This window comes from Lysinibacillus sphaericus OT4b.31 (genome assembly GCF_000392615.1).
GTDB lineage: Bacteria > Bacillota > Bacilli > Bacillales_A > Planococcaceae > Lysinibacillus > Lysinibacillus sphaericus_B.
On sequence record NZ_KB933402.1, the window covers coordinates 1 to 44,924 of the forward strand.

General features: G+C 35.3%; 39 protein-coding genes and 3 pseudogenes. 23 read left to right on the forward strand and 19 right to left on the reverse strand.

The window, feature by feature from the left end; translation table 11 throughout:
- Positions 1–128 precede the first annotated feature (128 nt).
- The 3 genes from H131_RS19010 to guaD all read right to left on the reverse strand — a co-directional run bounded on the left by H131_RS19010 (position 129) and on the right by guaD (position 3,415).
- On the reverse strand, positions 129–440 hold the full coding sequence (locus H131_RS19010; protein WP_036132006.1) for an ArsR/SmtB family transcription factor: 312 nt from the start codon (positions 438–440) through the stop codon (positions 129–131).
- Positions 441–614: 174 nt separating this feature from the next.
- Positions 615–1,967, reverse strand: a complete 1,353-nt coding sequence (locus H131_RS19015; protein WP_010860749.1) for a uracil-xanthine permease family protein — start codon at positions 1,965–1,967, stop codon at positions 615–617.
- Between the two features lie 77 nt (positions 1,968–2,044).
- Entirely contained in the window at positions 2,045–3,415 is a 1,371-nt protein-coding gene (gene guaD / locus H131_RS19020; RefSeq protein WP_010860750.1) for a guanine deaminase, read from the reverse strand.
- Between the two features lie 702 nt (positions 3,416–4,117).
- Between guaD and H131_RS19025 the strand changes: the two genes are divergently transcribed.
- From H131_RS19025 to H131_RS19035, 3 genes are all read left to right on the forward strand, one after another.
- Positions 4,118–4,867 (forward strand): class I SAM-dependent methyltransferase, encoded by a 750-nt coding sequence (locus H131_RS19025; protein ID WP_036132008.1) that lies wholly within the window; start codon positions 4,118–4,120, stop codon positions 4,865–4,867.
- Between the two features lie 30 nt (positions 4,868–4,897).
- On the forward strand, positions 4,898–5,419 hold the full coding sequence (locus tag H131_RS19030) for a DUF6886 family protein (protein WP_010860752.1): 522 nt from the start codon (positions 4,898–4,900) through the stop codon (positions 5,417–5,419).
- A 647-nt stretch (positions 5,420–6,066) separates the two neighbouring features.
- Positions 6,067–6,522, forward strand: coding sequence for a 2-thiouracil desulfurase family protein (locus tag H131_RS19035; RefSeq protein WP_010860753.1), 456 nt, complete (start codon positions 6,067–6,069; stop codon positions 6,520–6,522).
- A gap of 151 nt (positions 6,523–6,673) precedes the next feature.
- On the opposite strand, the pseudogene H131_RS25550 reads toward H131_RS19035, so the two are convergent.
- Positions 6,674–6,890 (reverse strand): annotated as a pseudogene (locus H131_RS25550) (transposase); the annotation flags it as partial.
- A 771-nt stretch (positions 6,891–7,661) separates the two neighbouring features.
- Here H131_RS25550 and H131_RS19040 point away from each other — a divergent pair.
- The 4 genes from H131_RS19040 to hblA all read left to right on the forward strand — a co-directional run bounded on the left by H131_RS19040 (position 7,662) and on the right by hblA (position 13,231).
- Positions 7,662–8,705, forward strand: a complete 1,044-nt coding sequence (locus H131_RS19040; RefSeq protein ID WP_010860754.1) for a Fic family protein — start codon at positions 7,662–7,664, stop codon at positions 8,703–8,705.
- A 763-nt stretch (positions 8,706–9,468) separates the two neighbouring features.
- Positions 9,469–10,788, forward strand: a complete 1,320-nt coding sequence (gene hblC, locus H131_RS19045) for a hemolysin BL lytic component L2 (protein WP_010860755.1) — start codon at positions 9,469–9,471, stop codon at positions 10,786–10,788.
- 55 nt (positions 10,789–10,843) lie between these two features.
- The gene (hblD, locus tag H131_RS19050) at positions 10,844–12,088 is read left to right on the forward strand and encodes a hemolysin BL lytic component L1 (RefSeq protein ID WP_010860756.1); all 1,245 of its coding nucleotides are present in this window, start codon (positions 10,844–10,846) and stop codon (positions 12,086–12,088) included.
- Positions 12,089–12,118: 30 nt separating this feature from the next.
- Complete coding sequence (hblA, locus tag H131_RS19055) at positions 12,119–13,231, forward strand: hemolysin BL binding component B (RefSeq protein ID WP_010860757.1); 1,113 nt, start codon at positions 12,119–12,121, stop codon at positions 13,229–13,231.
- Positions 13,232–13,414: 183 nt separating this feature from the next.
- On the opposite strand, the gene H131_RS19060 is transcribed toward hblA, so the two are convergent.
- Both H131_RS19060 and H131_RS19065 read right to left on the reverse strand, forming a co-directional pair.
- The gene (locus tag H131_RS19060) at positions 13,415–15,799 is read right to left on the reverse strand and encodes an ABC transporter permease (RefSeq protein ID WP_010860758.1); all 2,385 of its coding nucleotides are present in this window, start codon (positions 15,797–15,799) and stop codon (positions 13,415–13,417) included.
- Between the two features lie 3 nt (positions 15,800–15,802).
- Positions 15,803–16,561 carry an ABC transporter ATP-binding protein gene (locus H131_RS19065; protein WP_010860759.1) on the reverse strand — a complete coding sequence of 253 codons (759 nt, stop codon included), beginning with the start codon at positions 16,559–16,561 and terminating at the stop codon, positions 15,803–15,805.
- Between the two features lie 198 nt (positions 16,562–16,759).
- On the opposite strand from H131_RS19065, the gene H131_RS25900 reads away from it, so the two are divergent.
- On the forward strand, positions 16,760–16,867 hold the full coding sequence (locus H131_RS25900; protein WP_010860760.1) for a DUF4184 family protein: 108 nt from the start codon (positions 16,760–16,762) through the stop codon (positions 16,865–16,867).
- 31 nt (positions 16,868–16,898) lie between these two features.
- Positions 16,899–17,232, forward strand: a pseudogene (locus H131_RS23200) (DUF4184 family protein).
- Positions 17,233–17,514: 282 nt separating this feature from the next.
- Here the strand turns inward: H131_RS23200 and H131_RS19080 are convergent.
- The 7 genes from H131_RS19080 to H131_RS19115 form a co-directional block, all read right to left on the reverse strand.
- A complete protein-coding gene (locus H131_RS19080; RefSeq protein WP_010860763.1) occupies positions 17,515–18,954 on the reverse strand; it encodes a sensor histidine kinase in 1,440 nt (479 codons plus the stop codon).
- Between the two features lie 13 nt (positions 18,955–18,967).
- Entirely contained in the window at positions 18,968–19,675 is a 708-nt protein-coding gene (locus tag H131_RS19085; RefSeq protein WP_010860764.1) for a response regulator transcription factor, read from the reverse strand.
- Between the two features lie 62 nt (positions 19,676–19,737).
- Positions 19,738–20,448 carry a hypothetical protein gene (locus H131_RS19090; protein ID WP_036131997.1) on the reverse strand — a complete coding sequence of 237 codons (711 nt, stop codon included), beginning with the start codon at positions 20,446–20,448 and terminating at the stop codon, positions 19,738–19,740.
- A 24-nt stretch (positions 20,449–20,472) separates the two neighbouring features.
- Entirely contained in the window at positions 20,473–21,351 is an 879-nt protein-coding gene (locus tag H131_RS19095) for an ABC transporter ATP-binding protein (RefSeq protein WP_010860766.1), read from the reverse strand.
- 221 nt (positions 21,352–21,572) lie between these two features.
- On the reverse strand, positions 21,573–22,589 hold the full coding sequence (locus H131_RS19100; protein ID WP_010860767.1) for an ABC transporter permease: 1,017 nt from the start codon (positions 22,587–22,589) through the stop codon (positions 21,573–21,575).
- Positions 22,586–23,314, reverse strand: coding sequence for an ABC transporter ATP-binding protein (locus H131_RS19105; RefSeq protein ID WP_010860768.1), 729 nt, complete (start codon positions 23,312–23,314; stop codon positions 22,586–22,588). The genes H131_RS19100 and H131_RS19105 overlap by 4 nt, the downstream gene beginning before the upstream one ends.
- 662 nt (positions 23,315–23,976) lie before the next feature.
- Positions 23,977–24,879: a hypothetical protein gene (locus tag H131_RS19115; protein ID WP_010860769.1), complete on the reverse strand. Its 903-nt coding sequence runs from the start codon at positions 24,877–24,879 to the stop codon at positions 23,977–23,979.
- Positions 24,880–25,175: 296 nt separating this feature from the next.
- Here H131_RS19115 and H131_RS19120 point away from each other — a divergent pair, with 296 nt between their 5' ends.
- From H131_RS19120 to H131_RS19135, 4 genes are all read left to right on the forward strand, one after another.
- Positions 25,176–25,754 carry a class I SAM-dependent methyltransferase gene (locus H131_RS19120; protein WP_010860770.1) on the forward strand — a complete coding sequence of 193 codons (579 nt, stop codon included), beginning with the start codon at positions 25,176–25,178 and terminating at the stop codon, positions 25,752–25,754.
- Positions 25,754–26,341 carry a DedA family protein gene (locus H131_RS19125; RefSeq protein ID WP_010860771.1) on the forward strand — a complete coding sequence of 196 codons (588 nt, stop codon included), beginning with the start codon at positions 25,754–25,756 and terminating at the stop codon, positions 26,339–26,341. Before H131_RS19120 ends, H131_RS19125 begins: the two co-directional genes overlap by 1 nt.
- Before the next feature lie 414 nt (positions 26,342–26,755).
- Positions 26,756–27,457, forward strand: coding sequence for a response regulator transcription factor (locus H131_RS19130; RefSeq protein ID WP_010860772.1), 702 nt, complete (start codon positions 26,756–26,758; stop codon positions 27,455–27,457).
- Entirely contained in the window at positions 27,441–28,958 is a 1,518-nt protein-coding gene (locus tag H131_RS19135; RefSeq protein ID WP_010860773.1) for a sensor histidine kinase, read from the forward strand. The genes H131_RS19130 and H131_RS19135 overlap by 17 nt, the downstream gene beginning before the upstream one ends.
- 346 nt (positions 28,959–29,304) lie before the next feature.
- Here H131_RS19135 and H131_RS19140 read toward each other — a convergent pair whose 3' ends face one another.
- Positions 29,305–29,607 carry a hypothetical protein gene (locus H131_RS19140; RefSeq protein ID WP_010860774.1) on the reverse strand — a complete coding sequence of 101 codons (303 nt, stop codon included), beginning with the start codon at positions 29,605–29,607 and terminating at the stop codon, positions 29,305–29,307.
- Between the two features lie 922 nt (positions 29,608–30,529).
- Here H131_RS19140 and H131_RS19145 point away from each other — a divergent pair.
- Positions 30,530–32,131, forward strand: a complete 1,602-nt coding sequence (locus tag H131_RS19145) for a Na/Pi cotransporter family protein (protein ID WP_196228940.1) — start codon at positions 30,530–30,532, stop codon at positions 32,129–32,131.
- A 269-nt stretch (positions 32,132–32,400) separates the two neighbouring features.
- Here H131_RS19145 and H131_RS19150 read toward each other — a convergent pair whose 3' ends face one another.
- Both H131_RS19150 and H131_RS19155 read right to left on the reverse strand, forming a co-directional pair.
- Positions 32,401–33,261, reverse strand: a complete 861-nt coding sequence (locus tag H131_RS19150; RefSeq protein ID WP_010860776.1) for a YitT family protein — start codon at positions 33,259–33,261, stop codon at positions 32,401–32,403.
- Positions 33,262–33,373: 112 nt separating this feature from the next.
- On the reverse strand, positions 33,374–33,913 hold the full coding sequence (locus tag H131_RS19155; RefSeq protein ID WP_010860777.1) for a helix-turn-helix domain-containing protein: 540 nt from the start codon (positions 33,911–33,913) through the stop codon (positions 33,374–33,376).
- Positions 33,914–34,099: 186 nt separating this feature from the next.
- Here H131_RS19155 and H131_RS19160 point away from each other — a divergent pair, with 186 nt between their 5' ends.
- Genes H131_RS19160 through H131_RS19185 form a run of 6 tightly spaced genes read left to right on the forward strand, consistent with a single transcriptional unit; the run spans position 34,100 to position 38,716 of the window.
- A complete protein-coding gene (locus tag H131_RS19160; RefSeq protein ID WP_010860778.1) occupies positions 34,100–34,354 on the forward strand; it encodes a PLD nuclease N-terminal domain-containing protein in 255 nt (84 codons plus the stop codon).
- On the forward strand, positions 34,335–35,243 hold the full coding sequence (locus tag H131_RS19165) for an ABC transporter ATP-binding protein (RefSeq protein WP_010860779.1): 909 nt from the start codon (positions 34,335–34,337) through the stop codon (positions 35,241–35,243). The genes H131_RS19160 and H131_RS19165 overlap by 20 nt, the downstream gene beginning before the upstream one ends.
- Positions 35,240–36,019, forward strand: a complete 780-nt coding sequence (locus H131_RS19170; protein WP_010860780.1) for an ABC transporter permease — start codon at positions 35,240–35,242, stop codon at positions 36,017–36,019. Before H131_RS19165 ends, H131_RS19170 begins: the two co-directional genes overlap by 4 nt.
- A gap of 18 nt (positions 36,020–36,037) precedes the next feature.
- The gene (locus H131_RS19175) at positions 36,038–36,739 is read left to right on the forward strand and encodes an ABC transporter ATP-binding protein (protein WP_010860781.1); all 702 of its coding nucleotides are present in this window, start codon (positions 36,038–36,040) and stop codon (positions 36,737–36,739) included.
- Positions 36,729–38,306, forward strand: a complete 1,578-nt coding sequence (locus H131_RS19180) for a hypothetical protein (protein WP_010860782.1) — start codon at positions 36,729–36,731, stop codon at positions 38,304–38,306. The genes H131_RS19175 and H131_RS19180 overlap by 11 nt, the downstream gene beginning before the upstream one ends.
- Positions 38,307–38,344: 38 nt before the next feature.
- Positions 38,345–38,716 (forward strand): GntR family transcriptional regulator, encoded by a 372-nt coding sequence (locus H131_RS19185; protein ID WP_010860783.1) that lies wholly within the window; start codon positions 38,345–38,347, stop codon positions 38,714–38,716.
- A 104-nt stretch (positions 38,717–38,820) separates the two neighbouring features.
- On the opposite strand, the pseudogene H131_RS19190 reads toward H131_RS19185, so the two are convergent.
- Positions 38,821–40,066, reverse strand: a pseudogene (locus H131_RS19190) (hypothetical protein).
- Between the two features lie 291 nt (positions 40,067–40,357).
- Between H131_RS19190 and H131_RS19195 the strand changes: the two are divergent.
- Together H131_RS19195 and H131_RS19200 are read left to right on the forward strand one after the other, a co-directional pair.
- Complete coding sequence (locus H131_RS19195) at positions 40,358–41,152, forward strand: nicotianamine synthase family protein (RefSeq protein ID WP_010860785.1); 795 nt, start codon at positions 40,358–40,360, stop codon at positions 41,150–41,152.
- Between the two features lie 23 nt (positions 41,153–41,175).
- Positions 41,176–42,483 (forward strand): opine metallophore biosynthesis dehydrogenase, encoded by a 1,308-nt coding sequence (locus H131_RS19200; RefSeq protein ID WP_010860786.1) that lies wholly within the window; start codon positions 41,176–41,178, stop codon positions 42,481–42,483.
- A 289-nt stretch (positions 42,484–42,772) separates the two neighbouring features.
- Here the strand turns inward: H131_RS19200 and H131_RS19205 are convergent, their stop codons facing one another.
- A complete protein-coding gene (locus H131_RS19205; RefSeq protein WP_010860787.1) occupies positions 42,773–43,336 on the reverse strand; it encodes a histidine phosphatase family protein in 564 nt (187 codons plus the stop codon).
- 63 nt (positions 43,337–43,399) lie between these two features.
- Positions 43,400–43,627, reverse strand: a complete 228-nt coding sequence (locus H131_RS19210) for a hypothetical protein (RefSeq protein WP_010860788.1) — start codon at positions 43,625–43,627, stop codon at positions 43,400–43,402.
- A 140-nt stretch (positions 43,628–43,767) separates the two neighbouring features.
- On the opposite strand from H131_RS19210, the gene H131_RS19215 reads away from it, so the two are divergent.
- Positions 43,768–44,898: a CamS family sex pheromone protein gene (locus H131_RS19215; protein ID WP_010860789.1), complete on the forward strand. Its 1,131-nt coding sequence runs from the start codon at positions 43,768–43,770 to the stop codon at positions 44,896–44,898.
- Positions 44,899–44,924: the final 26 nt, after the last annotated feature.

Below are 44,924 nucleotides of genomic sequence, written 5' to 3' on the forward strand. Positions count from 1 at the left end.
CGCCCACCTCAAGTGGATAGGCGAGAACGAGTCAACTAGGTGGTCGATCAACTGACCGTAAAAGCCCGATTGGTTCAACTAACAATCAGTGGGAGATGAAGAGAACCCCCACTGGTTGGAGTTTCACTTTATAGGTTGTTTTTGATGTACTCAGAAAATGCTTGTATGGTTTGTTCATTGCGACGATAGTATGTCCACTTGCCAATTCGCTCAGATTCCAACAAACCAGCTTTTTGCATAGTCAACAAATAACCGGAAATAACAGACTGGGCAAGGCCAGCTCTCGCTTGAATATCGCCTACGCATACACCAATTTTAAAATTAAGGTTTTGCTCTAAATACGGTTTTTCATCAAAGTATTCACTAGGATCTTTTAACCATAACATGATTTGACTCCGAGTTTCGTTAGACAAAGCTTTATAAATCAATAAAGGTTCCATGTACATCATTATATCTAATTTTCTAGATTTGTAAATATAAAAAGGGGAAATGGCAAAGAGAGCGAAGAGGGAGGCGAGATGGTTCGTTCGCGTTACTTCCTCCTGTCAAAGAAAAAAGTCTGCAGGATAAAACCTCTGCTAAATTTATTTTAAGCAGAGGTTTTACATTTATATTTATTTAACACTCGGTAATATTTTGTTCAACAATATGGCGACGATGGCAGCTGTTGCTACGGGTGAGCCAAATAAATATTGCACTGTTGATGGTAATGAATATAAGAAATCGTCAGGAAGTAATGTTAACGCTAATGTCAAAATCATGGGCACAGCGATTACGTACATTTCTTTTTCACCAATTAATTCGTTTTTCATCACTTGTAAACCGCTAATCGCAATAATGCCACAAACGATGACGAAAATACCACCGATTACAGCTGATGGAATGGCAGAAATTAATGCAGCCAATTTTCCTGAAAATCCGAACAATATAAACCAAGCACCCGCAGCAACAAAGACACGGCGGCTGGCAATACCTGTGATAGAAATAACCCCTGCATTCGTTGAGTAGCCAGTTACAGGAGTTGAGCCTAATAATGAAGCAATAAAACAGCCTATGCCTTCTCCAATAACACCACGATTAATTTGTTTATCAGTTAATGGTTTGTCGATTACATTACTCACAGCAAACCATGTACCTGTTGTTTCAGCCATTAATACAATATAAATAATAACCATGGTAATAATGGCAGAAAAATTAAAAGAAAAACCGAAGTCTGCAAAAGGAATTTGTGGCATGCTAAACCATTTAGCGTGTGAAACAGCTGATAAATCTAATACGCCCATAAGATTGGCACAAATACTACCTACGATTAAAGCAAGAATAACAGAAGCGATACGGAATACGCGTCCTTTTTTATGGAATACCGAACCGAGCATCACACAGATGATTAATACACTAGCTGAAATAAGTGCTAAATAAATGTTTTGATTAATCGTAGCACCAGCACCGTTATAGATGTTAGAACTTAAACCAATAGGCATTAGTGAAAGTCCAACGACAAAAATAATTGTACCCCCGACAACAGGAGGAATGAAGGTTTTCACAATTTTATTGAAAACACCAGTATAGCCTAAAATAATAACTAAAATGGCGCCAATCAGGCTGGCACCTAATACGGAGCTCCAACCGAGTTCGCCGCTACCACTTGCTGCATAGATGCCTACAATGGCACCAAGAGGCACATAGGAAGGGCCTTGGGCTATCGGCAGTTTCATACAGGAATGAGTTTGTACGATTGTCGCAATCCCTGCAGCGATAAAAGTCGATTGAATTAGGGCAGTAGATTGTCCAGATTGTAGACCTATTAACATGGCAATCAGAAAGGGTACTACATAGACATCCATAGCCATTACATGCTGTAAACCGAGCAGGGCTGATTGACCGAATGGAACTTTTTCATTAGGTAAAACGGTTAATTGCGAGGGATTATTTTTAACGTTACTTTGTTTGTTTATTTGCGTTTCCACTAAGTTGCACACCTCAAAATGTTAAGTTTTTGATCAAAGATTTGATTGTAGTTTTTTATAAACACATGATAAATCGTTTATTTTGCTCGATGGTGTACTTTATTGCCTTGTACCCAAACTTCACGGATGTTTTCTGGTCGAACCAGATACATGATTTTTTGGAAGATATCGTGTAAATCTTCATTATCATCATAAATGGGTAGTTTGGCAGATGCTAATTTCGTATCGATAATTTGTACGTCCCATGTATAGTTTTCTTGTAAACGGCCAATGGGCAGGCTTAAACTTTCGCCACCACCAGCTGTTGCTAAATAGAATGCTTCATTGATGGTGATCCGAGAATTTGGTACACCTCGTTTACCTGCCGAAAGGGATGTATCCACACCGTCTTCTAACATTCTGGATGACATAACTGCTTGTCTAGCATTATCGAAAAGACTTGGTGAAAAACCACCTGAAATATCTGAGCCTATACCGATGTCAACACCCTTTGAATGGAAGTGAGCAATTGGTATGACGCTGTTGGCAAAATAAGCATTTGAAATCGGGCAATGACCAATGGCAGTGCCTGTTTCAGCAAATAATGCTGCATCTTCATCATTTAAGAAATTACAATGTGCCATGATGGATTTATCGCCTAATAGACCGAAATCATGTAACGCATAGGCATCGTTTTTTTTGAATCGCTCTTGTACGTAACCATGCTCCCAATCACTTTCACTACAGTGAGACTGGATATGCGTATCGTACTTCGCGGCCAGTTCCCCTAAGCCCTGCAAAGCGCCATCCGTACAACTTGGTATAAAGCGTGGCGTGACAACCGGATAGACTCCTTGTTTAGTCGATTTTGCTAATTCTTTCACAGCTAAGATAAATTCCTCTGTATCTGCTAATGCCGTTTGCGTATCGGCATCACGATAAAATGCTGGGTTTTGTTCAGGGTCATCCATCACGACTTTACCCACTAGGCCGCGTTGCCCTTTTTCAGCACATATTTTCGCTAGCAAAAAGCTTGCCTCTTTATGAACAGTCGCAAAATAGAGTGAGGTAGTGGTGCCATTTGCAAGTAACGTGCTAACTAATTCTTCATAGACCTCTTGGGCAAACTGTAAATCAGAGAATTTGGATTCAATTGGGAAGGTGTATGTGTTTAGCCAGTCATATAGTGGAATATCTAATGCAGTTCCAGCTTGAGCCCATTGTGGTGCATGGACGTGTAAATCGACAAAGCCTGGTAAGATATACTGGCCATCAGCTAAAGGGTGAAAATTTTCTTTACCTTGATATGTATGTAGTAAATGTTGATAATCGGCATGATCAGGTGCTACAGCTTTTGCTATCATACCGTCAGCGTTGATGCAGAATAGATAATCTTGAAAGATTTGTACTTCGTGGGATGACTTACTTGAAAAAGCAGTCCCTTTAAATATTTGCGTATATTCAGACATATAATCCACCTTAATGTTCGTGTTTTGATAATTTCATTGATTATTATAGGATATTTTAACTGTGAAGTCTATAAAAAAACGAATTATGCGGTCGTACTATACTGTATCTAACTATTTATAAGGTCAATTTACGCATCTCAAGAATACCGAAACACAACATGCCAAAACGTTGTGGAATATATAAGCAAGTGTCGTTTCATCCCGCTTGGAATGTCGGGATAGCCATATGTAGTACACTCAGTTGTGAGGGGAATATAACAGATTGCAATCAGCTCAATAACCGCCTTACCTAGCAAGAAAAAAAGATAGACTACATTTAGATTCGTTCGACAATTTACCGAGGTGACAAAGTCTTTGTAAAATCGAATCCAATAGTAGTCTGAAATATAATTTATGAAATTGAGTTATTTATAGAGTAAATATCAGGCTACATTAGAAAATAGAATCGCTATTGACAACGAAGCGAGTCCTTAGTTTACAAGGGCAAAACCTAGATATTTAGAGCAATTTGAAAAGCCAGAAATCCATAATCGGATTTCTGGCTTTTCAAATTGCTAAAGATGGCGTGCCTCTATCTACATGATATAAAAAAACAAATTAAAAGTCTAGTTCTTTTTTTAAGAATATGAAAAAATAAGGGAGTGCACAAGAAACGTAACGTTACGATTAAAATAGAAAAGAGGACGTACAGTGGAAAAAATAATGACGACTGATGAGGCAATTAAACGTTGGAATCGCTACGCAGAAAATTACACAGCAAGCTATGATGAGCAGGGTGGTCTTCACCGTGAAGTACTGTTAAATCCTGCGATTTTTTCATTATTGGACGATGTAAAAGGAAAAAAGCTCTTAGATGCAGGATGTGGCGAGGGCTATTTAAGCAGAATACTTGCTAAAAAAGGGGCTATTATAACTGCTGTTGATTATGCAGAAAAGATGCTTGAAATTGCCAAAAAACGGACGAACAGCGATGAGACAATTGACTATAAACAGGGGAATTGTGAGAGACTCGATTTTTTAATAGATGCACAGTACGACATAATTGTTTCGAATATGGTACTTCAAGATTTGGAAAATTACGAGGCAGCATTAAGCGAGATGTATCGTCTTTTACAACAAGGTGGTTCTTTTATATTTTCAATTCTTCATCCATGTTTTGTTACACCTAATAGTGGGTGGGTTAGAAATGAACAAGTGAATAAACAATATTGGAAGGTCCAGCGTTATTTCTATGAAGGCGTGTATGATCAAAGATTCCCGATAGATTCAGATGAAAAGGTTGTATTTTATCATCGGACATTAACGAGCTATTTAAAAGCAATTATCAAAATAGGGTTTACCGTGGAAGATGTGATCGAACCTATGCCTTCTAAGGAAATGCTAGGTAAATATCCTCAATTCGAAGAGGATTTACACTGTGCGGATTTCATCGTATTCAAATTAAGAAAATAGAGAAGAGTATATATTTTAGGAGGGAAGCATATGCGGATTTTCCATGTAAGTGAAGAAAGTGATATACAAGTGTTCCAGCCTCGACTACCTACTCGAACGGATTTAGATCCAACGAAAGGACTTGTATGGGCTATAGATGATAGATGTTTACCTAACTTTTTAACGCCTAGAAATTGTCCGCGTATTTGCTATCATATTGGCACAAATACAGCTAAAATCGATAAACGAACATATTTAGCATCAACATCATGTTCACATGTAGTCGTTATTGAAAACAAATGGTTTGCTTTGATGAAAAATACTAAATTATTTTTATATGAATTTGATACCAATCAATTCACTCTGCAGGATGAAAATGCGGGCTACTATGTAAGTGAAACAACACAAACACCTATTGCTAAATTCGAAGTGGTCGATTTATTTCAAGAACTATTTACACGAAATATCGAATTGCGGATAGTGGATAACTTGTGGGATATTTATGATGATATTCAAAAAACAACGTTTAATTGGTCTATGTGCAGGATGCATTTTGCTCAGCCAAGGAAATAAATTTGGTGAATTTTATAGACAGTGCAAGTATATCAAATCTAGAGGCTGTCCTAAAGAGTAATAACAATATGCTTTGAAGTACTCTGTTATGATATTTTCATGATATAAAGGTAAAAATCCGCGTAGACGTCTGCAAATCGTAAACACGGATTTTTACCATCTATGAACAAGGGCGTTATGGTTTAAACTTCCTTGCTGTTTTTTTCTGAGCTAAATAGTAAAAGACTGTTCTAATGGAGCAGTTGTTAACCCTATCAATTTGTTTTCATTATAGGTAAACGTGTATTCGTAATTTACTGACTCATTTAGCATAATTGGTAAATAATATATTAAATTGGCTATGCCTAAATTGTTGGGGTGTAGTATCCATGATATATCCTTCAAAACCGATAGATGGTTGTGCTATGATTTTAGTTGATAATTGAATGAGCACGAAATTAATTTTTTCAATATAAAATATTCTCTATTGCTATCGACTAAAGTATTTCTACATGAATTGTTAAATATCCTATTCGTTAATAGAAATTGGGCAAGTAAGCATCCAGACCAATATAGAAAGTTTGCGTAACAAGCTGTTGACGGATTTTTTGATTAAAGTTTATTAAACATATTACATAACTAAGGTGGCAAGGAAATGAGGTACATGTATGATTTTAATAAGTGCCTGTTTAGCAGGGTTAAAGGTTCGATACAATGGGACAGATAGTTTAGATGAAAAAATCCAACAGCTTGTGAGTGAAAATGCAGCTGTGACAGTGTGTCCCGAATTAATGGGCGGCTTTTCTACCCCACGAGAACCAGCTGAAATTGTTGGAGGAGACGGCGAAGATGTCCTAAACGGTAAAGCATTTGTGATAGAAAAATCTGGTCGGGATGTCACAGAGCTGTACGTAAAAGGTGCCTACGCGACTTTACAAAAAGCAATAGAAGTAGGCGCTTCTACAGTCATATTAAAAGAGTATAGCCCTTCCTGTGGTAGTGCTGTGATTTATAATGGTGATTTTAGTGGTACAAAATTAGGTGGAGTAGGTGTTACGACTGCCTTACTTAGAAGAAATAATATAACAGTGCTGTCAGAAGAAAATTATAGCGATTTTTTTTGACAAACCCCTAAGTCATATTTGATGCATACTTAAAATGTCTCTACAGTTGTACATACTTGATACCTCGGATATATAGATTCGTAAGTGTTTGATAGCTTCCTTCCCCATTCAGACATGCACTATTTTTATTTTAAATTCAGTTGAAAGGACTTTATTTTTTTGCTCCTAGCAAAAGCACCCTGAAGTAGGTCATGTAATTGACTATAATTATAGTCTGTACAGATTCTGTTTGTGTTGCTCGCCATGAACAAGTAGCGAGTTTCTTCAAATTCATGGCAGCAAAAGTAAGCATCGCCTGGCATGGACAATTTTTTGAGACCTCTTAAGGTTGTCCAACAGCTACCATGCTTTTCTTTTGCATCGGCAAATGATGTCGTTCATAATTACTATTTTTTGTCAACCTATCCATCCCCTCAATCATGTATAGACGACCACTCGTTGATTGGAGCGCAGGCGGCGACTTCTGCGGGAATAGCATGAGCGAAAAGGCCCCGCAGGAGCGTAGCGGAAAGCAACGAGTTCATATAGATGCTTCTATTTTTAAAAGAAAACAGACTGTAAACATTAAGTATTTTCAAGACTTGAGATGCTACTATGGATATTAAAATCAATAGCAGTTTCTAATCTGCATACTAAATGGTCTTTAGACACTATTTGGTCAATTGTCAGCATGTCATTCATAAGTACTATTTTTCGTCAACCTATCCATCCCCTCAATCATGTATNCGTCCGCCGTAGCGGAAAGTAACGGGTTCATATAGATGCTTCTATTTTTAAAAGAAAACAGACCGTAGGCAAACTCGATTTTTAGCAAATGTTTGTCTACAGTCTGAATTGACTATCATTATGTCTTTTTTCACATTGTACTTTAAGGGAATAATCACATATTTGAAAATGTATAGGTCTATTTATTATTTTTTGTGACATTTTAATATTCAAACAAATTTGCCGATAACAATTATGCGTATTTATCTTACATTTGCGATACATTAATACGCTGAATTAACAGATACAGAATAATAAACGATATTATTTTTGGTATTTTTGTTTAATTTATTGAAGATTCGCATTTGAAAATAATAATATGTATGATTGTAACTAAGGAAAAACAAAATGTTTTCTAAGAAAGGAGGAACCAAATGAGAGATTTTTTCGAAGACAAGTACATAAATAGTGAGCAACAACTAATAAACTTAGTCAGTGAAATTAGTGAATATAAAGGGAGGTTAACTGCTTATGAAGAGCAAAGACCTGAGATATTCACGAACCTAGAAAAAACCTTACCCCTACAATACATGAAAAACTATATTTCAGTTTATAAGGATATAAAAGTTTCAAATAAGAGATTAAAAGAACTTATTTTAGGTAATATGGTACCCCAATCTATCTCGGAAGATGCGATATTTTGTTATTATGAGACTCTGACTCTTGTACATAAAAAATCTTGTACTTTTTCTATTAGTCCAGAAACTATACAAGAATTGCATTTTCAATTAATCCATTATAATACCTCTGACAGTGCAAAATGGCGCCAGAAACCATTTTCTATCCCAGGAATTCCAGAAAACGGGATGCATACGATAAGTTATCGTCCTCTTCCACATGAAAATATTCCACAGGCTGTGGAACAATTATGCTACCAGTACAATTCATTAAATAGTAATAAGGAGCTACCTACACTTCTATTGATAGCTCGTTTTATATTGAATTTTTATTGCATAGTCCCTTTCAGTCAAGGTAATGGCAGACTAACACTTATGTTAATGCAATTACTTTTAGTAAAAAGCGGACATACATTTGTAAAATATGTTTGTTTAGAAGAATTTATAAAGAAAAATGAATCAGAATACTATGGTGCCATCTATAGATCTTCGGTTAATTGGAATTGTAATGGGCATAATATTAGCTTCTGGTTAAAAATGTTCTTAATTATTATATTAGAGGCTTATAAAAACCTGCATAACAGAGTACTGGATTGCGTATGTAAACATACTAAGTTAGAGCGAATTCAGAATTTTATACTTAGCCAAAAGCAACCTTTTACAAAAGAATACATTCGAAGTATTTATCCAGATATAGCTGAAAGTACAATTAGTAAAGCGTTGACCGCTTTGCAATTAGTAGGAGAAATTAAACTGATTTCAAAAGGGAGAAATGCGCGCTGGATGAAAGTCCAATCCTGAAAAGGATTGAATTCTCACCTGATCAAAGAGGTTTTATTTTTCCAGAACATGTCGCTGCAGATTCCATTATTAAACCATTGTTTGAAATCGTAACTAAGTAATGGCTGTTAATTTTAATGGAATAGGATTTAAGGAGCATTTTAATACCTGTGTTAATTATGAATTAAACCGTACGCAACATACCAAAAATCTATGAACCAATTGCCACTCTTTAATCGGCAATTGGTTCTTTAGTTTGTTTCTATCCAAGTATCTACATAGATTTTTTGAAAAGTGCTTTGCATCATTCAAACTTACCTCCCACTTATGTTGCTTCAACTCTCCTCGTTCTTCTGCTTCATACGGATGGACCCAACCACATAGCTGAATATTATCAGGCTGATAATATTTTTATTTGATTTCCATACGTCTAGAGTGACTAGTATCAGTATCTCTAAATTTATTTCAGTTTCCCTAGTTTTTTGCACTAGAACCAATAATATGTCATTTTTCAATCATCAATCTGCTGATTTTCCCTAAATTGTGACATATTCATATTAATTTTGTTTATATTAATCTATTTTAAAATCAAAATTACAGTTAAAATACTCTATTTTAACTGTAATTTGCCAAATAATGTGACTATATCTAAAATTTACATTATAGGAAAATGTTATTCTAACAAGGCTCTTTCCTAAAATTATAAGTATATTGGGGTGCTTAAAATGTATAAAAAATCGTCTGAATTATTGTGAATAAATATCATACAGAGGAGGTAAATAGAATGAAAAAGAAAATAATTACAGGATTGATGGTTACATCCATTGTTGCTACAGGAGTTATTCCTATTCATACTTTTGCAACGCCTATAGTTCATGCGGAGATTCAAGAAGAGAACATGGCTCTTTCCTCATCATTAAGAAAATTAGGTGCACAATCTAAATTGATCCAAATGTATATAGACCAAGCTTTAATGAGTCCTAATGTACAGTTAGCGGAAGTACCAGCTTTAAATACGGAGCAATTCCTTATAAAACAAGATATGAAAGAATGGTCATCGGAACTTTATCCAAATTTAATTCTACTAAATTCAAAAAGTAAAGGATTTGTCACTAAATTTGATAGCTATTATCCAACATTAAAAGAATTTGTAGATAATCAGGGAGATAAAGAAGGTTTCTTGGACAGACTGGAAGTCCTTCAAGGAATGGTGATGACAAACCAAGACTACGCCCAACTTCAAATTAATGAGTTAACAGATCTAAAATTACAGCTCGATAAAAAACTAAAAGACCTTGATACTGATGTGACAAAAGCGCAGGGGATACTAAGTTCAGAGGGAACAGGGAAAATAGACAAGCTTAAAGGTGAATTACTAGATACTCAAAAATCCATTCAAAATAATTTACAGCAAATAGCATTGGTGCCAGGAGCTTTAAATGAACAAGGACTTAAAATATTCCTAGAGATTTATAGTCTTTCGAAAGATATCCTTGAACCAGCTGCTCAAACAGCTGCAGCAGCATATAACAAAGGAAAAGAAATTAACAACGCCATTCTAGAAGCAGAGAAAAAAGCAGAGCAAGAAGCAAAAGAAAAAGGTCTGTCTGCTCTAGAGATTGAAGCTGCCAAAAAAGAAGCTCGTGAAGCAATTGAGAAAAACAAACAAGGTGAAATTGCTGCAGCTGCAGCTACAAAAACGCAAGAGTATGACCTTATGAAAGCAATTGACCCAGAAAAAATCAAAAAAACATATAGTACCTTCGCTGAAGTAAATAAACTAATGGCAGAACAGCGAGCATATTTAGATGATTTAGAGAAGCAAAACCAAAAATTATATGATTTAACAACGAAATTAACCATAGCAGATTTACAACAATCAATGCTTCTTCTTATGCAACATGATTTGCATACATTTGCTAGCCAAGTGGATGTAGAACTTGACCTAATGAAACGCTATAAAGAAGATTTGAACCTAATAAAAAATAGCATCACAACTTTATATACTGATGTTGATACTGCTAGTAATCAGTCTCAAAAAGATACTTTAAGACGATTAAAAAATGTAATAAGTCAACTTGAGGAACAGGTTAATAAATTTTAATAGTTAGCATTTGAGAAAATTATATTAACCTATCGAAAAATTGGAGGAAATAAATGTGAAGAAATTTCCATATAAAGTGTTGAGCGTGGTCACTCTGGCAACGGTTATAACTGCTACTAACAGTAGTTCTATTCATGCACTTGCACAAGAACAGAATGTTCAACAACAGATTGCTCAAGTACAGAACATAGGAAATTATGAACTAGGACCTGAAGGACTGAAGAAAGCGTTGGCTGAAACAGGTTCTCATATACTTGTCATGGATTTGTACGCAAAAACAATGATTAAACAACCGAATGTAAATCTATCCAATATTGATTTAGGTTCAGAAGGGGGAGAATTAATCAAAAATATTCACCTTAATCAGGAACTATCTCGAATCAATGCAAATTATTGGTTAGATACCGCGAAACCAAAGATTCAAAAGACAGCACGTAATATTGTCAATTACGATGAACAATTTCAGAATTATTACCACACATTAGTAGATTTTGTACAAAAGAAAGATAAGGAAGGCTTAAAAGAAGGCATAGGTGATTTAGTCAGTACAATTGATATAAATTCAAAAGAAGTGACAGAAGTAATTAAAATGTTAGAAGCCTTCAAAACAAAACTGTATACAAATACTATAGATTTTAAAAATAATGTGGGTGGTCCAGATGGGAAGGGTGGATTAACAGCCATATTAGCGGGAAAACAAGCACTGGTTCCACAACTTCAAGCTGAAATTGAACAACTACGTTCTACTCAGAAAGCACATTTTGACAATGTATTAGCATGGTCAATTGGTGGTGGATTGGGAGCAGCCATTTTAGTTATTGGCACTATTGCAGGAGGGGTCGTAATTGTTGTGACTGGCGGCACAGCGACACCAGTTGTTGTGGGTGGCCTTACAGCTCTCGGTGCTGCGGGCATTGGTTTAGGTACAGCAGCTGGTGTTGTGGCGTCTAATCACATGAACTCCTATAACGAAATTTCGAATAAAATTGGAGAATTAAGCATGAAAGCCGATCTTGCTAATCAAGCAGTTATTTCACTTACTAACACAAAAGACACTCTGACATATCTGTATCAGACAGTAGATCAAGCGATAATGTCTCTAACAAATATTCAACAACAATGGAATACTATGGGGGCAAATTATAAAGATTTATATGATAATATCGATCAAATGCAAGACCATAAGCTCTCTTTAATACCTGATGATTTAAAAGCTGCCAAACAAAGTTGGAATGATATTCATAAAGACGCAGAATTTATTGCAAAAGACATTGCTTTTAAACAAGAAGAAATGAACTAAAAACTAAAATATATAGAGGAGGCATATAAAATGAAAAAAAAATATCTATTCAAATTACTAGCTGTATCGACGATGTTAACCTTGACAACAACTTCTGTTGTCTCTCCAGTAGCTACTTTTGCAAGTACAAGTGAAATTAAACAAACTAACAATGAGGATACGTCTCTTTCAGCAAACGAAGTGAAGATGAAAGAAACCTTAAAAAAGGCTGGGCTTTTTGCTAAATCTATGAATGCCTATTCTTCTATGTTAATTAAGAATCCGGATGTGAACTTTGAAGGCATTAATATTAATGGATATCCAGATTTGCCTGGTAAAATTGTACAAGATCAAAAGGATGCAAGAGCACATGCTGTTACATGGGATACAAAAGTAAAAAAACAGCTGATAGATACATTGACAGGCATTATTGAATACGATACAAAATTTGAAAATTATTATGACGTAATTGTAGAGGCAATTAACACAGCAGATGGAGAGACTTTAATAGAAGGGATTACTGATTTACAAGATGAAATTCAACTAAATCAAAAGTATGCACAACAATTAATAGCAGAATTAATTAAATTAAGGGACGCTATTGGACAAGATGTTCGAGAATTTGGAAGTAATAAAGATCTCTTACAGACGATTTTAAAAAACCAAGGGGCTGCGGTTGAGGACGATCAAAAGCGTCTAAATGAAATTTTAGAATCAGTAAACTATTATAAACAATTAGAAAGTGATGGCATCATCACAATATCTGTGCCTACTATTCCTACGTGGATTGCCGGTGGAATAATGCTGGGAATAGCAAGAGAGCAATTAAGTCAATTAGAACCGTTATTAGCACAATTAAGTCAGACAGTTGATTATAAAATAACATTAAATCGTGTAGTTGGAGTTGCACATAATAATATTAGTGAGATGTATGGGGCACTTGATGATGCTATTAATGCACTTACTTATATGTCTGCGCAATGGAATGACTTAGACTCTCAATATACGGGCGTGCTGAGACATATTGAGAATGCAGCTGAAAAAGCCGATCAAAATAAATTCAAATTTTTACTACCTAACTTGAATGCAGCTAAAGACAGCTGGAAGACATTAAAAATAGATGCAGACACATTAAAGGAAGGTATAAAAGAATTAAAAATATAACCTGATGCCACGCAGAATAGAGGCATATAGATTGACATAAAAAAATCTAGAATCCTGTAATCTCAAACTAAATAAGGCAATAAAAGATACACATGATTAAAACACAATACTTTTTTACCTTTAGTAAAATCGGATTACACATTATTAAAGTGCCCCATCACTAGGAAGTGAGGGGCACTTTTTTTATTCAACAAGCAAAATACGAGGTGAGGTTTTAGCTATAACTTTTGTTGATAACCAGCAGCCAATGCATGAAGCAACAATGCTTAAGCTAGCTACTGCCATACTTAAAGGCCAATGGATAACAAGTGGTAACTCGATTAATCCATATTCCAAAATAATGTTCTTTAGTGCAAGCGGAATTAGCTTTATGCCGAAAAAAATACCGAGTAAAGCACCTGATATCGACAGGATCAAAACACCAAAAGTAATGGACCATCTAATATTGTTTGAAGTCATACCAAGGGCTTTGTAAATGCCGTAAGTGCTACTTTCTTTTCTAACATTTATTCGAGAAACACTGAAAATAATTATACATGTAACGGTCATTAAGACTATACCCATTATGGATAGCGGAATGATTAAAACGGTAATTACCTCTTTGAAAACGGAGTCCAATAATGTCTGTTGCGTTACAGCTGAGATAGAGTCTGTGAATTTTTGGTTTAAATCATCTACTACTTGGTCTGCTAACATTTCATTTTGTAAATTAATCATAGTGATTTCCGATGCAGAGTAATGCACATTGTAAACCTCGATGACTTTAGCTGTAATTCTTGCAGAGTTAGACATATTGGCTATCGATTGATAAATGCCAGTAATGATTAGGCTATGCTGTTGACCTTGAATATAAACGTCTATAACATCACCTAAACTTTTATTTAAAGTTCTTGCAACATTTACACCGATAGCAATCTCATTTTTATTAGAAGGGTTATGGCCCAATATATTTTCATAGCCTAAGTCATCGTAGCTACCTTCTACAACATTTATACTGATGTTTAAAGGTTGCTGGGTGTCGTTTGGAACAACGCCTGTTAATTGATCTAACCATGCGTAATTTTTAATTCTTCCATCAGTATGGATTTGCTTTTCAAAGCTTTCTTTTGAAAAAGCGGCCTTATTAAATACGGTCACTGCTATATTCGATGAATCATAGCCCCAAGCCGGTGAAGTTTGTTTGATGGCAACAAAGCTATTTAGAATGACAACACTAAAAACTAAAATAGCACAAGTGAGCGAGGTGAGTAGAATGATAAGAATGGAGCTTTTCACATTTCTTGTCATATTTTTCAAAGCAAGTTTTAATTGAATCGGTAATTCTATAACATGTAAAATACGATTTGATTTGTTTAAGCGCCTATTCATTTTACTGTTAGTGCGTTCAGCCATGCCGTACTTGATTGCCTGTACGGGCTCTACATGACGAGCCTTATTCGAACAGAAAAAAGCAGTAATAATAATAATCGTAAGTAACATCAAGCCTAGAAGGATATTCGTGCTCCAATTTTGGATAATGGCTAAATGATTTCCTGCTTTCAAAAAGGCTAACGAGCTTTCAATGATGATGCGAGATAGTATATGACTGGCTAGTAGACCGGGGATAATGGCCAGCACTGACAGCAATCCATATTGCAACACATATGTGGCGATAATTCCTTTTGATGTTAACCCGAGTGATTTAATAACACCGATCGTTTTGTAATTCGATAAAATGGCATCAGAAATACTAAAACCTATAATGAATAATGAAATAAAGAGCATTGCTATGCCTAGAACAATCATCATGAAGCCGATGATTTTATTGATAATCAAATAAAAAGCGGCAATTTCTTCATAGTCCATTTTTGATTCAAGATAGGGACTTTGTAAATATTGTTCAAATGCCATCCAATATTTTGCACTCTGTTGATAGTCATCAAATCTCAACGCCATCATGTATTGATCGGTTCCTGTCATTGTTGCGAATTGTACTTTGTAATCTTGCTCATTCATCCATATACGTGCATTTGTTGTAAATGGTCCACCATAGGGCATATCTATAACAATCGCTGAGACACATAGTTTGAAGCTAATTTCATCTGATTGGAATTCCACAGAATCACCAAGTGCTATGCCTGAAGTTGTAGCCATTGAGGTTGGAATCCAAATGGTACCTTGTTCTGGAAAAGACTTTTTTTCACCTTGTGAAAATACAAGTTGGTCGATGACTAAAGGTGTCTTAGGTGTGTTCATCATTAATAAGTATAAATTCGGAATTTCAGTGCCATTAAACTTTATGCCCGATAAATTCCTATATGGGATAAGTTGTGAAGCAGTTACACCATGTTGCTGCTGCCACCAGCGATTCGCTATCACGGGATTGTGAATATCATCGCCCATCGTTAAAACTTGGTGGGCACCCTTAGATTCTTGGTGCGCTTTTTCGAACATATTATGTGTATTGTTAATAATTGTAACTGATGTGACTAGAAGTAACGTTGACAACATTATCAGTATTGCAATAAGTGTGTTTTGAATTTTTCTTTTTCGTATATGGGCGATACAAAGAGTAGTGATTGCGTACATAGTCTACTCCTTTCTCGAAACATAAGAAAAGATAATATGTTCACGTTCTTGCATATCCGTATCATCAAATTTTTCAAAATTTAAGATACCATCTAACTTGCCATCCTGAATAATTATAAGTCGGTTTGCCCGACAAGCAGCTTTTATATCATGTGTAATCATTACAATGGACTGCCCTTTATTATTCATATTTGTTAAAGTATCTAATACGGCAACTCCTTGATTATAATTTAAACTACCGGTGGGTTCATCAGCAAAAATTACCTCTGGGCTATTAACTAATGCCCTAGCGATTGCAGCTCTTTGTTGCTGGCCACCTGATGTTTGAGAGGGCAGACGGTTACGTTGCTCTTCCAAGCCCATCGTTTGTAGAAGCATCTCTGCCTTTTTTAGCACTTTATCTTTAGCTATTTTTGCAATATATCCTGGTAGGGCTATATTTTCAAGCATCGTCAAGTCAGGCACCAGATTACTATTTTGATAGATGTAGCCTATCTTTTTTGAACGAAATGCTGCTAGCTGTTTTTCAGTAAACCGATCAATCCTGTCTCCTCGAAAATAAACTTCGCCAGCTGTAATTGAATCCAGTCCACTTAATAGATAAAGAAGAGTGGATTTTCCGGAACCAGAATTCCCCATAATAACTGTAAAATCACCATCAAAAATGTCCAAATCAATATTTTTTATTGCATGGTATTGTTCACTTCCTGTTGAATACGTCTTACATAAATTTCTGGCATGAATTAGTACCTCTTTTTCCAATCTATCACCCCCTAAATGCTTTGTATTATTAGTGTAAGGGCTATTTATTACAATGTTCTTATCGAAATATTAATAAAGTATTACATCAACTGTAGCAAGTACTATTCGTAGTGATTTTTTAGCATACTAGTAACTTTCTGAAAGACAAGACGTTATATAAAACAACTAAATAGCAATTTAAAATAGGAGCTTCGAAATATGCCATTAACCTTTGCACATCCAGCAGCCATATTGCCTTTCTCAAGAAAAAGTAACTATATTCATTTTTCTGCTATGGTTTTAGGAAGTATGGCTCCTGATTTTTGAATATTTTTTAAGAGGTCAACCATTGGGGGAAGTGGGGCATACCTTTACAGGGTTTGTTTTTTTAAATCTTCCCTTGGTAATAATTATTTACTTTATATATCATACTTTTGTCCATCAAACATTAGAGAATTATTTACCCGCGTTTTTACAAGATGGTACGGAAGTTTCCTATGTTTATGCAATCGTATAGTCTTTATGGCTTTGGCATACCGTTCTATAAATTTTTACAGCATGGCAGTACATTATTTGGAATAACATGCATCATTGTTTATATGATTTATAGAGCCTTCCGTGACAAAAAACAAAATATCTCGACTATTTATCCAAAACAAAAACTCGTTTTTGGTGTATCCTTTTCTTTTTAACATGCGTAAACGTATGTCTCTGGTATCTACTTTCCTATGTTTCGATTAGCGATTATGGTGTAATGGTTGTCCGAATAATAGATTCCTTTTTCGTAAGTTTGTTCACGATTTCTTTGTTGGTCAGCTATCGACAACAACAATTCACTTCACAATAGCGCAAATATCGATGTCCTCGAGGTTTCTGCAAGCCTCGACAGGCCCTTTTACGTCTAGCGAGGTCTTGCCTAGCTTACTTTCCCTCAGCAGTCGCAAACCATCATCTCTAAATTCGGTAGTAGGATTTTACCTAATAGGAAGTAGCAGGGTAAAGGCTGTTCCTTCATTGTGCTTACTTTTAAATGAAATGGTACCATGATGGGCCTCCATAATATGCTGACAAATCGATAATCCGAGACCTGCTCCTTCATTCTTAATAGCCGTTCCGCCTGTAGCATGAACGCCTCTGAAATAACGTTCAAATATAAAAGGCATATCTTGAGGAAGCATGCCTTTGCCACTATCAATGACCATGATTTTAAGAAATTGTGCCTCAACATCAATCGAAACGGTTATTGAATCCCGGGAAGTTGTATGTTTCAGCGCGTTCGTTAGAAGATTCGTAAGGACTTGTTCTAAGCGCTGCTCGTCAACATGAATCAGTACATTGGGTATGTCTAGAGGCTCTATAAAGTGAATGCCGGTTGTTTGTACGTAATGACTCATAGGACGAAGGATGTTTTCCAACATCTCTTTACTGTATTGCTCTGTTAAGTTCACAGGAATATGACCAAGTTCTTTTAATGTATGAATAAATAAATCATCAAGAAGTCTCGACATTTTTTCCGTGTTTGTCTGCATGACGTGAATATAGGCCATGACCGATTCCATGTCAGGACAAATACCATCAGCAATGGCATCTAAATAGGCTTTTATGGTGGTAAGAGGTGTTTTCACATCATGCGAAATGCTAGATACAAGCTTTTTTTGGTTCTGTTGTTGTGCATCGCGTTGCTTATTAAGATTCATAATTTCTATTCGCATTTGTTCAAATACAGCATATAAATCACCAATTTCGTCAGCTTTTACATAGGCTGTTTTCTGTTCATAATTGCCTCTTACGATTTCTACTGTACTCTTTTTTAAATTGTCTAAAGGAGATAGAATATCTGTTTTCGTTTTATAATAAATGCGATAGACAAGACCTATGATAAAAATGGCCAGTATGCTAATAATCAGCAATATTAGGTAGTTGTTTGAAGTCGTTTGCTGTACAGGTATGAGTGTATCTTGATCGATCGTGAAAATGGCATTACCTATTTGACTTTGTCTGTCTTTGCCGACAATAGGAAAGGCAATTTTAATAATGCCAGGTTCCTGTTTTGATGTATATAAATCAAAATGTAAATCATTTTTTAGATTGATGTAGGTTGGGGAATCTTTGGTTGAGCTGAAAATCACTTTGCTATCTAGTTGAACAACGGTGACGTCTATTTTCTGCTTGTTGCTCATTGCTTGTAGGGAACTTTGTAAATCAGAATTTTTTTCAATATTTATAAAATGTTCTTCTATGTATGATAAAAGATGGTTTACATTGAGTCTGATTTGATTGATTACATCATCATTACTAGATTTCTCAATAGGTTTTGAATTACAAAAAAATAAATAGAGTACACATCCATATAATAGCAATAAAAAAACTAACATGGCTCTTAACCATTTCTTCATCCACTTCTTTATATACATAGCGCGCTCCTATTTAGTTGTTTTGAGTAGTAAATTTATAACCGACGCCCCAAACGGTTTGGATATAAACTGGGCTGGATGGATTGTTTTCAATTTTCTCTCGAAGCCGTCTAATATAAACAGTAATTGTATTTTCATCTCCATATGCATCGTAGCCCCAAATAGCATCTAGTAGCTGACTTTTTGAGAAAACTTGATTGCTACTTTCAATTAAAAAATATAACAATTCGAATTCTTTCGCTGATAGGGCAATTTGCTGTCGGTCGCGTTTAAAAGTATGCTCTGTTTTATTGATCTCCATATTGTCGATTTGAATTATTTCTTTTTTCTTCGTATGTTCTTGTAATAATCTATCCTGTTTACGTAAGTGTGCATTTATCCTTGCTACAAGTTCGCTTAAGGAGAAGGGTTTTGTCATATAATCATCAGCACCGAAACCTAATCCAAGTACTTTATCTGTGTCACTGCCCCTCGCACTTAATATAAGAATCGCAACATTACTTTTCTCACGAATCTGACGGCATAACTCAATACCATCACAATCAGGAAGCGTAAGGTCAAGAATAATGAAGTCAGGGCTTTGTTCTTTCAGAAAGCGCATAGCATCTTCGCCAGTCCGCGCTATTATAGGCTCGAAATGATGGACACGCAGATAATCTTTAACGATATTCGCAATATTATGTTCGTCTTCAATAATTAATACTGTGGCTTTCTTACTCATGATTCGTTCAGTCCTTTGTATGAAAATTTACTAACTATAAAAAAGTGACAACGTTTACGCCATTACACTTTATGTTTGTGATTCAAGATGAAAAAGAATAAACCAATCAATAGCAGACTATAAATAAAAATCCAAGCAAATTGCCAGTAAAAAACAATGGGTATATATTTCAAACTGTCGTCTGAGCTCATCATTTCTAAAACTAGATGAACAGGGGGGAGCAGCCAAATAAGACCTTTCACTTGTAGCAATACACTTTTTAACGTGGCAATTACAACAGCTATGATGAGGGTACTAAGAACGCCCCACCAAGTATTTTGCCTGTCTCTAACGAGTTCTCTTGTAAATATTGCGGAGAGTGCTATAGCTAGGACAGACAGACTAAAGTGAGATAGAAAGCCCATTATTAGATGTAATACGCTTGGCTGTTCACTAAACGCTCCAATCAGAATAGGGTAAATCACTGACACCGTGCTAAGACAAAAAGCGATAGCTACACAAACAATAAAAAGTGCTCTGTTATACGCACTTTGCCCTTTAGAATGGAGTATGGTAATGACTTTTTGACCTTCGTCCTCAGCGTGAAATACGGTGATTGTAAACCAACCCATAAGAAAGAACAGCATGATCGATGTAAAGGAATAACTATCTAATATCGGATTAGGCACAAATGTATAATTCACCACAATAAACAAAATGAAAATTGAAAAAGGTGGAATATAGTTATTAGTTCTTAAATAATTGATACAGTGATAGCGCAATAAATTTTTCATCTCGGTTTATAGTTCCCCCCTTATTTAGAAATGGGTATAGAATTCTTCTTTTTTCCGATTTGTAGGCAGTAGTTGTTTAATGGAGGCATTTTGATGAAGCAATGCCAATAAGAGTGTGTCTGTATCCTCTTGATTAACAGTTACTATTAGTTCATTTACGTCATTATTCAAGGAACGCTGTTGGTGAATTTCAATAAAAGGCAATAGTTCTTCCAGTGACTTTTGACTGGAAATCTCAAAAATTATTGTATTGCTATGATTCTCTATATCGTGTAATGAATCCGTTTGACTGACTTGACCATTTTGTATGACTAAAACCCGATCTACGAGATTTTCTAGTAATTTTGTTTCGTGGCAAGTTAACACGATACTTAAGCCATTGTCTTTTAGAGAGGCCAGTGTATCTTCTAAGTCACTTTGTGCTTTAGGATCAAGACCTGATAATGGTTCATCCAAAATGAGGAGATCTCTTTCTTCAAGCATGGCCTGCATAATCATGATTTTTTGCTTCATGCCTTTAGAAAAATGGACAATCCTCGTATGGCGAGCCTCTTGCATATTAAAAATAGTCAGTAAGTAATCTATTCGTTGCTGTAATGGCATCTTAGACATGCCACTAATTGTGCCCATATGATACAGATACTCTTGTGGGGTAAATAGAATTTGAGAAGGGGTTACTTCTGGCACGTACCCGATGTTTAGAGATGGTAGATGCTTGTCAATTACACCGGCGTCTGGATGCGCTAAGCCTCCTATAATTTTTAGTAGCGTGCTCTTGCCTGACCCATTCTTTCCTACAAGTGCCATAATCTGATGACCATAAACAGACAATGACATGTTCTCTAAAACTTTCTTGCCTTTAAATTGTTTAGAAATGTTTTGCAATTCAATAATAGTCTTCATGTTTACACCCCTTTTTTATGAATGACCCTTTATGCAGACATGACCCGATACAAAAATTAGAATGGTTGTTTTTCGATTAACTTGTAAGATTATTATAAATTAATCTGTAGTCAATTGCTTTTGAAAAGTGGAACAATTTTCTATTTTTGTTTATAAACACGTGTGAAATGACAATAAAAAGGTCCTGCTCAGTGCGAACTGGCAGAACCTGTGAAGATTTATTACAATGAACGATATTTTTTTAGGCTAATAATATTTAAAAGGATAAAAAGGAGGGCAAAGCCTGCAAGTACCAATAAGTCAACTAGAATTTCACTAAAGGTAAATCCTTTGTACATCACGCTATTTAAGGCATCTGCTGCATAGTAAAGAGGCATGATACGACCAATATTTTGTAACCACTCAACCATACTATCGAGCGGGAAGATGCCAGAAAAGAAAACTTGCGGCACAATGACAAGCGGGATAAACTGCATCATCTGAAACTCCGAGGCAGCAAAACTTGATAGCAGCGCCCCTAATGATAATGATACTAAGGCTACTAAACTATTAATAAGAAGCACGAGCCAGATGGAACCCACATGAACAATATCGAGTACATAGATGCCAAAAAGTACAATAATAATCGTTTGAATCAAGGCAAACAGACCATATCCCACCAAATAACCGGCGACAATTTCTGAGCGTTTAATGGGGGTCGCCAATAAGCGCTCTAATGTTCCAGAAGTCCGTTCTTTTAATAATGCGATGCCTGTAATTAAAAAGACGAAAAAGAAAACGAAGAAGCCAATGAGCATAGGGCTAAAAATATCAAAAATGGCTGTGTCTTCGTCTCCATATACATAGTCGGTGACGAATGTCATCGACGAAGCCTGCTCGGGCTGTAAAGCTTGTGCTAGCTTCATTTGTAAAGCTTTGGCAACGGAAGGATCATCATTTAGTAATGTCAGCTTTATTTGTTTTTGCTGGATATCTAGCCATGCATCATATTTATTTTCTTTTAATTGAGCGATAGTTACATCATCGTTTTGAATAACATCAAAATCCGCAGCTTCAAGTTTTTCAATCAGCTGTGATGGACCGTGTGATACGATGAGCGTTACTACAGACTCATCACTATTAAAAATAAAGTACATTAAGGATAGCACAAGAAGCGGTGCACAAAACAACAGGGCAAGTGTACGTTTATCGCGCTTCATCTGCTGAATAATTCTTGTCACAATGGCGCCAATTCTCATACGATAGCACCTCCAGCCTTTAAAAACACTTCGTCAAAATCTTGTGCCTGATAATGTGCCTTTAATTCTTGCGGTGTGCCCTGTGCCAATATCTGTCCACTTCTTAGCATGGCTAATCGATCACAGCGTTCTGCCTCGTCCATCGCATGCGTTGTCACTAAAATGGTTTTATGCTCTTCTTCTTTCAGGCGAATAAGCTCCTGCCAAATTTCTTTTTTTAATACTGGATCGATGCCAACTGTTGGTTCATCTAAGATTAACAGCTTAGGATTTTGTATTAAGGCAATCGCTAGTGACAGTCTTCGCTTCATACCACCGGAATAATTCACTACCTTATTATTTAAATCCTCTGTTAAACGCACAAGATTTGCAGCATACGCTACACGTTCCACACGCTCATTTTTCGATAATCGGTATAGCTTGGCAAAAAAATGAAGATTTTCAGCGCCTGTTAAATCGATATAAAGCGCATCCGATTGTGCCATATAGCCAATGTCTATGAGAAGCTGCTTATGAGGTACTTCATAGTCTAATACTTGGATACGCCCATTATCGGGTTTTATCATCCCCATGATCATTTTGATTAACGTCGTTTTCCCACAGCCAGAAGGACCAAGTAGACCGATTAGTTGCCCTGTTGGAACTTCTAAGGAAAGGGGGGCAATGACTTGTTTCTGATGAAAACGTTTTTCGATGGCGCTTAACGTAATCGCATTTTCTCCCATATCCATCTCTCCTTTACTGAACACAGTGTTGATACAATTAAAATTTTACGTTAGCAAATACGCAAATACAATAAACACAATGACAAAAAGTGTTAAGCGAATTGTGTGGAAATTGTTTGCGTGCCAGGCACCAAAAGGAATTTGGAGTAATGGAGGATTTACAGCAGGAGCTATTAAGTGGACTGGAGAGTTATGTAAAAAAGGTTCAACCACTAGAAGCCTTTCATGCCTTACAGAACGGATAGCTTTACCAACCATTTGTCATTGTCATTCAGTTTATTAAAGAGCATGCAACAGCCTTACGCGTAATACTTGGAACACAGGGAAGTCCCGATTTTAACAAGAGGATGAAGAAGTCTTTAGTGATGACTTATTAGAGAAACTCTCTTTAATTCAGGCTGAAGAGTTAGATCCGGTCTTTAGGCAATATTTTCAAGCCTTTCTGACATCCGCGATACTAGGTGTGATACAGGAATGGTTAGAAAGTGATGAAGAGGATTTTAATGTAGAAGAACTAGCGACTATCCATTTTCGCATATTACGCTTCTTCCGTCTTTTGACTAACTTATAGCAATGTAAGAGCCAGTTGGTTGGGTGCCAGGCAATTATGAAATGATTAAATTGTGTGAAAATTGTTTGGGTGCCAGGCACCAATAACCGGCTTATTTTTCATAGTAAGCACTTAAAGCCTTCTCTAATCGTTCTTCTAAATGCTGCGAAATATAGCCTACAACAAATTGCTCTTTTTCCATGTCGATTTGGGAAGAACGGAAAACTTTAGCGAAAAACCCCGCCTTACTTTGCGTTGAAAATTGCTGTAAGGCTTCTGTACGTAATGTAGAAACAATTTCATTTTCTATATGACGTTCACGAATTTTTTTGACAATATCCTTCACACTACCCTCTTGAAGTTCTAAGATTTGCTTTTGCAAATTTTCGTTTTCATCTTTAAGTTCTGCTGTTTCTTTTTGAATTTCCGTAATTTGATGATTTGACTCGAAGGCAAGAGATTGCATATTTTGAGCGAGAAAATCTTGGTTAATCGAAATTTGAAAAATACCTTGTTTATCACTTGTTTGCATATCAAAAAGTCCTGTTTGCATCATTTGCTGCAAAACATTACCTAGCACATCGACTTTATTTGCTAATTCGTCGGTAGAAGCGAGTGTTGTTGCCGTGATTTGGTGTTTGAGAAGCTGTCCATCTTCATCAATACCTAAAAGATACTTTAAACCTTTCACTCGGTATTCGTCCTTCAACAGGAGGATCATGCGTAGCCTTAATATGGCAGGAAGATTTAAACGAATATTAGTGATTGGGTTAATCGTGGTGTTATCAAAAATATATTGCTCAAAAGGTTTGATGTAATAACGGAGCATGGCATCAGTGATTTCAAACCAATTGGCAACCTCTGAAATGGAGTAGTGTTCTTTTTCTTGAATGTGTGTTAAATAGACATCACTATAAAGGTGTTCTTCTAAAGGCGTATGTTGTATAACGACGAAAAGTGGATCATGTTGCACTATTTCAAGTACCATCTCTTTTGCATTACTTATTTCTAGCATTCCTTTACACCCCACTTTATTTTACTTTAGCTAGATTGCTATTACTTCTCTATATAGGTTTCTATTCAATTGGATGCAATTGTATGCCTATTTTAAGAGGGAAATAATTTCTAGCTTTTTTAAAAAAAGAGATAATGCAATTTCTTAAAGTGTATAGATAAAATGACCCGTTTATGATTACAAAAAATTGTTATTTTTGGCACTTAAGAAAAACTTAAGAAATCTCCCCGCTATTTATTAAGAAATACTCCTTATAGTAAGAGTTAACTTACAAGACACAAAACGGGAGATATTAAATGCAATATATAACATTCCTTACTGAATTCATTAAACATCCGAAAAATACAGGAGCAATTTCACCAAGTTCAAAAATATTAGCAAAAAAAATGGTAGAAGCCATTATTTTTGAAGAAGCACACTGCATTGTTGAATTAGGTCCTGGAACAGGCTCCTTTACGAAAGAGATTATGAAGAGCAAACAGCAACAAACAAAACTCGTTCTAATCGAAAATAATGAAATTTTTGCTAGTGCATTAACGAAGCAATATCAAGATGATCCGAGTGTTTTTATTATACATGGCTCGGCCGAAAATCTTAGTTCGTACTTGAAGTCATTACATATTAAAAAGATTGACTATATATTATCTGGCTTACCTTTTACATCTCTGGAACCAGCAGTTTCATCACGAATTTTAAATAATGTAAACGAGACATTACATGAAGATGGCGAATTTATTACCTTTCAATATTCACTCGTTAAGAAATCCTTTATCCAAAATTTTTTTGACGATATTACACTGAAAAAGGTTTGGGTGAATATTCCACCTGCCTATGTGTTAAGTTGCAAAAAAGGAAGCCAGAGGTTATGTCAGTAATGGACTTACATGAATTGATGGGCTTTATTGAACATTATGGTTATTTTGCTTTATTTTTTAGCTTATGGCTTGGTATCGTTGGCATGCCTATTCCTGATGAAATGATCGTTATGAGTGGCGGATTTTTGTCATCTTTAGAAAAAATGGGTGTCATTCCAGCTTTTATCTTAACTTACTTAGGTGTTGTGTCAGGGCTGTCATTAGGGTATGTCCTAGGAAAACTGTTTGGACATAAAGTGCTCGACAAATTGGTGAAAAAGAACAAAGCGAAATATCTTTTACAGTCAAAAGACATGCTCAGTAAGTACGGGCATTTTGCTTTAGTGATAAGTTATTTTATTCCAGTGGTTAGGCACATTATTCCTTATTTGGTTGGAATGAATAACATGTCATTTAAAATTTATGCTTTGTATTCGTACACAACAGGCTTTATATGGACAATGATTTATTTTACGCTTGGTTTTTTCTTTGGCAAACAAATTGAGCTTATAGGAAAACTTGCCACGCAATATGGTTTATATTTTGGCATAATCGTTATGATTGCGTGCATTTTTTATTATTTTAATAGACGAAAGTTAGTTAAATGAATTAATTCCATAAATAGTTTTTCTATAAAAAAACGTCAACATTTTTGGTAGGAGCGTAAGGCGGCGACTCCAGCGGGAAAGTGAACAGAAACCCTGGACTGAGTTTTTGGGAACGAAGGTAACACCATCACGTCCTGTGACAAAGCCTTCGTGACCAACAACCTGTTGCTGACGCTTTCGCTTTCGCACATAAAACATTTGTTGCCCCGAAGCGCTCGATGCTTGCCCGCAGAAAGCGTCCCCCTGTAGCGGAATTTAACGATGAACAATTACTTTATTTTCATTAATAACATTCGCCTTTATTAGTATGAAAGTGAATTATGAAATTGATTTAAATAGTTAAAAATAATGAGAAATAATGGTTAAATATAAAGTATTAATATAATATATTTTGCGGAAAATTGGTGGGATAATATGACTAAAGAAACAATACTAGTAGTGGACGATGAAAAAGAAATAAGGGATCTTATCGCCATTTATTTAAAAAATGATGGATATGAAGTATTACAAGCAAGTGATGGAGAAGAAGGATTATTGCTGTTGAAGCAACACAAGGTACATTTAATTGTCTTAGATATTATGATGCCTAAAGTGGATGGTATCCAAATGTGTATGAAAGTAAGAGAAATAGCTGAGATGCCGATTATTATGCTGTCGGCAAAAACACAAGATATGGATAAAATTGTTGGTTTAACGATAGGTGCCGACGACTATGTAACAAAACCCTTTAACCCGTTGGAGCTAATTGCTCGCATAAAATCACAGCTTAGAAGGTATTTGAAAATGAGCAATGCGGAAGTAGCTGATGACAATGAAATTGAAATTGGCGATATGCAAATTAATATAGCAACACATGAAGTAATCGTAAACAATCAAAAAGTTAAGCTTACACCAAGGGAGTTTTCAATTCTTGAATTACTCGCACGAAATCAAGGAATGGTGCTGAGTGCTGAGCAAATTTATGAAAAGGTTTGGAAGGAAGAGGCTATACAGTCAGAAAATACGGTCATGGTACATATTCGTAAAATTCGAGAAAGAATTGAGACAAATCCTAGAAATCCTCAATATATTAAAACCGTATGGGGAGTAGGTTATAAAATTGAGAAAGATCAGTAAGCTATTTCTTTACTTATTAAACAAACTAAAAAAGCTCATTGTAAATGCGATAACAAAAGTTCGGCAAAGCATTAGAATTCAACTATTGACGACTTTTATTCTTTGTGCTTTTTTGGGTTTACTTGCAGCTAGAGCAACCCTTCCGTTTGTATTGAATATTTATCAAACAGCTACAATTGACTATAGTCAAGGGATGCAGCAAATAAATTTTCAAGCGCAGCGTGCGGCAGATATAGCTATCAATGAAAATAGTGTAGTATCTTTACAGCAAATGATTGAAGCAGAAAATGTAAAGCTTGAAATGAAACAGAGTGCGTTGAATGTGATAGTAACCGATGAGAGTGGAAAGGTTATATACAAAACCAAGCAAGTGGAAGAGGAACACATCAATTTGCATAATAAAATTCGTCATGTAATGGATTTTGCGATTAACCATCCACTCTATAATTATGAGATACCGGCAATCGAACAATTGCAGCAAGAATTTATTGCATTTTATCCATTAACTATAGAAGATAAAAACTTATATTTGTTTGTCAGTGGTATTCCGGAGGGCGTGGTTATCGCAAGTTCGACAGAAGGCCTTATCCCATTATTTATTGCAATTGCTGTTTTTACCTTTTCATTCTTCTATATAACGAAACGAAAAATGAATCAAATTGAGGCATTGGCGAAGGGGGTTATGGAAATGGCTAAAGGGAACTTAGCCTATCGAATAGAGAAAAAGGGCATAGACGAAATAGCATTATTAACGGAGAATGTAAATCATATGGCTGAAGCGATAATGACAACTATAGCAAAGGAACGAAGAATTGAAAAACAAAAAAATGAGCTAATTACTAATGTATCGCATGATTTGCGGACACCCCTTACGTCTATTATGGGGTATTTGCGTTTATTAAGAGAGGGGAGATATGACACGAGAGAGCAATATGAGGATTATATAAAAATAGCATTTTCAAAGTCAGAGCAGTTAAAAAATTTAATTGATGATTTATTTGAGTACACGAAACTAACGAACGAAAATATTGTATTAAACCAGCACAATGTATGTATCAATGAGCTACTTGATCAACTAATAGAGGAATTGGTACCGCAAGCAGAAGAGCGAAACCTTTTATTTGAAAAAAATTACCCTGAAGAACGCATATATGCTTCTGTCGATTCGGAAAAAATTGTACGAGTATTTGATAATTTATTGATGAATGCGATCAAATATAGTACAAGTGGAGGAGAAATTAAAGTCTCTTTTAAAAAACAACAAAATAGCCTGCAAATCTGTGTCGCAAATCACAGTGAACAGTTTACCAAAGAAGAATTAGTGAACTTGTTTGAACGATTTTATAAAAAAGATCAATCTAGAACAAATGTATCGGAAGGATCAGGTCTTGGTCTTGCCATTGCCAAAAGTATTGTTGAACTACACGGAGGGGAAATCGGTGCAAATTATGAAGATGGGTTGTTGCAATTTACAATCTTGTTGCCGATTTCAGCACAATAATTTTTATAGCACTAAACAATTTTATTGATAGAAGGGTGTATTTTAAAGAAGGATTATGTAACGATTTTTCCGACAGGTGCAGATTTCAAGCGAAGAGATTGTGCACTTTTCTTTCATACAACTTGTTGAATTTTTTGCTTCATTGCAGCGGGGCTACAAGGAGCTAATGAGCAGAGGAAATCCATAGGCAGAGCAAAAAAATCTAAGATAATTTTAAAAAACTTTAGCTATTTATGAAAGCAAGCGATATATACTGCTGGAAATTAACAATCAAACGTAAGTCCATTTTATATTGCTACTTAGATGGAATCGACAATATTGAATGCTGGTGAAGAACCGACTGCTGCTACAGTTTTTCAATTTTTAGAAGGTGATTAGATGATAGACTTATAGGGAAATTTTCTAACATTTCTACTAACATCGTTGTGTCCCTAATTAGTATTTGTATTTCTGTATATTTATACTGCCTTTGAAGTTCTAAAACGTATTCTGTGATTATTTGTAAATTCAAAGTGTTCTTGACTTCTACCTCTACAAAAAACGGAAGTGTTAACTGAGGAAGGTAGCAACAACCGCGACGAATCCAAATCGCTTCATTAACATAATAACGGATGGGTAATTGACGATTACTAGCAATAAATAGATCCATTCCAATCTCCTCTTTTTTAAATTTAGATAAAAAAAGGATGGCACTAGTCATTTGCGATTAAAATGCGAAGGCACAGTTTAGGTATTCATCAAATAACTAGGCTTGTCAGCCCCTTTATATTTTAGTTAGTATTCAATAATATCATATAAGTCATAATAGAGCCTATTGTAATACCTGTGGGAAATTTACTAGAGCGGTAACTAGGTTTACCCGAGCGAAGAAGCGGCTGACCGGAGCGCCAAGTGGGTTGACCCGAGCGAAGAAGCGGTAGACCGGAGCGTCAAGTGGACTTACCCGAGCGAAGAAGCGGCTGACCGGAGCGCCAAGTGGATTGACCCGAGCGAAGAAGCGGTAGACCGGAGCGGAAAGTAAGCTTACCCGAGCGAAGAAGAGGTAGACCGGAGCGTCAAGTGGACTTACCCGAGCGAAAAAGAGATAGACCAGAGCCGCAACTAAGCTTACCAAAGCGAAATTGGCTACGCCTAATAATCTTGTTAGCTCTACTAGCAATATACGGTTAGCTGCTTTTCATACTTATTTCAACAGTAAAAATAATTTGTAAAGTTACTGTGTGAAATTGCTTTTAAGTTTCCTATGAGAATTTTGAGAACGGCTTCTTGATTTAGGACATCCTTAAACCTTAAAACGAGATTAATTTATAGTTTGCTTAGAAAAAACATGGGAAGACTATTGAATAGCTTCTACATGTTTTTTTGAGTTGTTATGTTTAGTATTGCTAAAAAATATTTGTTTTTAAGTATAATCTAGCGAATATGTCGTTTCTTTGGATTAATTGTAAAGTGTATGTAAACATTTGTTTAATGCATTGTAAACGATATTTACAAACAATTAGAAACTATTAATAATAAAGTCTGACATCAAGTGAAAGGGTTGAGAGTGTTTGGATATCAACGTACAAGAAATGATTTTCCAATTTCTCGGAGGTTTGGGCTTATTTTTATTTGCCATTAAATTCATGGGGGATGGCTTGCAAAAGGCTGCAGGTGATCGCCTACGAGATATTTTAGATAAATTTACAACGAATCCTTTAATGGGCGTATTAGTCGGAATTGTCGTTACAGTTCTGATTCAATCGAGTTCAGGTACGACAGTTATAACAGTTGGTTTAGTGAGTGCAGGGTTAATGAAATTACGTCAGGCAATTGGCGTAATTATGGGCGCAAATATCGGTACTACGATAACGGCCTTTATTATAGGAATTGACGTAGGTGCATATGCTTATCCCATTATGGCAGTGGGTGCGGTTTGCTTATTCTTCTTTAAGAAAAGCATGGTTCAAAATATTGGACAAATATTGTTTGGATTTGCGGGTTTATTTATCGGTTTAGAGCTGATGAGTGGTGGGATGAAACCGCTACGAGATTGGCAACCATTTTTAGATTTAACCGTGCAAATGTCTGATGTACCTATTTTAGGTGTGCTAGTAGGTACGATATTTACATTGATTGTTCAATCATCCTCGGCTACAGTCGGCATTTTACAAGGGCTATATGCAGAAGATTTAATTTCATTGCATGGTGCTTTACCTGTATTATTTGGTGATAATATTGGGACAACGATAACAGCTATCTTAGCTGCATTAGGTGCCTCGATCGCTGCAAAGCGCGCAGCAGCAACGCACGTTCTATTCAATGTTTTTGGAACGATACTGTTTATGCTTTTTTTAGGAGTGTTTACGAATTATGTGGAATGGATAGCAGGTGTATTAAATTTAGAACCGAAAATGCAAATTGCCTTTGCGCATGGGACGTTTAACGTTGTGAATACACTTATTCAATTACCATTAATTGGATTTTGGGCTTACGCTGTAACAAAATTAATCCCAGGTGAGGATTCAGTCGTCGAATATAAACCTAAATTTTTAGATAAAAACTTAATTGTTCAATCACCTTCTGTTGCACTGGGACAGGCAAAAATGGAAGTGTTACGCATGGGTGAATATAGTATTCAAGGACTTGAAGATACACTGACAATTTTAAAAACATCTGATGGAAAATTAATGGGGACTGTAGGTCAGTTGGAAGAAGCCATTAACAATTTAGATCGTAAAACAACGGAGTATTTAGTCGAGCTGTCCAAGCAATCATTATCAAGTCATGACTCTGAAGTGCATCATGCTTTATTTGAAAATATTCGAGATATTGAACGAATTGGGGATCATGTGGAAAATATTATCGAGCTGCTACAATACAAAGATAGTAATCGTGTTCGCCTAAGTGATCAAGCGCTTAAAGAATTGGAGGATATGTTTATCTTTACTTTAGATACAGTTAAACTGGCGATTGAAGCTCTTGATAAGCGTGATATCTCTTTAGCGCAGCAAGTATTAGAAAAAGAAAATGAAATCGACAACATGGAGCGTCGATTACGCAAATTGCATATTAAGCGTTTAAATGAAGGTACATGCTCAGGTTCAGCAGGAATCGTTTTTGCCGATATAGTCAGTAATCTAGAAAGAATCGGTGATCATGCCTCGAACATAGCGGAAACTGTTATTGCCTAAAATAAGCTGTTCAGCGAAGATTTATTTGCTGAACAGCTCTTTTTTATAGCGTGACGGATAGACCTGGTGAAGTGGTGGATAGAACTCTCGAAGTGACGGATAAACCCGGCGAAGTGACGGATAAAACTCTCGAAGTGACGGATAAACCCTTCAAATCGACGGATAGTAATGAGCGAGCTTAATACTATACATGAGTGCAAAAACCTAATTACAAAGAGCAATCAAAAAACAAGTAAGCAGACCATTGAGGGATCTGCTTACTTGTCGTTTTAGTGAATATCGCGTTTTTTAAAGTTACCGCCGCGTACTTCTGAAACGTCTGAAATGACGACGAAAGCCGCTTCGTCGATATCTCGAATGATGGATACAAGCTTATTTTCTTCCATGCGGTTAATGACACAGTTTAAAATTTCCGTAGGCTCGTTCGAAAAACCGCCTCGTCCTTGTGTATAGGTAACACCACGACCTAAACGGGATTGAATAGCGTCCCCAATCTCCTCTGATTTAGCACTAACAACACGCACATCTTTTGATTTTTCCAAACCAACTTGAATAATATCAATAACATTTTTCGCAATGTAATAAGTTAAGGCGGAGTATAAGGCACTTTCAAGGCCGAAAATAAAACTAGCGCCAATAAAAATAAAGGCATTGATAAATAAAATAATATCGCCGACTGAAAACGGAATTTTACGCGATAGTAACACTGCTAAAACCTCAGAGCCATCTAAAGCGCCACCATTACGTAAAACAATCCCTATTCCGACACCAAGCAAAATACCACCAGATAACACGATTAATAAGGAATCATCAGGTCCTAATATCGTCTTTACATCGTGTAAAAGTACGGTTGAAATGGATAAAGCTGCAATTCCGACAATACTCATTAGGGCAAATGTCTTTCCAACTTGTTTATAGCCTAAATAAACAAATGGAATATTTAATACAAAGAGTAACACGCCTAATGGTAGCCCAAATAGATGCGCACCCATAATACTTATGCCTGTGACACCACCATCGATCACTTCGTTAGGGATTAGCACAGCCTCTAGTCCATAGGCTGCAATGACTGCACCGATGACAATCATGATAGCTTTACGAATGTTTTGTAATAATTTTCCTTTTTTCATAAATCTTCTCCATTTCATCTTACCAATAAGTTATTTCTCAAAAGAGACTTTACTATTGTAATATTTTTTTTAGGTAAATTGAAAGCAGTAAGTTCGATAATGGCAGATAAAGTTAAGGCTTTGGAATAATGTTGAACGCAATCGTTTTTGTTTCAGTCTGTTCATTTAGCGTGCCCATCTTATAATATTTAGTCATTAAATTATTTAGGTCTTGTTGAAAAAGATGAAATTGTTCGTTCGATAACGTTAAATCTACTAATGAAAATGTTGCGGTGTCTTCAACGTGTTCGGTCTCAGCAATCGAGGATAGATAATGTTGGTATTGCGTTAGTAAGACTAATTGATAGTAGGAAATATAGTTTAATTTTTGCTCCTGGGATAGATGTTGCCAGTCCTCATGATTCAGTCTAGCAGCATCCTCATTTAAAGCATAAAATTTTTCAACGACTGAACGTACTTTTCTTTCTTTGACAACCTTAATAATACTTTCATCCGTTAAAATTTGAATATGTCGGTATAAGGTTGCTTGCGGAACATCTTTAATAACTTTATTCATCTCTAATGTACTTAAGCCATCTTCTTTGTTTTGCATGAGCGCCTGTAAAATTTTCATTCTCACAGGATGCATTAAAATTTCTGCTTTGTTGCGCATATTTAACTCCTCCATTCAGCTTGAACGTTGTGTAATTAAGAAAAATACAACTTAATTATATAAGTTGAGAATGTTATCAAAAAATATAATATAAATTAATTCAAATGTATAGTGTAAAAAAGTAATGCAATTCGTTAGGTCTTTTGTTATCATTATTGATAATGATAATGAATGAGGTGAACAGTTATGAAGTTACATTATGGTATCGATGAATTAAGTCACATTGATTGGGCAAGTATTCTACCCATCTTGCTTCCATTTTTACTAGTTGGATTTTTATTAATTTTGATTGCTCTAATTGATTTATACCGTTATCGAAAAGTAAGAGAAAACGTACTTATGTGGACGATTGTGATTGTGTTATTTAATACAATTGGACCGATTTTATATTTTACGATAGGCAGAAAGGATGTAAATGAACGTGCGCTTAGAAATCAATAATGTAACGAAAAAGTTTAAGCATAAAACGGCTGTTGATCATTTTTCGATGGTCATTGAAGAGAATGAGTGTGTGGGATTAATCGGACCAAATGGGGCAGGAAAGTCGACGTTAATTCAAATCATTGCAGATATTCTCTATGCAGATGAGGGGAGCATTGTTCTGGACGGACAAAATATATCCAAGAAGAAAAATCAAATCGGCTATTTACCTCAATACCCCAACTTCTACTCTTGGATGACAGCATATGACACTTTATTATTTATGGGAACACTGTCTGGCATTTCAAAAAACCAATTGCAGAAAGATATTCCGCTAATCTTAAAAAAGGTGGGTCTCTCGAAAGAAGTGCAGTCAAAAGTCGGCGCATTTTCAGGCGGGATGAAGCAGCGCTTAGGCATTGCACAAGCGTTGTTACATAAGCCTACCTTGATTATTATGGATGAACCCGTATCTGCCTTAGATCCAATAGGACGAAGAGAAGTGTTGAATTTACTGAAAGAAATAAAAAGTGAAACGACGATTTTATTGTCTACACATATATTAGGGGACGCAGAAGAAATCTGTGAACGTTTTGTTGTCATCAAAGATGGACAGAAAATTGAAGATGCTACAAAAGCGCAGTTGCTTCATAGGAATCAAGAATCAGCTATTTATCTAGTGATTGAAAAAGGTGATTTGAAATGGCTTGAAGAAGTTGAGCAGCTACCCTATGTAAAGAAAATTGACAACTATGAAGAGGGCTTTAAAATACATGTCGAGCAAGTTCAAATAGATGCCTATCGATTATTACAAAATGCTATGGATCAAAAAATAGCTTTTACAAAGTTTGAAATAGGCATTAAAGAAAGTCTAGAAGATACATTTTTGACATTGGTGGTGGATGTATGAATACTTTTGCAATATTAAGTAAAAAAGAATTCAGTCAAATGGTGAAAGAATATAAAATAATGTGGTTACCTATTGTTTTTATGTTGCTAGGGCTTACACAACCAATCATGATGTATTATCTTCCCATGATCTTAGAGTCACTTGGTGGAGTAGAAGGGATTATGATTGATCCAACGATGGCAAAACCAGAGGGACGAGAAGTACTAGCCTCGACATTAAATTCACAGTTTGACCAGCTAGGTATCATCATCGTGATCGTTGCTGTTATGAGTGTAATTCAAGCAGAAAAAGCGAATGGCATGTTGGCGTTTATTTTAACAAGGCCTGTATCGATTTCTAGTTATTTGGGCAGTAAAATGGCCTCTCATTATTTATTGGCAGTTCTAAGTTTAGCGGTTGGTTATGTAGCGTCGTATGGTTATACGGTGTTCCTATTTTCACCTGTACCCATTACTCAGGTAATTTTAGCATTTGTCCTGTACTGTATATGGTTGTTATTTATCATTACATTCGTGACGATGCTAAGTACATTTTTTAATAGCCCTGCTGTTATTGCATTAGTAAGTATTGTCGCATTGCTACTATGTCGTTTAATTGCTGGACTGCATCCCGTCTTGGATATATTTAATCCAGCTGGTTTTAGTTTACGTGCATCGAGTGTTCTAATTACAGGTAGTGTTGGTGCATGGTGGGAACTTAATTTACTAGTTACTTTTCTTGTTATTTTCGGCATGATATTGACAATGCATTATTGGATTGCGAAAAAGAAATTTTAATAGATAGTAGGTGTGAGCTTGTTAACTATACGTAATGTTAAGAAAAAGTATGGGCAACATGAAGTGCTAAAGGGCGTAGAATTACAGCTTCAACAAGGTGAGGTATTAGGGTTTGTTGGTGCGAACGGTGCAGGTAAAACAACAACACTACATTGTATTACGGGATTAGAAGAGCAAGACGATGGAGAGATAGCCATTAATGCTATACCGAAATCACATGATATTACTTATAAAAAGCAGTTTTATTTTATCCCAGATACTATACAAGTTTTTAACAATATTTCTGCATATGACTGGATCAGCTACGTCTTAACATTATATGAAGTAGACGACAATGCAAAGCTCAATCGCTTGATAAAGGCATTTGATATGGAGAACAGTATTTATAAACCAATGGGGACGTATTCTTATGGAATGCTTCATAAAATGGCTCTTATTACGGCTTTTACAATTAGTCCACCTATAGTCATTATGGATGAGCCATTGAATGGTTTAGATCCTCTTGCTGTTGTCACATTTAAAAATTGTATGAAAGAGTATACAGAGAGTGGGGGAACCGTACTTTTCTCCACGCATCTATTAGACGTTGCAGAAAAAATCTGTAATTCAATAGCCTTTTTAAAGGACGGACAAATTATATTGCATGAGTCTCTAGAAAAGCTTTTACAAGAAGGAAACTTAGAAATGATTTTCATGGAGAAGCAAGCCTATGAAGCATAATTTTCAGCTAGTAAAATTTTTTATGACATCTATTTATACAAGGCCGCAGCAACCGCTGCTACAAGTAATGTTACTTATCGCTGTCTTTTATTTAGCAGTACAGTATATAGGGCTTAATGGAATAATTTATTTTTTAGGAACTGCTGAGGCGTACTTATTTTATAATGTTATGCTGTCAAACATGGTTATGTATGTATTAACAGCTTATTTTGCAATTTCAATCGTTTATAGCCAGCGTGACTTTTTGATACTAACAGGGCTACCAATTGCATCAAAAGAAATCGTCATAGCGAAACTAATAAGTGGTCTAGCATTACCTTCGATAGTAATATGTATTCTCCACATCCCGACAATTGTAATAGTACTGATAAATTATAAACTGACTGTAGCGATTAAATTTTTAGCATTTTTACCATTAATGAATCTCTTTGTAGCGCTATACCTATTGTTTGTATTATCCATCCTAAGCCGATTGCGAAGCCAATTTTCTAATGCATTATTGTATTTATCTACAAGGTTTAGCATTGTTTTAATGATGGGATTAGCTCCCTTCGTGTACTTTTTAAGCGATAAATATGAGGCAATGACAACGATAATAACTAGCTTAAATGTCTCAACACTATCAACGCTAGCTTCTTCGTTTGTAGATTTCCTGGATGTAGGGTCTAGCTTCGCCACGCAACAGTCACTAATTAAGGGGATAGTAATGCCTTACGCAAAGGAAAATAGTGTTAGTATTTTCTTGCTATTACTAAGTATTTGTATTGTGTTATTTATAGCCAGTGTTAAGAATTTAACGAAGAATTATTATAAGAACGGTTTATTCGTAAATAGCGTGGAACATAAGTCCAAAGATAGGTTGTTTCATGTGAAAAGTAGCTGGGGGTTTTATTTGCAGCGTGAGTATTGGGTTATCCAATCAGAACCTTATTTTATGATGCAAGTACTGTTAGGGTTGCTATTATCACCAATCTTTACAGGTATATATCTAGCTCTTATTCAATTGAATTGGGCAGGGGTGCCACTTAACCTAAGAAACGATATTCCCATTTTTGCCTACATGATTTTATGTATTAGTTGTATTAATAATATAAGTGGAACACCCTATTCAAGAGAAGGGGTACATTTTACAACGAGCATTGCGCTACCGTTAGATCGAAGAAAAGTATTTTTAGCCAAAGTCACTATCTCTTCATTCATTAGTGCTCTATCCGTGCTATTCAGTTATGGCATTTATTTAATATTTAGTGAGATTAATATCGTAGACATCTTCTATGTGTTCATAACGTTGTTGTTAATTATCAATTACAATTTATTAACGCCCATCTATGATATGCGACATCCGTTACTAAATTGGAAAAATCCATCCGATGCTGTGAAGACAAATCCAAACGTTTTAATTAGTCTACTGTATGGCTTTCCATTACTGTTATTAATTTTAATCATCCATTTTACACTACTTTCTATTGGTGTTTCACAGTGGGTGGCGACAAGTGTAATAGGGATTTTAGCATTGGGAAGTATGAAAATTTTACTCTCTAGAGTAGGGAAATATCATAGTATATGAGAAAATGTGAGGATGTGTAAAAAATAGTAGAGATATCATTGCATACAAATAGTGCGGTTCCACTCTATAAACAATTAGTTCAGCAACTGATTGTAGCAATTGCTCAAGGCTCTATTAAGCATGGAGAGACAATGCCCTCTATCCGTGATATGGCGAAACAAACGGAGCTCAATCTCCATACGGTACATAAAAGCTATAAAGAATTACAGCTGAAAGGGCTAATAACAAGAAAAGCAAATTCTAAAGCCTTCATTATCAATCATCATTTAGCACCTTTAAACGACAGTGACCTACAACAAATTTCAATCGAACTTGAGCAAGTCCTAGTAGGAGCCTATGTTTTGGGGCTGAGGAAAAATCAATTACAACAAATAATTAATAATATCTCGCAAAAATATTCGTTTTCCTAATCGGCAATGCTAGTTTGACAGCTCACCTACACAAGAAATGATACAGCTATTATACCTAAAAAACCCATCTATCATCTTTTTTGATAGAAGGGTTTTTTCCATGGTTAAATCAAAAACATCGCTACAATGGTTGTGACAACAAGTCCTATGAGTACAGGGATTAGATTACGCCGTGCAAGTTCGAATGGACTAACATTACAAATAGCGGCAGCTGGAATTAACGCCCAGGGAATTAATGTACCTCCACCAATCCAAATTGCTGTAATTTGACCAAGTGCTGTTAAGAGCTAAGCCGACACCTAGGTCATTGACGATACCGTGTGAAGCAGCAGGTAAAAAATTACCAATAATTTGCTTAAAACCAGAGTCTCCGAGATAGAAGAAGGCTGCGATTGGAATAACGGGTCCAAATACTTTAAAACCAAATTGGAACCCCTGAATTAAATAACTTGTCGACTTCTCAAACCCTTGCTTTTTGTGCGCTACCAAGCACAGGATGAGCAATATAAAGACAGCGGTTCCGCCTATTAATGCAGTGGCATCTCCGCCCTGTAGTTTTAAAATTGACATGGCAATGACATCAAGTAGAAAGGCAATTGGGATGAGTATAGCGAAAAACCGTTTTTGTCCACGTGTTAGTAAATTTTCCGCCGTTACGCGCTCTAGCCCATCACCTGTTTCAGTGGTTTCCTTCAAAGCCAGCGTACCCCGCTTCATATCCCGCCGTAATAAGAAAAAAGCAACAAGCGTTGTGACCAGGCCCATCGTAATCACAAGAGGAATACTAGCAGAAACAACATCGCCTACTGGAATACCAGCAGCATCTGCAGTGAGCTTCGGAGCCCCTTGGATAACAAAATCACTAGATAACGCAATCCCGTGACCAAATAAGTTCATAGCCATAGCAACGCCAAGTGCTGGCAGACCTGCACGTATAGCAACAGGCAACAGAACGGCCCCTAATAATGCGACAGCAGGTGATGGCCAGAAAAACCAAGAAATAATCATCATTAAAATCCCAATTGTCCAATAAGCTAACGTTGGTGTTTTAATGAATTTTGTAAATGGCGCAACCATGACCTCGTTAATACCAGATGTCATTAACACGCGACTCATGGCAACAATAATAGAAATAATGAGGATGGTCGACAAGAGCTCAGTAATTGCATAGATAAAGCTGTTAAAAATCCCACTTATCGACGAAGTTAAATCGCCAGTAGCTACGATGGCTAGCATGAATATGCCAAGTATACAAATGAGGGTGGTATCTCGACGTTTAACCATAAATCCAATAATCAATACAATGAATACTACATAAATCCAATGGAGAGCAGTGAATTCAAACCCCATACGTTTCCCCCTCAAAAATAGGTTTGGTTCTATAGAATATGAAGAGAAATAAAGTTGGTGATGGTTTTGGAGAATTTTTACTTAAGTAGAATGGCAATATGAATTGATAATGAAAAAGTATAAAGGGGGGTAATAGGAAGATTGTTATACCAGCAGGAAAGGTAGCTGATGCGGTGAATCTCCTTTAAGTAAACAATGTGAAAAGTATGCGCATATCGAGGGAAGCGTTGAAATAGTATTAAAGGGTACGGGATATATTAAACTTTAATCCACAAGCATAGGAGTGGGCAAGTGAAGGATATAGATGCGTTTTTAAAGAAATTACATTACTTTGATAAAAAATTTAAGTTATTTATCAAACAAAACAACAATCACCTAATAGTTGAGTATTCAGAGTTGTGTGGAATAATCGATGATTATTCTTCCTTTATTATAAATCATGACAATGATAAACAATGGAATAATTTAGAGCAATCAATTGAAATACTATTATTAATCGAGAATCTAAGAAATAACTCTTCTATTTGTGTCCAAATCTTAGAAAAATATCGAGCTTTAGTATTAAGACATGAAAATGAGGAGATCACTGATTATTTTCGAAACATAGAAGACTGCATTGAAAAGGAATTTGGAGGTTTTCAAATTACCAGTCAGTCGAAGGTGCTCTTAGTAGGATCTGGATCTTTTCCTATAACATTATTAATGATTGCGGAACGAACAGGCGCAGAAGTTTTTGGAATTGATATTGATGATGAAGCGATTCAGTTGGGAAAACATGTAGTAAATAAATTTGGAAATCATTTACCGATTCAAATTAACAACAAGTCAGTAGGGGAACTCGCAGTTATTAAACAGATTAGTCATATTATATTTAGTTCAACTGTTAGCTGTAAATATGACATATTAGAGCAATTATATGATTTAACAAATAAAGATGTGCTTATTGCTATGCGTTATGGAAATGGGTTAAAGTCTCTTTTTAATTATCCAATGCAGAAAGTAGACGAAACCAAATGGCATATAGTAGAGAAAATTATGCACCCTCAATGTGTATTTGATGTTATTTTATATCAAAAAGTACAATGACTTAAATAGACGAGGAGAAGGTTATGACTTATTTTAATAAGGTTTTACTGCTAGGAACAGGGCCCACAGTAATTCAATTAGCTGTGAATTTCAAGAATTATTATAATGGTAAAGTAGCTATTGCTGGTCGAGAATCTTTACGCTCCAAAATTTTCTTTGAAACTATCGTTCAGCATCAACTTGCACTTAAGGTAAATATACAAAATACACAACATCAGTCTGTTGCAGGAGAATGTATTATTGATGAGTTTTTTAAGGGTTACCATGCAATATCTGGCAACTGGGATACCGTTGTACTTAGTGTTACTACAGATTCTTATATAGCAGTATTAGAACAAATCGATACCAAAGTGTTGAAGGAGGCTAGCTGTTTTATATTAATTTCACCTACATTTGGTTCTAGTCATTTAATAACTAATTTTCTAAAGAATCTATCTTCCAAAGCTGAGGTAATTAGTTTTTCAACATATTATGGAGATACTAGATGGTTAGGTGAAATTCCATCAAATGAAGTATTGACAACAGGAGTAAAGAAAACAGTTTATATTGGTTCTACTTACTCAAAATCGGGTAGACTGGATAAATTATCTGAATTATTTCATCATTCGGGGATTCATTTGAAAAAATTGGCATCTCCTCTTGAGGCAGAAACAAGAAATATTTCTTTATACGTGCATCCTCCCTTATTTATGAATGATTTTTCATTAAAAGCAATATTTGATGGGAACAATATAACAAAGTATGTGTATAAGCTTTATCCTGAGGGTCCCATTACTTATACAATGATTCGTCATTTATTAAATTATTGGAAAGAAATGATGGTAATTGTGAAACACTTCAATATTCAACCTCTAAATCTATTAAAGTTTATGGTAGATGATAATTATCCATTACAGCCAGCAAGTATAGCCCGACAAGAAATAGAGAATTTTACTAAACTTGAGTCCATTCATCAAGAGTATCTGCTCTATATTCGTTATGCATCCTTATTAATTGATCCATTTTCTATGCCAAATCAAGAAGGAAGATACTTTGATTTTTCAGCAGTTCCTCTTAGAAGGATTTTTAAAAATCATGATGGAGAATGGGATATTCCTAGAATGCCAAAAGAGGATTACTATCGTGTGAAAATCATTCAAGGGATTGCTAATGCCCTGAAATTGAAAAGTCCAACGCTAGATCATTTTGTACAAACCTATGAAGAAAAACTGCAACAAGTAGTGGCTTCATCTGAGAATAAAATATATTCAGATGCCTTCCAAGTAAAATCCTTTACACAAGAAATCGAGATGATATGTAAGGAATTAATATTAAGTAAAAAAACAAAATAATAGATATAAAATAAGGAGCTAACGAATTTGGCTAAATAGAGATACAATGTGATGAAAGAAAAACAAATACTATAAGTAATGTATATAGTTTCCAATGATGCTTCGTTTTTATCCATATGATGATTGGCATATAGATTCACTTAAGAACATAACAAAAACTAAATGCTAGTCTCATTGTCACGGCAAAAAAGGCTATACTCCTTAATGAAGTAAAGCACCATTGATTGCAAGAGTAGATTTAACAACCAAAAGATGGAGAGGAATTTATTTTACATTTACACGACGATATTTACCATAGTCTATTAACCTCAATTAATTCCTGTCCATTAAACTCCATTCTATAAATATCAGGTTTAGATGTGCTATGTAAAAAGGACAAATCATAATTTGAATCATAATATCCCATCATCAAAGTCATTACTAATCCGTGAGTGCCAATTACTACTTTTTTCCCTATATAAGTATTTAATATTTCTGCTAAAACTTTTACAGCTCTTTTTTGACAATCAGTATTCGTTTCTCCTCCGTCTAGAGCGAAATTTGGGTCCAAATATGATTTTTCTAATAAAGGAAATAAATCCTTATCAGACATTCGCTCGCCTTCAGCCGAAAAGATTCTTTCCTTAAAATCTTCAACTACTAAAACTTCTTGTCCAATTTGTTTAGCTAACGGCTCTACAGTTAAAATTGATCGAGTGTATGGACTTGATATAACAATGTTAATTCCTTCATCCTTTAAAACATCAGTTATTCTTTGAGCGTCTAATTTTCCTTTTTCAGTTAAACTTCTTGTTCTTTCATTTCCTTTTCTTGGTGAATCCCCGTGTCTCACCATATAAATAAAAGTTCTCATATTATCCCTCCAATAAATTTTTAATACAATCCTTCCTTACATAACCTTCACTTCGATACAATCCTAGTTTCCCACGCCTAAATTTTTGGTATTAATAATATCGACGAAGCAACAATAAATAAAGATCCAATAATAAGTTCCAATAACAAATATACCAGTAGCTTCGATGACTAGTATGAATATGCCAAGTATACAAATGAGGATGGTATCTCGACGTTTAACCATAGATCCAATAATCAATACAATGAATACGACATAAACCCGATGGAGAGCAGTGAATTCAATCCCCATACGTTTCCACCTCAATATTCGGTCTGATTCTATAGAATATGAATATATATAGGTTATACTGTTAAAAGTAGTAAAATTTGGTATGATAATTTTATTAAAGTTTTTTAATCATACTAGAATTAGTAAGGGGAATCTAATAAATGGACAGAAGGAAGAGTATGTTGTTTTTTATATCACCAATATTTTTTTTAGTTTCTTGTAGTGGTGAAGATGAAGTTGTTAAAAAAGATGAACAAATGTATATATCATCAGTTCAAAAAAAGGAAATATATGAAATAAAACAACCTGCAAAATTTAATATTTCAAGAGGTTTGATACTAAGCAATATGAACAATACATTAAATATAAACGAAATTGAGAAAGGACTAATGGATTTATCTGTAAATCATTTTTCTACAAAGAAGTTTTATATGCAGGAAGGTCAATATTTAGATAAAAAGATTATTAATCAATGGTTAGATAGAAAATCCACAGAAGGTGTTGGTTTAAACCCCTCTATAAAAAATAGTACGGGACATGTTTTAGAGGATGAAAAAAATAATCCTAAGATATTATCTCATGTATTAGAGCAAAATTTTATTAACAAAGAAACTGGACAAGTAGAAGGAATATCTTTAGCCATATCCTTAAATGAATTTTATGACATTAGAGTAAGCGATGACAAAGGTTTAGTTTATACAGACCAAGTAAAAGTCGATCATAACGATGATGACGTTAATGATGTGGAAAATTACGGTAAAGAAATAGCTGGGATGATAGTAAAAGATATTAGAAATAATGAAAACATACATAATGTTCCTATTTATTTAACCTTGTATCAAGAATCAAATAAAAATGATATCATTCCAGGCATATTTTTAGCTGAAACATATATTCCGGAGGGAGGGGAAAGGATAGATAAATGGACTGATATAGATAAGAAAAATTATACATTCCCTTCAGATGCACTATATAGTTTAGACAAAGATACTTATGATAAATTATTGACTTTTAAAGAGGATATACAAAAAGATTTTATTCATTTAAATCCTAAAATAATTGGTGAACTTCAATATGAAAACGGTAAATTAGCCGATATAAAAATAAATGTGAATGCGCCTTTAATAAAAGATACTGAATTGATAGGTCTTTTACAGTTAATTAGTACTAAATTAAGTGCTGTTTTATTTGATTATGTTCCTGTGACTATTCGTATTATCAATCAAAAACAAGATGTCGGAATTGTCCTCTGGGATCCAACAGAAAAACAGATTTTTTCGACACCACTTTAATTAAACTGAAGTGACCCCTAAAAGTT

Bases quoted from the DNA above. Each gene is read 5' to 3' on its own strand.
- H131_RS19010 (WP_036132006.1), bottom strand. From the start codon at position 440: ATGGAACCTTTATTGATTTATAAAGCTTTGTCTAACGAAACTCGGAGT.
- guaD (WP_010860750.1), bottom strand. From the start codon at position 3,415: ATGTCTGAATATACGCAAATATTTAAAGGGACTGCTTTTTCAAGTAAG.
- H131_RS19025 (WP_036132008.1), top strand. From the start codon at position 4,118: ATGACGACTGATGAGGCAATTAAACGTTGGAATCGCTACGCAGAAAAT.
- H131_RS19030 (WP_010860752.1), top strand. From the start codon at position 4,898: ATGCGGATTTTCCATGTAAGTGAAGAAAGTGATATACAAGTGTTCCAG.
- H131_RS19035 (WP_010860753.1), top strand. From the start codon at position 6,067: ATGATTTTAATAAGTGCCTGTTTAGCAGGGTTAAAGGTTCGATACAAT.
- H131_RS19040 (WP_010860754.1), top strand. From the start codon at position 7,662: ATGAGAGATTTTTTCGAAGACAAGTACATAAATAGTGAGCAACAACTA.
- hblC (WP_010860755.1), top strand. From the start codon at position 9,469: ATGAAAAAGAAAATAATTACAGGATTGATGGTTACATCCATTGTTGCT.
- hblA (WP_010860757.1), top strand. From the start codon at position 12,119: ATGAAAAAAAAATATCTATTCAAATTACTAGCTGTATCGACGATGTTA.
- H131_RS19060 (WP_010860758.1), bottom strand. From the start codon at position 15,799: ATGTACGCAATCACTACTCTTTGTATCGCCCATATACGAAAAAGAAAA.
- H131_RS25900 (WP_010860760.1), top strand. From the start codon at position 16,760: ATGCCATTAACCTTTGCACATCCAGCAGCCATATTGCCTTTCTCAAGA.
- H131_RS19080 (WP_010860763.1), bottom strand. From the start codon at position 18,954: ATGTATATAAAGAAGTGGATGAAGAAATGGTTAAGAGCCATGTTAGTT.
- H131_RS19085 (WP_010860764.1), bottom strand. From the start codon at position 19,675: ATGAGTAAGAAAGCCACAGTATTAATTATTGAAGACGAACATAATATT.
- H131_RS19090 (WP_036131997.1), bottom strand. From the start codon at position 20,448: ATGAAAAATTTATTGCGCTATCACTGTATCAATTATTTAAGAACTAAT.
- H131_RS19095 (WP_010860766.1), bottom strand. From the start codon at position 21,351: ATGAAGACTATTATTGAATTGCAAAACATTTCTAAACAATTTAAAGGC.
- H131_RS19100 (WP_010860767.1), bottom strand. From the start codon at position 22,589: ATGAGAATTGGCGCCATTGTGACAAGAATTATTCAGCAGATGAAGCGC.
- H131_RS19105 (WP_010860768.1), bottom strand. From the start codon at position 23,314: ATGGGAGAAAATGCGATTACGTTAAGCGCCATCGAAAAACGTTTTCAT.
- H131_RS19115 (WP_010860769.1), bottom strand. From the start codon at position 24,879: ATGCTAGAAATAAGTAATGCAAAAGAGATGGTACTTGAAATAGTGCAA.
- H131_RS19120 (WP_010860770.1), top strand. From the start codon at position 25,176: ATGCAATATATAACATTCCTTACTGAATTCATTAAACATCCGAAAAAT.
- H131_RS19125 (WP_010860771.1), top strand. From the start codon at position 25,754: ATGGACTTACATGAATTGATGGGCTTTATTGAACATTATGGTTATTTT.
- H131_RS19130 (WP_010860772.1), top strand. From the start codon at position 26,756: ATGACTAAAGAAACAATACTAGTAGTGGACGATGAAAAAGAAATAAGG.
- H131_RS19140 (WP_010860774.1), bottom strand. From the start codon at position 29,607: ATGGATCTATTTATTGCTAGTAATCGTCAATTACCCATCCGTTATTAT.
- H131_RS19145 (WP_196228940.1), top strand. From the start codon at position 30,530: ATGATTTTCCAATTTCTCGGAGGTTTGGGCTTATTTTTATTTGCCATT.
- H131_RS19150 (WP_010860776.1), bottom strand. From the start codon at position 33,261: ATGAAAAAAGGAAAATTATTACAAAACATTCGTAAAGCTATCATGATT.
- H131_RS19155 (WP_010860777.1), bottom strand. From the start codon at position 33,913: ATGCGCAACAAAGCAGAAATTTTAATGCATCCTGTGAGAATGAAAATT.
- H131_RS19160 (WP_010860778.1), top strand. From the start codon at position 34,100: ATGAAGTTACATTATGGTATCGATGAATTAAGTCACATTGATTGGGCA.
- H131_RS19170 (WP_010860780.1), top strand. From the start codon at position 35,240: ATGAATACTTTTGCAATATTAAGTAAAAAAGAATTCAGTCAAATGGTG.
- H131_RS19180 (WP_010860782.1), top strand. From the start codon at position 36,729: ATGAAGCATAATTTTCAGCTAGTAAAATTTTTTATGACATCTATTTAT.
- H131_RS19200 (WP_010860786.1), top strand. From the start codon at position 41,176: ATGACTTATTTTAATAAGGTTTTACTGCTAGGAACAGGGCCCACAGTA.
- H131_RS19205 (WP_010860787.1), bottom strand. From the start codon at position 43,336: ATGAGAACTTTTATTTATATGGTGAGACACGGGGATTCACCAAGAAAA.
- H131_RS19210 (WP_010860788.1), bottom strand. From the start codon at position 43,627: ATGGGGATTGAATTCACTGCTCTCCATCGGGTTTATGTCGTATTCATT.
- H131_RS19215 (WP_010860789.1), top strand. From the start codon at position 43,768: ATGGACAGAAGGAAGAGTATGTTGTTTTTTATATCACCAATATTTTTT.